The organism is Kitasatospora sp. NPDC101235, from assembly GCF_044767505.1.
Classification (GTDB): domain Bacteria; phylum Actinomycetota; class Actinomycetes; order Streptomycetales; family Streptomycetaceae; genus Kitasatospora.
Genome location: NZ_JBIWNZ010000002.1, coordinates 228,132 through 282,737 on the forward strand (window position 1 = coordinate 228,132; position 54,606 = coordinate 282,737).

Here is a 54,606-nt window from a genome sequence, read left to right on the forward strand (position 1 = left end):
GCCAACCTCGGCGTCGAGGTCACCTTCAAGCCGTTCGAGAAGTTCGGCAAGATCCTCGACGCGCTGGGCAAGAAGGAGTACTCGGGCGCCTTCCGCATGGCCTGGTCGATGGACTACCCGTCGATCGAGAACTACCTGCGCCCGATCTTCTCGAAGGTCGCCATCGAGAGCGGCTCGAACTACGGCGGTTACGTCAACGAGCAGTTCGAGACCCTGCTGTCGCAGGCCGACCAGGCCAAGACCCCCGAGGAAGGCCTGAAGCTCTACCAGCAGGCGGACGACATCCTGGTTCAGGACCTGCCGTACATCCCGGTGTACACCTACATGTCCTCCGCCGCCTACACCAAGAAGATCAAGAACTTTGACACCGACGCTCAGGGGCACATGAACCTGGCCGAGGTCGAGCTGGCCTGATCTGTAATCAGACGATAGGGGGCGGGTGGACCGGACCACAGTCCGAGTCCCCCCGCCTCCCTTCCTGTCCAGAAATTATGGAGGTCTGATGGGCCGCTATGTCATCCGCCGTCTGATACAGGCGATCCCTGTTCTGCTCGGCGCGACGCTGCTGATCTACGCCCTGGTCCACTACCTGCCGGGCGACCCGGTGCAGGCGTTGGCCGGTGAGAAGCGAGCCGACCCGATCGTGGCGGAAATGATCCGCCAGAAGTACCACCTGAACGACCCGTTCCTGGTGCAGTACTGGAACTACATCTCCGGCGTCTTCCAGGGTGACCTGGGTGAGAGCCTGACCGGTCGTTCGGTGAGCGAGATGATCGGTGACGCGTTCCCCTACACCGTGAACCTCGCCCTGGTCGCCTTCGTCATGGAGGCGGTCATCGGTGTCCTGGCCGGTGTCATGGCGGCCCTGCGCAAGGGCAAGTTCCTGGACCAGCTGATCCTGCTCAGCACGCTGTTCGTCATCTCGATCCCGGTCTTCGTGACCGGCTTCGTGCTGCAGCTCGTCCTGGGTGTGAAGCTGAAGAACGACTACGGCATCGAGTTCTTCACCGTCTCCTTCAACGAGGACGACGGACTCCGCGCGTACCTGCTGCCGGCCTTCGTGCTGGCCTCGATGTCGCTCGCGTACGTCACCCGACTGACCCGCACCAGCCTGATGGAGACCATGCGCGCGGACTACGTCCGCACCGCCGTCGCCAAGGGCCTGAAGCGTCGTCGGGTGATCGGCCAGCACGCGCTGCGCAACGCCCTGATCCCGATCGTCACGTTCCTCGGTGCCGACCTCGGTGGCCTGATGGGTGGCGCGGTCATCACCGAGAGGATCTTCAACATCCACGGCATCGGCGGCCTGCTCGCCCAGTCCGTGTACCAGAAGCAGGGAACGATCATCGTCGGCGTGGTGACGCTGCTGGTGCTGATCTACCTCGTGACCACCCTGCTCGTGGACCTGCTCTACGCCGTGCTCGACCCGAGGATCCGCTATGAGTGACACCATCAACAAGGACAGCGCCGAGGCCCCGTCCGGCGCCAAGGGTGCGAAGGGCGTCACGGCGAAGGAGAAGCCGGAGCGCGTCGCGAGCCTCTGGTCCGACGCGATGCGGGACCTGCGCCGCAACCCGGTCTTCATCATCGGCGCCGTGCTGGTGTTCTGCCTGCTGGTCATCTCCGCGGTACCGCAGTGGTTCACGGACGGCAGCCCGTTCGCGGGCGGTGCCTGCAACCTGGCCGACTCGCTGAAGCGGCCGAGCGCCGAGCACTGGTTCGGCTTCGACGTCCAGGGCTGCGACGTCTACACCCGCACGCTGTGGGGCGCCCGCAACTCGATCATCGTCGGTGTCCTGACCACCGCCACCGTCACCGTGGTCGGCTCCCTCCTCGGCCTGCTGGCCGGCTGGAAGGGCGGCATCGTCGACAGCGTCCTGTCGCGCTTCACCGAGATCTTCTTCTCGATCCCGCTGCTGCTCGGCGGCATGCTGATCATGTCGATGATCGGCCAGGGCAACGCCTACACCGTCTCCCTGGTGATGGCCGTGCTCGGCTGGCCGCAGATCTTCCGCATCATGCGCGCCTCGGTGCTGGCCAACAAGAACAACGACTACGTGATGGCGGCCCGCGCGCTGGGCGCCGGCAGCGGCCGGATCACCTTCCGGCACATCCTGCCGAACGCCATCGCGCCGGTCATCGTCGTCGCGGCGATCAGCCTGGGTGTCTACATCGGCGCCGAGGCGGCCCTGTCCTACCTGGGCATCGGCGTGCAGTCCCCGGAGATCTCCTGGGGTCTGATGATCAGCGACGCCCAGGCCCGCTTCCTGAACGCGCCGCACGTGCTGCTCTTCCCGGCCGCCGTGCTGAGCGTCACGGTGCTGGCGTTCATCATGCTCGGCGATGCGGTGCGCGACGCCCTCGACCCGAAGCTTCGCTGAGAGAAGAGGTGACGACCCGATGACCACCGTGATCGAGAAGAACCAGAAGACCCGCCTCGAGGTGGGCACTCCGCTGCTGGAGGTCCGTGACCTCCACGTGGAGTTCCACACCCGGGACGGCGTCGCCAAGGCCGTGAACGGCGTCAACTACTCCGTCGCCGCCGGTGAGACCCTGGCGGTGCTCGGCGAGTCCGGCTCCGGCAAGTCGGTGACCGCCCAGACCATCATGGGCATCCTCGACATGCCCCCCGGCAAGATCAGCCAGGGCCAGATCCTGTTCCGCGGCGAGGACATGCTCGCCATGAAGGAGGAGCAGCGCCGGCAGATCCGCGGCCAGAAGATCGCCATGATCTTCCAGGACGCGCTCTCCTCGCTGAACCCGGTGATGACCGTCGGCGCCCAGCTCGGCGAGATGTTCCGGGTGCACCGCGGTGCCTCCCGCAAGGAGGCCCGGGAGAAGGCGATCGAGCTGATGGAGCGGGTGCGCATCCCGGCCGCGAAGCAGCGTGTGGGCGACTACCCGCACCAGTTCTCCGGCGGTATGCGCCAGCGCATCATGATCGCCATGGCGCTCTCCATGGAGCCGGACCTGATCATCGCCGACGAGCCCACCACCGCCCTGGACGTCACCGTCCAGGCGCAGGTGATGGACCTGCTCGCCGAGCTCCAGGCCGAGTACAACATGGGCCTGATCCTGATCACCCACGACCTGGGCGTGGTCGCCGACGTCGCGGACAAGATCGCCGTGATGTACGCGGGCCGGATCGTCGAGACCGCCCCGGTGCACGAGCTGTACGCGAACCCCGCGCACCCGTACACCAAGGGCCTGCTCCGCTCCATCCCGCGCCTGGACCAGAAGGGCCAGGAGCTGTACGCGATCAAGGGCCTGCCCCCGAACCTGCTGAAGGTTCCGGCCGGCTGCGCGTTCAACCCCCGCTGCGATGTCGCCACCGACCTGTGCCGCACCGAGATCCCGACGCTGCACCACGTGACGGACAAGGACGGCAAGGAGCTCACCGGCCGCCGCAGCGCGTGCCACCTCTGGAAGGAGACCCTCCATGGCTGAGAACATCCTGGAGGTCAAGGACCTGGTCAAGCACTACCCGCTGACCCAGGGCATCCTCTTCAAGAAGCAGGTCGGCGCGGTCAAGGCGGTCGACGGCATCTCCTTCGACCTGAAGAAGGGGGAGACGCTCGGCATCGTCGGCGAGTCCGGCTGTGGCAAGTCCACGCTGGCCAAGGTGCTGATGAACCTGGAGCGGGCCACCTCCGGTCAGGTGCTGTTCAAGGGCGAGGACATCTCCAGGCTGCAGGGTGCGGCCCTCAAGGCCGTCCGCCGGAACATCCAGATGGTGTTCCAGGACCCCTACACCTCGCTCAACCCGCGCATGACGGTCGGCGACATCATCGGTGAGCCGTTCGAGATCCACCCCGAGGTGGCGCCCAAGGGCGACCGCCGCAAGGCAGTCCAGGACCTGCTGGACGTCGTGGGTCTGAACCCGGAGTACATCAACCGGTACCCGCACCAGTTCTCCGGCGGTCAGCGCCAGCGCATCGGCATCGCCCGCGGTCTCGCGCTCAAGCCGGAAGTCATCATCTGCGACGAGCCGGTCTCCGCACTGGACGTCTCGGTGCAGGCGCAGGTGATCAACCTGCTGGAGCAGCTGCAGGGCGAGTTCGGCCTCTCCTACATGTTCATCGCGCACGACCTCTCCATCGTCCGGCACATCTCCGACCGCGTCGGCGTGATGTACCTCGGCAAGATGATCGAGATCGGCTCGGACGAGGAGATCTACGAGAACGCGACGCATCCGTACACCCAGGCGCTGCTCTCCGCGGTGCCGGTGCCGGACCCGACGGCGCGCGAGTCCCGCGAGCGGATCATCCTCAACGGGGACATCCCCTCGCCGGCCAACCCGCCGTCCGGCTGCCGCTTCCGCACCCGCTGCTGGAAGGCGGAGGAGCGGTGCGCCGAGGAGGTCCCGCTGCTCGCGGTCCCCTCGCTGCTGGAGGGCCCGGCCGCGCACGAGTCGGCCTGCCACTTCCCCGAGGTCCGGGAGCAGGCCGCGGCCTGACCCCTGCTGGTCCCAGGAAGGGCCCGTGGCGTTCGCGCCGCGGGCCCTTCCGGCATTCGGTCGATCCGGCACTGTGTCAACTCCGCAGGGGGTCACGGCACCCGTCCGGGTGCACCTGGCTCGCGCCGTCGTCGGGGCGCGCTTCTCATGGGGTGTGATGCGACACACACCATGAGGAGGGACCTCCATGCCCGTAGCCGCCCGTGCTCGTTGGGTCCTCGCCGTTGCGACGTCCGTGGCCCTGGTGGCCACCGGGTGCAGCAACAGTGGCGGAGGAGGCAGCAGCTCGTCGGACGCCAGCAAGACCTTCAGCTACCAGAGCAACGAGCCGCAGAACCCGCTGCAGCCCGCCAACGCGAACGAGGTCGGTGGCGGTCGCATCATCCAGAACCTCTTCAAGGGCCTGGTCGACTACGACCCGAGCAACGCCAAGATCCGGATGCAGGTCGCCGACAAGATCGACACCAGCGACTCCCAGACCTACACCGTCACGCTGAAGGACGGCTGGAAGTTCCACGACGGTACCCCGGTGCACGCCCAGAACTTCGTCGACGCCTGGAACTGGGGCGCCAATCCCGCCAACAACCAGATCAACAGTTCCTGGTTCTCCGACATCGAGGGCTACCAGGACGTCCACCCGGCCTCCGGCCAGCCCACCACGGACAAGCTGTCCGGGCTGACCGTCGCCGACGACCTGCACTTCACCGTCAAGCTGAACCACAAGGTCTCGTACTTCGAGTACAAGCTCGGCTACATCGCCTTCTCGCCGCTGCCCGAGGGCTTCTTCAAGGACCCGGCCGGGTACGGGCAGAAGCCGGTGGGCAACGGCCCGTACCAGTTCGTCAGTTGGTCGCACAACACCCAGGTGGTCACCAAGGCCTTCCCGGACTACCAGGGCGTGGACAAGCCGAAGAACGGCGGCATCGTCTTCAAGATGTACACCACGTCCGAGGCCGCCTACGCCGACCTCCAGTCCAACAACCTGGACGTGATGGACCAGGTGCCGCCGTCCGCGCTGTCGACGTACAAGAGCGACCTCGGCGACCGGGCGGTGGACGCCCCGCAGGGCGCCATCCAGAACATCGGCTTCACGCTCTACCAGGCCGACTGGGCGGCGCCGGAGAAGGCCCAGGTGCGCCAGGGCCTGTCGATGGCGATCGACCGGCCGACCATCACCAAGACGGTGCTGCAGGGCTCCCGGGCGCCGGCCAGCGCCTGGGTGGCCGAGGGCGTCGAGGGCTACAAGGCGGGCACCTGCGGGGACTTCTGCACCTTCGACCCCGCCAAGGCCAAGCAGCTGATCCAGCAGGGCGGCGGCGTCCCGGGCAACAAGGTGCTGATCACCTACAACGCGGACGGCGGCCACAAGGAGTGGGTCGACGCGGTCTGCAACTCGATCCGGCAGACCACCGGCGTCGACTGCCTGGGCGACCCGAAGCCCGACTTCAAGACGGCCCGGCAGGCCATCACCGCGCACCAGCTCAACGGCGCCTTCCGGACCGGCTGGGTGCAGGACTACCCGCTGAACGCCAACTTCCTGGCCGACGTCTACCGCACCGGTGCCGCGTCCAACGACACCGGGTACAGCAGCCCGCAGTTCGACCAGGCGGCGACCCGGGCCGACGAGGCCGCCAGCGTCGCCGACACGGTGACCGGCTACCAGCAGGCCGAGGCGGTGCTGCCGAGCGGCATGCCGGCCATCCCGCTCTGGTACTACCGCACCAACTCGGGCTACTCGACCAAGGTGCAGAACGTGAAGTTCGACTCCTTCGGCAACCCGGCCTGGACGCAGGTCGAGGTCAAGGGCTGAATCCCCGGGCTCTGATCCCCTCGGCCGGCCCCGCCCTTCCCGCACGGAGAGCGGGGCGCGGTCTCCCGGCCTGCCGGCCCGGCCGGTCGGGCACCTAGGAAGGAGGCTCGGATGGGCAGTTACGTGCTGCGGCGGGTGCTGCAGATGATCCCGGTGTTCTTCGGCACCACGCTGCTGATCTTCGTGATGGTCTACACGCTGCCGGGCGACCCGGTGGTCGCGCTGTTCGGGGAGAAGGCCGCCGACCCGTCCGTGGTCGCGAGCATCAAGCACACGTACTACCTGGACCAGCCGCTCTGGAAGCAGTACCTGCACTACATGGGGAACCTCTTCCAGGGGGACTTCGGCACCAGCTTCACCGGTCGCCCGGTCTCCGACATCATGGCGGACGCCTTCCCGGTCACCATCCGGCTGGCGCTGCTGGCCTTCGTCTTCGAGATGGTCGTGGGCCTCGCCTTCGGCGTGCTCTCCGGGCTGAAGCGCGGCAGCATCGCGGACACCCTGGTGCTGATCCTGACCCTGGTGGTGATCTCGATCCCGGTCTTCGTGCTGGCCTACATCGCGCAGACCGTGTTCGCCACCAACCTGGGCTGGGTCACGCCGACGGTGCAGGACAGCTACGACCTCTCCCAGCTGATCCTGCCGGCGATCGTCCTGGGCTCGCTCTCGCTCGCGTACGTCGCCCGGCTCGCCCGGACCTCCATCGGCGAGAACCTGCGGGCCGACTACATCCGGACCGCCACCGCCAAGGGGCTTCCCCGACGGACCATCATCTCCCGCCACCTGTTGCGCAACTCGCTCATCCCGGTGATCACCTTCCTCGGCACCGACCTCGGCGCGCTGATGGGCGGGGCGATCGTCACCGAGGGCATCTTCAACGTGCAGGGCATCGGCAACGTCCTGTACCGGGCGATCAACCAGAAGGAAGGCCCGACCGTGGTCGGCATCGTGACCGTCCTGGTGATCATCTACTTGGTCGCCAGCCTGCTCGTCGACCTGCTCTACGCGGTCCTGGACCCGAGGATCCGCTATGCCTGACATCCACGACGAGGACTCGTACGAACCGCACCCCAAGCCGGGCGTCTCCCGTCTCGACTACGCGGGGGAGCAGGGCATGGCGGTGGAGCAGGAGACCCTGGTCGAACCCGACGTGGAGAAGCGGGAGGAGGCCCGCAGTCTCTGGGGCGACGCCTGGCGGGACCTGCGCCGACGGCCGATCTTCCTGCTCTCGGTCGTGCTGATCGTGCTGCTGGTGGTCATGGCGGTCTTCCCCTGGGCGTTCACCGACGCCAACCCGCGCAGGGCCGACCTGGTGCACGACTACCTCAAGCGGCCGGACTGGACGGACTTCTTCGGCGCCGGCTGGTTCGGCTACGACGCGCAGGGCCGGTCCATCTACGCCCGGGTGGTCTACGGTGCCCGGGCCTCGATCACCGTCGGCATCTTCGTGACCGCCGCGGTCACCCTGCTCGGCGGGCTGACCGGAATGGTCGCCGGGTACTACGGCGGGGCCGTCGACGCGGTGCTCTCCCGGATCGTCGACATCTTCTTCGGCATCCCGCTGCTGCTCGGCGCCCTGGTGCTGCTGAACGCCTTCACCGTCCGCACGGTGTGGACCGTGGTGGTCGCCCTGGCCGTCCTCGGCTGGACCCAGATCGCCCGCGTCATGCGCGGCGCGGTGCTGACCGTCAAACAGTCCGACTACGTGGTGGCGGGCCGGGCGCTCGGAGCCGGGACCGGACGGCTGATGTTCCGGCACATCCTGCCGAACGCGGTCGCGCCGGTGATCGTGGTGGCGACCATCGCGCTCGGCGGCTACATCGCGACCGAGGCGACGCTGAGCTTCCTCGGCATCGGCCTGCAGGAGCCGACCATCTCCTGGGGCATCGACATCTCCTCCGCCCAGAAGGTGATCCGGACCGCGCCGTACGTGATGTTCTTCCCGGCCGCGGCACTCTCCGTCACCGTGCTGGCCTTCATCATGATGGGCGACGCGGTGCGCGACGCCCTCGATCCGAAGCTTCGCTGAGCGAGGGGAGCACATCGTGAGTACAGCGGCGGACACCGCCGAGTACGAGCGGCGGACACCGTACGAAGGGCCGCTGCTCGACGTGCGGGACCTGCACGTCGAGTTCGTCACCCGGGACGGCGTCGCCAGGGCCGTGAACGGGGTGAGCTACTCCGTCGCGGCCGGGGAGACGCTGGCGGTGCTGGGGGAGTCCGGCTCCGGCAAGTCGGTGACCGCCCAGGCGGTCATGGGCATCCTGGACATGCCGCCGGCCCGGATCCCGCGCGGCGAGATCCGCTTCCGGGGCCGGGACATGCTCAAGATGAGCAAGGAGGAACGGCGGAGGATCCGCGGCGGGCGGATCGCGATGATCTTCCAGGACGCGCTGTCCGCGCTGAACCCGGTGCTGTCGGTGGGCTTCCAGCTCGGCGAGATGTTCCGTGCCCACCGGGGGGCCTCCCGCGCGGAGGCCAAGGCGAAGGCCGTCGAGCTGATGGAGCGGGTGCGCATCCCGGCGGCCAAGGACCGGGTGAACGACTACCCGCACCAGTTCTCCGGCGGCATGCGTCAGCGGATCATGATCGCGATGGCGCTGGCGCTGGAGCCGGACCTGATCATCGCGGACGAGCCCACCACGGCGCTGGACGTGACCGTGCAGGCCCAGGTGATGGACCTGCTGGCCGAGCTGCAGGCCGAGTTCCACATGGGGCTCATCCTGATCACCCACGACCTGGGCGTGGTGGCCGACGTCGCGGACAAGATCGCGGTGATGTACGCGGGCCGGATCGTCGAGACGGCCCCGGTGCACGAGCTGTACGCGCGCCCGGCCCACCCGTACACCCGGGGCCTGCTGGACTCCATTCCCCGGCTCGACCAGAAGGGCCAGGAGCTCTACGCGATCAAGGGCCTGCCGCCCAACCTGCTGCGGATTCCCAAGGGCTGCGCTTTCAACCCGCGCTGCCCTCGCGCGCAGGACATCTGCCGGGCCGAGGTGCCGGAGCTCTTCCCGGTCACCGAGGACGACGGGACGCCGCTGGAGGGGCGCGGCAGCGCCTGCTTCTTCTGGAAGGAGACCCTCCATGACCGTTGACGGGGCCGGCACGCTGGGCGCGGTGGTGCCGGAGGAGGTCGTCTTCGAGCGGGAGGTGCCGCGCGGCGAGCCGATCCTCGAAGTCCGGGACCTGGTCAAGCACTTCCCGTTGACCAAGGGCGTCCTGTTCAAGAAGCAGGTCGGCGCGGTCAAGGCCGTCGACGGGGTCAGCTTCGACCTGATGCAGGGCGAGACGCTCGGCATCGTCGGCGAGTCCGGCTGCGGGAAGTCCACGCTGGCCAAGGTGCTGATGAACCTGGAACCGGCCACCGGGGGCTCGGTCCGCTACAAGGGGGAGGAGATCTCCCGGCTCTCCGGCTCGGCGCTGAAGGCCGTCCGCCGGAACATCCAGATGGTGTTCCAGGACCCGTACACCTCGCTCAACCCGCGCATGACGGTCGGCGACATCATCGGTGAGCCGTTCGAGATCCACCCCGGGGCGGCGCCGAAGGGCGACCGCCGCAAGGCCGTCCAGGACCTGCTGGACGTCGTGGGGCTCAACCCGGAGTACATCAACCGCTATCCGCACCAGTTCTCCGGCGGTCAGCGCCAGCGCATCGGCATCGCCCGGGGGCTGGCGCTCAAGCCGGAGGTCATCATCTGCGACGAGCCGGTGTCGGCGCTGGACGTCTCGGTGCAGGCGCAGGTGATCAACCTGCTGGAGCGGCTGCAGGGCGAGTTCAACCTGTCGTACATGTTCATCGCGCACGACCTCTCGATCGTCCGGCACATCTCGGACCGGGTCGGGGTGATGTACCTGGGGAAGCTGGTCGAGATCGGCAGCGACGCGGAGATCTACGACCACGCGACCCACCCGTACACCCAGGCGCTGCTCTCCGCGGTGCCGGTGCCGGACCCGATGGCGCGGGAGACGCGGGACCGGATCGTGCTCACCGGCGACGTGCCCTCGCCGGCCAACCCGCCGTCCGGCTGCCGCTTCCGCACCCGCTGCTGGAAGGCGCAGCAGCGGTGTGCGGTCGAGGTGCCGCTGCTGGCGGCGCCGTCCTGGCTGGACGGGGCGGCGCGGCACGATTCGGCGTGTCACTTCGCGGCGGAGCGCGAGATCGGGCAGAGCGCGGCGGAGCGCGAGATTGAGCAGGGCGCGGCGGAGCGCGAGGTCGAGCAGGGCGCGGCGGAGCGCGAGGCCGAGCAGGGCGACGAACAGGGCGACGGCTGAGGGGCCAGGACCTGGGCGCGTCCCCGCAGGCGGGGGCGCACCCTTTCCCGTGACGGAAAAGAGATCTGCCGCAGACTCGCCAAGTGCCGCCCGTTCCTTGATAGTTGCTCTGCGCCCAGCAGTGGACGCCGTGGTGCCGAGGAGGGCTGCTCTGATGGACGCGGTGGAGGTGATCGGCGGTGGTCGGGGGAGCCTGGAGCCCGGGACGCCGCTGCTGGAGGTCGACGACCTGCATGTGGAGTTCCACACCCGGGACGGCGTCGCCAGGGCCGTCAACGGGGTGAGCTACTCCGTCGCGGCCGGGGAGACGCTGGCGGTGCTGGGGGAGTCCGGGTCGGGCAAGTCGGTGACGGCGCAGGCGGTGATGGGCATCCTGGACATGCCGCCGGGGCGGATCACCTCGGGCCGGATCCTGTTCCGCGGTGAGGACCTGCTGACCATGAGCGACAACGCCCGGCGGTCGATCCGGGGCGGGCACATCGCGATGATCTTCCAGGACGCGCTGTCCGCACTGAACCCGGTGCTCAGCGTGGGCTACCAGCTCGGCGAGATGTTCCGGGTGCACCGGGGGGTCTTCCGCGCGGAGGCCAAGGAGAAGGCCGTCGAGCTGATGGAGCGGGTGCGCATCCCGGCCGCCCGGCAGCGGGCCGGCGACTTCCCGCACCAGTTCTCGGGCGGCATGCGTCAGCGGATCATGATCGCGATGGCGCTGGCGCTGGAGCCGGACCTGATCATCGCGGACGAGCCCACCACCGCCCTGGACGTCACCGTCCAGGCGCAGGTGATGGACCTGCTCGCCGAGCTGCAGGCCGAGTACAACATGGGCCTGATCCTGATCACCCACGACCTGGGTGTGGTCGCCGACGTCGCGGACAAGATCGCGGTGATGTACGCGGGCCGGATCGTCGAGACGGCCCCGGTGCGGGAGCTGTACGCCCGGCCCGCGCACCCGTACACCAGGGGCCTGCTGGACTCGATCCCCCGGCTGGATCAGAAGGGCCGGAGCCTGCACACCATCAAGGGCCTGCCGCCGAGCCTGCTGCGGATCCCGGAGGGCTGCGCCTTCAACCCCCGCTGCGACCGCGCGCAGGACCGCTGCCGCACCGAACTCCCGCCGCTGACACCGGTGACCAGCGAACACGGGGCGGAGCTGGAGGGCCGCCGCAGCGCCTGCCACTACTGGCGCGAGACGCTGCACGGCTGAGGCCCGCCCGGCCGGCGGCTACTTCACGAAACCGACGTTCTCCCAGACGATGTCGGACAGGCCCTGCGCGCCGATGTTGGCGAGGTCGGCGCGGGCCCCGAACAGCTGCGGGCGCTGGTAGAGCGGCAGGACGCCGGCCACCTTCCAGAGCTCGCCGTCGGCCTGGTTGATCGCCTCGGAGGCGGTGGCCGCGTCGGTCGCGGCGGCGGCCCGGTCGAGCGCGGCGTCCACCGCCGGGCTGCCCGCGCCGACGTGGTTGGTGCCGCCGCTCTGGACGAAGTTGGCGCGGTTGCCGCTGGCCGGGAAGGGGGTGCCGAGCAGCGAGTAGGCGGCGATGTCGAAGTCGTTGCGGTTGACGTACTTGTCGAAGAACTCGTTGGCGGGGGCGGTCACCGTGGTGACCTTGATGCCCACGTCCTTGAGCATCCTGGTGGCGTTGGCGGCCTCGGCCTGGGCCGGGGTGACGCCGGCCGGGACGACCATCCGCAGGTTCAGCTCGCGGCCGTCCTTCTTCCGCACGTCGCCGTCCAGCTTCCAGCCGGCCGAGTCCAGCTTGCGGGCGGCCTCGGCGGGGTCGTAGCGGGCCAGGCCCAGGGAGTTGTCGCGGTACCCGTTCTGGTTGGTGACCAGCAGGTGGTTGTTGAGCGGGACGGCGGGCCAGTCCAGGCCGCCGAGGTCGCCGCGGATCACCACGTCCCGGTTGATCGCCTGGAAGACGGCCTGGCGCACGGTCGCGTCGCTGAGCGCGGGGGTGCGGGCGTTCAGGGTGAACTGGCGGAAGTCCGGCCCGCCGGCCCGGCGCACCACCGCACCCTTGGTGTTCTTGATGACCTGGTAACCGACCACGTCCGGACCGTTGTTGACGAGGTCGAGCTCGCCCCTGGCGAAGGCGGCGGGCATCGCGTCGGGCAGCATCGCGTGGAAGACGATTCGGTCCAGCACCGGCTTGTCGCCCCACCAGGAGGGGTCGGCGACCAGCGTGACGGCCTGGGTGGCGCGGTCCAGCTGCTCGACCTTGAACGGGCCGGCGGTGACCGGGATGGCGTCGAGGTAGGAGGTGTTGAACAGGTCCGGGGTGGAGATCCGGCCGGCGGGCATCAGCGGGGCGTTGCCGGCGCTGTTGAACATCGACTGCCACTCGGAGAACGGGCGGTCGAAGGTCATCACGGCCTGGAAGTCGTCCTTGCCGCGCTCGACCGCGGAGACCAGCTCGAAGCCGGTGTTGCTGGAGGACTTGTAGGCCGGGTCCTTCCCGTTCAGGGCACGCCAGTTGGCCTCGATGTCACGCCAGGTGATCGGGGTGCCGTCGGACCAGTGGGCCTTCGGGTTGAGGGTCCAGGTGACCACCTGCCGGCCGTCCTTGAGGTCGGCGTGAGCCTCCTGCAGGTAGGCCGGGTTGGGGGTCTGGGTGCCGGCCGCGTCCGAGCGGAAGAAGGTCGGCAGCAGCGGCTTGCTGACCGCGACGGTCGAGGACTCGCTGCCGTCGGTGTGGATCGGCGACCACTGGCGGGAGAACTGGGCGATCGCCAGGTTCAGGGTGCCGCCCTGGCGCAACTGGGCCCGGTCGTGCGGGTTGATGTCGATCGAGGTGAGCTTGGGCGACGCGGGGGCGGACGGCAGGGCACCGGCGCCGCCCTGTCCGGCGGTGCAGGAGCAGAGCGCCAGCGAGAGCGTGACGGCGGTGAGACCGGCGAGCAGGGCCGTCCCGTGGTGCTGGAGGCGGCGGCGCATCGGTGTGCTCCCCGGGGTGGATGTGGCGGATGGTGTGGCGTCACATCTTGCTGACCGGGAGGGGTCGTTGTCGAGGGGCGGGCCCGGACGGGCCCGCCCCTCGCGGGCGCCGGTCGGTCGGACGGCGAACGTGTCAGACCGTGAACTTGAAGGTGCGGTCCTTGTCGCCGGTCTTGTCCAGCACCGAGGTGATGCCGTCGGCGACGTCCTGCGGGGTGATCGTGGTGACCTGGCCGTTCTTCTTGACCTTCACCTTGTCGAACGCGGTGCCCAGTTGGGCGGCGAGCGCGTCGAGGTCCCACTTGGGCACGATCTTGCCGGAGGCGTCCGGGACGAGCGTGAGCGCCTTGGCGGCGGTCTTCGGGCCGAAGTCCCAGGACTTGGCGCCGGCCAGGACGTGGACCTTGCCGGCGGCCACCTGCTTGCCGAGGCTGTCGGCGGCCGCCTGGAGGGCCTGGGTGGAGATCTTCGGCTGGGCGGCCGTGACGGTGAGGGCGATCGGCTGGTCGGGCTTGCCGTCGGCGCGGTCGCGGTAGGCCTGCGCGATCACCTCCAGGGCGCTCGCCGAGTCCACCGCCTGGCCGGCCCGGCCGGGGACGACGATCGGCTCGCCGCCGGGGTCGCCGAACTTGACGTAGCCCTCCTGGAGGCCCTGGCCGGAGCCGGCCGCGAGGCCGTCGAGGGCGGCCCTGAGCTTGGCCTTGTCGACCTTGACCTCCGGGGCGACGGCCTTGGTGCCGCCCTTGAGCGACTTGATGACGTCGACCGGGTTGTAGCTGTGCTGGGCCAGGCCGTCCACGGTGGCGGTGGTGTCGAAGCTCAGCCCGGCGACCGTCGGGTCGAGGTCCACGGTCTGGTCGCCGATCTTCAGCTTGAGCGGCTGCTGGCCGGCCTTGCCGACCGACTCGTCCAGCTGGTGGATCGCCTGGTCACGGCTGCTGCCGCCGATCTCGGCGCCGAGCACCACGGTGCCCTTGGGGACGTCGGACTGGTTGAGCATCAGGCCGGTGCCGTACGCGGCGGCGCCGAGGAAGAACACCGCGCCGACGCCGTAGACGCCCAGCTTGACGAGCTTCTTGCCGGCGCCGCCGCGCTTGGCCTCGGCGGGGGCGGCGGGCTCGGCCTTCGCCTTGGCGGGGGCCGGCGCGGGGGCACCCTTGGCACCCTTGGCGGCCTCGGCGCCTTCGGGTCGGGGGCCGGGGGCCGGGGACGGCAGCGGAGTGACCGCGGTGGCCTCGGGGTCGCCGCCGGGCTGCGGGGCGGTGCCCGGCGCGCCCGGGAAGAGGGCGCCGGGGCCCGCCGGCGTGGCGGGGGCGTCCTGGCCGGGGGCGGTCGGGCGCTGGGTGGCGAACGGGTCGGTGCCGGTCGGGGCCGAGGCGAACAGGCCCGGCTGCGGATGGCCGTCGGCGCCGCGCGGGGCGCCGTTCAGGGGCGGGCCGGATATCGCGGCGGGCGGCGGGGTGTTGTCGCGGATCGGCGCGAAGCCGTCGACCGAGGTGTCCTCCGGGTTCGGCTCGGCGGCCGGCCCGGCCTGCGGGCCGCGCGGCCGGCCGTTGCGCTGCTGTCCGTTGCGCTGCTGACGGTTCTGCTGCGCGGCGTTCGGCTGCCCGGCCGGCTGCCCGCCGTCGCGCCGGGGGCGGCCGCCGTGCGCGCCGGCGTCCGGGACGGTGGTGCCGAACGGGTCGGTGACCGGTGCGAAGGGGTCGGCGGCCTCGTACACGCCGGGCTCCTCCACCGGGGCCTCGGCGCGGTACGGCGCGGCGGGCGAGGCCGGGTTCGGCTGCTTGCCCTGGGCCGCCACCGGACGGCCGTTCGGGGCGCCGTTGGCACGGGCGGCCCGGCCCGCGGCCGGACGGGCGCCGCCCTGCGGGCGCGGCTCGGCGGCGGTGCCGGGCGCGACCGGGGCCTCCGTCGCGCTCGCGGCGCCGGCCGGCACGGCGGCCGGGGCGGGCTCGGCGGCGGGCGCCTTCTTCTGGCGCGGCCGGAACCAGGCGCCGGTGGACTCCGACTCGGAGGTGGCCGGCGGGATCGGCGGGATCTGCCACTCCGGCGGCAGGGCCGGTGCGGCGGCCTGGCGGCCGCCGTCCTCCATCACGCCGAGGACGGGCGAGGCCGGCGCGGAGCGGTGCCGCGGGCCGCCGGGCTCGGCGGCGGCCGGGGCGTCATCGCCCGGGCCCTCCTCGTTCTTGACGGTGCTGCGGACGACGACCGGCGGGATCGGGCGCGAGCCGGGGATGTTGATCCGGACCCGGGTGGTCAGGGTGGTCTCGGTCTTCGGACCGTCGTCCTCGCCGCCCGACGCGGTGCCCGGTCCGGCGTCGGCCCGGTCGCCGCCGGGGAGCCCCGGCGTGCCGTAGGGCGGGGTGCCCGACGGGTAGGCGTCCGGACCCGTGCGCCGGGGCGTCGGGTGGGCGTTGTCAGATTCGCGGCTGCTCAATGCTGCTCTGCTCCGGGTTCGCGGGGGGCCGTGCGGCGTGACCGCGGTTCGTGGTCGCCGGGCCTTGACTGGGGCGGGCGGCGGTCGGGTACGGCGTTCTGCGGGACCACCATACTGGGAAGAACTGAGCGGCGAACGGCTTCGGACAGATCCTGATACGTCCGGTTCCTCCGGTATGAGAGTAAGGCCGTACGCTCCTGACTGCTCGTCGTACGCGGTACCGTACGCCGTGCACGACCAAGGTCAGCGCGGGGGGCCGGACACCCCGGGGAACCAGCTGGTGCGGGTGGGCAGAGTGGCGCAGATCACGCCCAGTACCGAGCCGGCGAACAGCCAGGCCAGCGAGGTGGTGTTGGACCACAGCACGTTGTCGCCCTCGGGCCGGGGCACGATCAGCAGCAGCATCGCCAGGAACCAGCCGGCCACGGGCATGCCCGCGCCGAGCCGGGTGCCGGTGACCCGCAGGCCGCCGTAGAAGGTGGCGGCGGTCGCGGCGAGTGCCAGCAGGACTCCCGCCGGCGGCCACAGGGCCTGCACAAAGGATCCGCAGATCGACACCGCGATGCCGAGCAGGAAGAACAGGGCATAGGCTGCGATCCGGGCGGCGCGCGGGGGCTGGGGCTCGGCCAGCCGCTCCTCGCGGGTGCCGAGGACGACGGCGGCCAGCGGACGGCGCGGCGGCCGGGCGGCGGGCTTGCTCATCGGGCGTCCTCCTCGGCGTGTGCGGCGTCGAGCGCGAGGCCGGCGAACAGGTCGTCCTCCGGCTCGCCGGGCCCGGTCTGGCCGTGCACCAACTGGTAGTACTCGGTGGCGAACAGTGGCTGGGCGAGGTCGTTGGAGAGCGCGAAGAAGGCGCCGTCCACAGTGATCTGAGTGGCGTGCGCGGCCATCGCGGCGGCCTTGCGCCCCGCGTGCGCGGAGCCGTCCAGCACGGTGGTGACCGCCTCGTCGTCGACCACGCCGGGGATGTCGGCGGGCTGTGCGACGCCCGGGAAGGACGCCTTGGCGGCGGCCTCGGCGAGTCCGGCCTCGATCACCGAACGGGGCATCCGGTTCCAGTACACCTTGGCGGTCCGCCAGGCCGGGCCCAGCTCCGGCCGGTGCGCCGGGTCGGCGGCCAGCTCGTACGCGCGCATCGCGACCCGGTGCGCCTGGATGTGGTCCGGGTGCCCGTAGCCGCCGTTCGCGTCGTACGTGACCAGCACCTGCGGGCGCACCTCGCGGATCACCGCGACCAGGTGGTCCGCCGCCTCCTCGACGTCCGCCTGCCAGAAGCAGCCGGGCACGTCGTTCTCGGGCACGCCCATCATCCCGGAGTCGCGGTAGCGCCCCGGGCCGCCGAGGAAGCGGAAGTCGGTCACGCCGAGGGCGCGCATCGCCTCGGTCAGCTCGCCGATCCGGTACGCGCCGAGGGTGTCTCCCCCAGCCTCCGGCCGGGGGTACCCCCGTCGACCGGCTGTCAGGTGGGCAGGGTCGCGGGGGATCACCTCGCCGCCTTCGCCGAGGGTGCAGGTCACCAGCGTGACCCGGGCGCCTTCGGCGGCGTACCGGGCCATGGTGGCGCCGTTGCCGATCGACTCGTCGTCTGGGTGCGCGTGCACCAGGAGGAGGCGGCGGCCGGTAGTCGCGGTCATGGGAAGAAGCCTAGGGCCTGCCGCCGAACTCCCGCAGACGGGTGTTCGGCGGCAGGCCCCGGGGCCACGGTGACGGGGTCAGAGCTTCAGGCCGTTGATCATTCCGGCGAGGTTGCTGGTGACCTGGCTGATCGACGGAGCGATCGAGCTGGAGGCCAGGTAGAAACCGAGCAGCGCGCAGATGATCGCGTGCGCCAGCTTCAGGCCGGACCGGCGGATCAGGATCACCACGATGACCAGCATCAGCACGGCGGCGGAGATGTTCATGGCCATGTCGGCTCTCACCCCTTCTCGGGCACGCCGCCCCCGGGGAGGGCGGCGAGGGACAGTGCGGGACTGGGGGCTGCGGGTGGCCGTGGTCCGGGACGGGGTCCGACGATCACTCGCCGGACAAGTCATACCCGATGGGTAAGGGGGGAATTACACTCGGTGAGGCCATGGGCGCCGGGGCGTTGTGGCATTCGAGGGGCGCATAGGCCGGTCGGAGGCGGTTTGGACCTCTTTGGGGCGTACTTGGGGAGGATGCTCCGAACGAGTGATCAACGCGCATCCGGGGGCGGCGGTCCGGCGTCATAAGGTCTGGTGCCATGACCTCCCACACCTCTGCCGACACCTTCCCGCGGCAGTACGCGCGGACCCTGCGCTACACCGTCGGCGCGCCCCGTTCCTTCTCCGTCGCGCCGGACGGCTCGCGGGTCGTCTTCCTCCGTTCGCGCTCGGGCAGCGACCGGGCCAACCTGCTCTGGACCCTCGACACCGCCACCGGCGAGGAGCGGGTCGTCGCCGACCCGGCCGCGCTGCTCGGCGGCGGCGAGGAGGACCTCTCGCCGGCCGAGAAGGCCCGCCGCGAACGCAGCCGCGAAGGCTCGGCCGGCATCGTCGGCTACGCCCTGGACACGGCCGGCACCCTGGCCGCCTTCGCCCTCTCCGGCCGCCTGTTCACCGCCGACCTGACCACCGGCGCCACCGCCGAACTGCCCGCCGAGGGCCCGCTGTTGGACCCGCGACCGTCCCCGGACGGCGCCCACGTCGCGTACGCCAACACCGCCGGCGAGCTGCGGCTGACCCGCACCGACGGCAGCGGCGACCGGGTGCTCGTCGCGCCGGACGGCCCGAACGTCACCTGGGGGCAGGCCGAGTTCATCGCCCAGGAGGAGATGGACCGCGACCGCGGCTTCTGGTGGTCCCCGGAGGGTGACCGACTGCTGGTCGAGCGGGCCGACGACAGCCCGGTGCGCCGCTGGTGGATCGCCGACCCGGCGAACCCGGACCGCGAGCCCGCCGAGGTCGCCTACCCGGCCGCCGGCACCGCCAACGCGGAGGTCGGGCTCTGGCTGTTCGACCTGCACGGCGGTCGCACCGAGGTGGTCTGGGACCGCGAGGCCTACCCGTACCTGGGCCGGGTCCACTGGTCGAAGGGCGGCGTGCCGCTGCTCCTGGTCCAGACCCGCGACCAGCACGGCCAGCGGATCCTCGGCCTGGACGTGGCCACCGGCGCCACCGAGGTGCTGCACGAGGAGAAGGACGGCGTCTGGCTGGAGCTGTTCCCGGGCGTGCCGGCCTGGACCCCGGACGGCAAGCTGGTCCGGATCTCGGACGAGGGAGGGATCCGGGCGCTGGTGATCGGCGACCGCGCCGTGACCGGAGCCGACCTGCACGTCCGGTCGGTCGTCGCGGTCACCGAGGAGGAGGTGCTCTTCAGCGCCGCCGGCGGCGCGGAGGAGACCGACCCCGAGCCCGGCTGGATCGGCGTCGGCCGGATCAGCCACGACGGCGAGCGGCTGGGCTGGGAGTCCGCCAACGGCCGGCCGTTCACCTCCGTCACCAGCGCGGTGCACGGCGGCGGGATCACCGTCCGGGCCACCGCCGAGCCCGACCTGCCCGGCACCCTGGTCCAGGTCGCCCGGGATCTGCCCGAGGGCCTGGCGGTCGACGACGTCGCCACCATCGCCTCGTACGCCGAGACCCCGGTCATCACCGCCCGTCCGGTCTTCCGCTTCGCGGGCGAGCGCCGCATCCCGGCCGCCGTCTTCCTGCCCACCGGCTACGACCGCGAGCGGGACGGCCTGCTGCCCGTCCTGATGGACCCGTACGGCGGCCCCGGCGGCCAGCGCGTCTACCAGGCGCACAACCCGCACCTGCAGTCGCAGTGGTTCGCCGACCAGGGCTTCGCCGTGATCGTCGCCGACGGGCGCGGCACCCCCGGACGCGGGCCGGCCTGGGAGAAGTCGATCGCCTTCGACTTCGCCGGGGCCACCCTGGACGACCAGGTGGAGGCGCTGCAGGCGCTCGCCGGGGAGTTCCCGCTGGACCTCGACCGGGTCGCCATCCGCGGCTGGTCGTACGGCGGCTACCTCTCCGCACTTGCGGTGCTGCGCCGCCCGGACGTCTTCCACGCGGCGGTGGCCGGGGCGCCGGTGACCGACTGGGAGCTCTACGACACCCACTACACCGAGCGCTACCTGGGCGACCCGGCCGAGCGGCCCGAGGTGTACACCGCCAACTCGCTGAACGGGTACGCGGCCGGGCTGGAGCGCCCGCTGATGATCATCCACGGGCTGGCGGACGACAACGTGGTGGCCGCGCACACCCTGCGGCTGTCCTCGGCGCTGCTCGCCGCCGGGCGCCCGCACACCGTACTGCCGCTGTCCGGCGTCACCCACATGACCCCGCAGGAGGAGGTCGCGGAGAACCTGCAGCTGCTCCAGGTCGACTTCGTGAAGCGCTCGCTGGGCGTGTGAGCCCCGTGCCGCCCCTTCCGTTCGTACCCTGACCAGCCCTTCCGCGGCCGGTACCCGGATCACCGGTGTGACCCGGGTACCGGCCTTCGGCATGACATCCGTCATGCCGAAGGCACGACGGCGGGCACTGCCGCCCCGACCCGCCCGCACGGGACTCTGAGGTGGTGCGAACAGCACCGACTGTGACACCACAGGCGTGACACCGTCAGGGGAGAGGAGCGGGGCGATGGTTACCGAGGTGGCCGCCTTCCGCGGCGTGGGCAAGAGCTACGGGCGGGTGCGCGCCGTGGACGGACTGGACCTCGTGCTGAGGCCGGGCGAGACCGTCGCCCTGCTCGGGCCGAACGGCGCCGGGAAGTCCACCAGCCTGGACCTGCTGCTCGGCCTGCGCGAGCCCGACCAGGGCAGCGTGACCCTGTTCGGCGGCGCCCCGCGGGCGGCGATCGAGGCCGGCCGGGTCGGCGCGATGCTGCAGAGCGGCGGGCTGATGTCCGACGTCAAGGTGCGTGAGCTGGTCCGGCTCGCCTGCGACGTGCACCCGCGCGGTCGGTCGGTCACGGGGGTGCTGACCGACGCCGGGATCACCGAGCTGGCGGAGCGACGGGTCGACAAGCTGTCCGGCGGCCAGGAGCAGCGGGTCCGCTTCGCCCTGGCCATCGCCGGCGACAGCGACCTGATCGTGCTGGACGAGCCCACCACCGGCATGGACGTCAGCGTGCGGCAGTCGTTCTGGGCGAGCATGCGGGCCCAGGCCGACGCCGGGCGCACGGTGCTGTTCGCCACCCACTACCTGGAGGAGGCCGACTCGATCGCCGACCGCGTCCTGGTGCTGCACCGGGGCCGGCTGATCGCGGACGGCAGCTCGGCGGAGATCAAGGCGCGGGCGGGGGCCCGCCGGATCGCCTTCGAACTCCACGACACGGACGGGCGGCCGGCCGACGAGGGGGTGCTGCGCACGCTGCCCGGCGTGCAGTCGCTGGACGTCACCGCGCGGGTCCCCGGGGTGCGGACGGTGCGGATCCGGACCGCCGACGCCGACGCGAGCGTGGCCGGCATCTACCGGGCGGGCCTGTACCCGCGCGGGCTGGAGGTCACCGGCCTGGGCCTGGAGCAGGCCTTCCTGACCATCACCGGGGAGCAGGACCGCGAGGACGACGCCGAAAAGGAGAGCGTGCGATGACCACCCTGATCAGGCTGGAGATCCTGCGGACCCTGCGCAACCGGCGCTACCTGCTCTTCACCATCGCCTACCCGGCGCTGATGTACTTCTTCTTCATCCACGCCTACAGCTCCGACAAGCTGGCCGGCGGCCTGCCGGTGAAGACCTACTTCATGGTCTCGATGGCCACCTTCGGCGCGGTCGGCGCGGTGCTCACCGGCAGCGCGCAGCGGATCTCGCTGGAGCGCAAGAGCGGCTGGGTGCGCCAGTTGCGGCTGACCGCGCTGCCGGGCCGGGCGTACACCTCCGGCAAGATCGGGGCGAGCGCGGTGACCACGCTGCCGGCGATCCTGGTGGTCTTCGCGGTCGGCGCGAGCCAGGGCGTCGAGCTCGGCGCGGCGCAGTGGATCGGGCTGGCGGCCGCGCTGTGGCTGGGCAGCTTCGTCTTCGCCGCGCTCGGGGTGGCGCTCGGTTACGCGGCGGCGCCGGACTCGGTGCAGACCATCGTGATGATCACGTACATGCTGATGTCGCTGTTCGGCGGCACCTGGTTCCCGGTGAGCGGCTCGCTGGAGACGTTCGCCCGGTTCAACCCGGTGTACCTGTACAACAAGCTGGCCACCTTCACCCAGCCCGGGCACTCCCTGGACCTGGTGGCGGTCGCCGGGCTGGCCGCCTTCCTCGCGGTGTTCGTGGCCGCTGCCGCGGCGCTGTACCGCCGTGACAGCCGCCAGGCATGATGATCGACATGAGTGACGCGCGCCAGGCCCACCGCACCGACGAGCAGCCGGAGGTGGGCGTGGCCCGGGCGTCCTTCATGAACGTGCCCGGCTCCCCGGTGGAGACCAGGCGGCAGCTGCTGGTCAAGGTCGCCTGGATGCTGCTGTGGATGACCTACCTGGCCTACCCGGCGAGCGACCTGGTCAACGGCGGCCACGGCCTGGCCGGCCAGGTGTTCGGCTGGGCCTGCCTGGCGGTCTTCGTGGTCTCGTACGTCCTGCTGGTGATCTTCCGCTCGCAGGCGGGGATGAGGCCGCGCGCCTGCCAGGTGACCGTCGCGGCGATGATCGCGCTCGCCGTGGCCTCCTCCTTCGTGCTCGGCGGCGCCTTCCTGACCATGTTCATCTACGCCTCGGTGTGCCTCGCGGTGATCACACCGCTGAACCACGCGCTGCGGGCGCTGGTCGGGATGGCCGTGCTCACCGTCGTGACCGGCCTGCTGATCCACGCCGGCGTCGACAACATCTCCACCTTCGCGCTCAGCGCCTTCCTCTCCGGCGTCGCGATGACCGGCCTGCAACGGCTGGTCGCCACCATGAAGGAGCTGCGCGAGGCCCGGGCCGCGGTCGCGCACCTGGCCGCCTCCGAGGAGCGGCTGAGGCTGGCCCGCGACCTGCACGACCTGCTCGGGCACTCGCTGTCGCTGATCACCCTGAAGAGCGAGCTGGCCGGACGGTTCATGGACGCCGGCAAGGACGAGGCGGCGCGGGCGCAGGTCGCCGACATCGAGCAGGTCGCCCGGCAGTCGCTGATCGACGTCCGGGAGGCGGTGACCGGCTTCCGCCGCCCGACCCTGCCGGTCGAACTGGCCGCCGCCCGTACCGCGCTGGCCGCCGCGCAGGTCCGGCTGGAGGCCGCGCCGGAGCTGGTGGACGCCTGGCCGTCGCTGGCCGACGAGGAGGCGGGCGCGCTGGCCTGGGCGCTGCGCGAGGCCGTCACCAACGTGGTCCGGCACGGCGAGGACGCCACCGTCTGCACGGTGACGGCGGACGAGAGCTGGGAGGCGAGCGGCGAGCACTACGCCGTCCTGGAGATCACCGACAACGGGCGCGGGCCGGGCAAGTCCCAGCCGGGCAACGGCCTGTCCGGGCTGGAGGAGCGGCTGGCGCTGGTCGGCGGGCGGCTGGAGGCGGGGCCGGGGAAGCGCGGCAAGGGCTTCCGGCTGCGGGCCTCCGTGCCGCTGCGGACGGTGGCCGCGCCCGTGTCGAAGTCCCTCTAGGCCGACGGCAGTTCCAGCACGAAGCGGGCGCCGCGCGGGGCGTGCGCGACCCGCAGGGTGCCGCCGTGCCGGGTGGCGATGTCCGCCGCGATGGCCAGGCCCAGGCCGCTGCCGCCGGCGTCCCGGCTGCGTGCCTCGTCGAGCCGGGTGAACGGCTCGAAGATCCGCTCGCGGTCCTCCGGCGGCACGCCCGGGCCGTCGTCCCGGACCTCCAGGACGCAGCCGTGCGCGGCCTGCCGCGCGGACAGCACCACCTCGGCGGCCGCGTGCCGCTGGGCGTTGTCCAGCAGGTTGCGCACCAGCCGGTGCAGCCGGATGCGGCTGCCGCGCACCAGCACCGCCTCGGGCGCGTCCACCCGCAGGGCGAGCCGGGCGCCGAGGACCGGGCGGTACTGGTCGGCGAGCTCGCGCAGCACGGCGGACAGGTCGACGGCGGTGAACTGGCCGCCCGCCCCCGGGTGCGAGCCTCGGGCCAGGAACAGCAGGTCCTCGGTGAGCTGCTGGAGCCGCTCGACGGAGGTGAGCGCCTCCCGGGTGGCGGCCGGCCAGTCGGTGCGCTCGGGGTGGGCCAGCGAGACCTCCAGGTTGGTGCGCAGCGCGGCGATCGGGCTGCGCAGCTCGTGCGAGGCGTCCGCGACGAAGCGCTGCTGCTGCACGGCCGAGCGCTCCAGCCGGTCCAGGGTGGCGTTGGTGGTCCGGGCCATCCGGGTGAGCTCGTCGCCGGCGGGCGGCACCGGAACGCGGCGGTCCAGCCGGTGCTCGCCGATCTCGGCCAGCTCGGCGCGGATCGCCTCCACCGGGCGCAGCGCCCGGCTGGTCGCCAGCCAGGCCGTCAGCGCGACCAGCAGCGCGGCGACCGGCACGCCCAGCCGCAGCACCGGGTCGATGGTGCGCAGCGAGGCCTCGGCGGCGAACGGGGTGGCCAGCACGTACACCGTGAACGGGCCGACCATGGGCTTGACCGGCTGGCCGCTCTCGTCGGTCTGCCGCAGCAGCGGGCTCCAGCTGCCCATCGCGGTGAAGCTGCGCCCCGAGTAGCGGTTGGCGGCTGCCGCCCCGGCCGGTCCGATGGTCACCCGCTGGACCGACTGCCAGTCGTCCGGCGCCAGGTTCGGTACGGCGGCGGGCGGATCCCCGGCCAGGTGCTGGGTGGTCAGCGGGCCGCCCATGGCCAGTATCCGGCCGTCGCGGTCCAGCACCAGGTACGGCAGCTGCCCGTTCTCCGCCAGCTGCTGGCCGTGCTTGTAGCCGTTGCTGATCACGCGGGCCTGGGCCTGGGCGTCCGCCTCGGCGGCGGCCAGCTGGGCGTCGTACATGTGGCCGCGCAGCCACCAGGCGCCGACGCCGAGCAGCAGCAGCGCCGCCAGGCCGGCCGCCAGCGAGGTGCGCAGGCGGGTGGAGAGCCTGCCGAGCACCGGTCAGGCCTCCAGCCGGTAGCCGGCGCCGCGCACGGTGGTGATCGAGCGGACGCCGAACGGGGAGTCCACCTTGCGGCGCAGCATGCTGACGTACACCTCGACGATGGACTCCTCGCCGTCGAAGGCGATGTCCCACACCTCGTCGACGATCCGGCGCTTGGACAGCACCTCGCCGGGATGCTCGGCCAGGCAGCGCAGGACGGCGAACTCCCGCTCGGTGAGGGTGATCTCGGCGCTGCCCCGGCCGCAGCGGCGGCCCGTCGGGTCCAGCCACAGGTCGCCGACCCGCAGCAGTGGGCCCGGGGTCTGGCTGCGGCGGATCAGGGCGCGCAGCCGGGCGAGGAAGACCAGGTAGGAGAACGGCTTGGTGAGGTAGTCGTCGGCGCCGGTGTCCAGGCCCTCGGCCTCGTCGTACTCGCCGTCCTTGGCGGTCAGCATCAGGATCGGGGTGGTGACGCCGTCGGCGCGCAGCGCCTCGCACACCTTGTAGCCGTTCAGGCCGGGCAGCATGATGTCGAGCACGATCGCCCGGTAGGCGTGCCGCTGGGCCAGCCGTAGGCCGGTGAGGCCGTCCGGGGCGAGGTCGACGGTGTACCCCTCGGCCTCCAGGCCGCGCCGTACGGCCGCCGCGACCTGCGCGTCGTCCTCCACCACCAGAATCTCCATGCGGATCAGGATGCCACCGGCGCCGGATCCGTTCCTTAAGCGGTCTTCAGCTTTCTCAGCCTCGCTTCAGGGACACGGGTGCATGCTCTCGCCGGTTCCACCGGCCCGCTCGGGCCGGTGCCCGGATCGAGAGGAGGTTGGGGATGGCCGTCCTCCTGGAGAGGGCCGTCGGGGCCCGGGAGCCGGCCGGCGGCGCGAGAACCGCCGCCGGCACGGCCGCCCGGCACCGCAAGCCGCGCCGCGCGCTGCCGCCCAGCCTGGTGATGGCGGCCGGGACGGTGGTGTCCCGGGCCACCGGCTTCGTCCGCTCGGCGCTGCTGGTGGCGGTCCTCGGCTCGGGGCTGCTCGCGGACGGGTACAACGTGGCCAACACGGTGCCCAACATCCTGTTCGTGCTGCTGATCGGCGGCGCGCTGAACACCGCGCTGGTGCCCCATCTGGTGCGCGCCGCGAAGGAGTCGGAGGACGGCGGGGCAGCGCACGTCGACCGGCTGGTGACGGTGCTGGTGGTCGCCCTGCTGGTGCTGACGGCGGTGGTGGTGCCGGGCGCGCCGTACGTCGTGCGGGCGTACACCTCGTACGGCGGTGGGCAGTTGGACCAGACTGTGCTGCTGGCGTACCTGTGCCTGCCGCAGGTGTTCTTCTACGGGCTGTTCACCGTGCTCGGCCAACTCCTCAACGCCCGACAGCGGTTCGCGCCGATGGCGTGGGCGCCGGTGCTCAACAACCTGGTGGTGATCGGGGTGTTCGGCGCCTATCTCGGCCGGCGTTCCTTCGACACCGCCGACCTGACCGTCCTCGGCGCCGGGACGACGGCCGGGGTGGTGGCGCAGAGCCTGGTGCTGCTGCCCTGTCTGCGGGCGGCCGGAGTGCGGCTGCGGCCGCGCTGGGACTGGCGGCAGGCGGGGCTCGGCGAGCCGCTGCGGGCCGCCGGGTGGACGCTGCTGCTGGTGCTCAGCGACCAGGTGGGCTACTGGGTGGTGACCCGGCTGTCGACCTCGGCCGGCGCGCAGGCCGCCGAGGCCGGGCTGCCGGGTGTCGGGTACACCGCGTACAGCAGCGCGTACCTGCTGTGGATCGTGCCGCACGGGGTGGTCACGGTGTCGGTGGTGACGGCGGCCGTTCCCGCGCTCAGCGCGGCCGCCGACTCCCCGCGGGCCGTCCGTGCGCTGCTCGCCCGTGCCGTGCGCACCATCGGGGTGGTCACCGTCCCGGCGGCCTGCGCGTTCGCGGTCCTCGCGCCGCAGCTGTGCGCGCTCGCCTTCGGCCACGGCCGCACCGATCCCGCCGACGTGCGGGCCATCGCCGGAATGCTGACCGCCTTCGCGCCCGGCCTGGTGCTGTACTCCGCCGGCTACGCGCTGACCCGTGCCTTCTACGCGCTCGGAGACAGCCGTACGCCCTTCCTGCTCAACCTGCTGCCGGTCGCCGCAACCGCTCTGGGGGCGGTGCTCTGCCACCGGCTGCTGCCGCTGCGCTGGGCCGTCACCGGGATGGCGGGCTGCTACGGAGGATCGTTTCTGCTTACCTGCGTGGCCGCCTCCCTGCTGCTGCGCCGGCGGCTCGGGCCGCTGCGGGTCCTGGGAGCCCACGCGAAGCTGCTGTCGGCCGCCCTTCCGGCCGCTGCCGCCGCCTGGTGGACGACCCGGTACGGCCTCGTGCCGGCCGTCGCCGTCCTCGCGGTCGGCTACCTCCTCCTCGCCCACCTCCTCCGCATCGAAGAACTGTCCGCCCTCACCACACGATTGCGCAGACGCTCATGACTCTCCTTCCCACCGATGTCGCCCGTGTCCTCGACTTCCTCCTCCCCGAGGGCCACCCGCTACGCGCCCAGGTCCCGCACCTGCGCGTCGAGTCCCGCTGCCGGTGCGGCTGCAGCACGGCCCTCTTCGCCGGTGTCCAGGACGGTGCCCGCTCGGAGGTGGTGGCCGAGGCGGCGATCGGCTCCGACGGCGAGGTCATCCTCTTCGCCGAGGACGGCCGGCTCTCCTGGCTGGAGGTCTGCTCCTGGACCGACCCCAAACTCACCCTCGTCGACGCGGCCCGCTTCCTCCGGGGGGAACCCGGGCAGGCAGAGTGAGCGTCGTTCCGGACATGACCGCCGTTCTCGTCCTCGGCTTCGACCCGCACGCCGTCCCCGGCATGGACGGCGACGCCATGATGGCCGTCCTCGACGCCGAACTCGCCCGCTTCGCCGACCACGGCATCGACGCCGCCGCGACCCTGGTCGCGCCCGACGACACCGCCGAACCCGCCATCGTGGCGGCCCTCGGCGGCCGCGACTGGGACGTCGTCGTCATCGGCGGCGGCATCCGCAAGCCCGAACCGGCGCTGCCCTTCTTCGAGCTCGTCGTCAACCTCGTACGCCGCCACGCCCCCCGGGCCGCCCTCGCCTTCAACACCAGCATCGCCGACAGCGTCGAAGCCGCCCGGCGCTGGCTCTGAGCCGTACGTCCGCCGGCTCCCCGCTCCACCGTGCGGTGCCCCCGGGGCACGGATGGGACGGGCGTTCAGTCGAGGGTGGCGAGGTTGCGGCGGTAGGCGAGGGCGGGGCGGTCGTCGAGGAGGAACTCGTGGCTGAACCGGAAGCCGTTGTGGGCGAGGACGGCCTGGGAGGCGGGGTTGTCGAAGGTGGTGGCGGCAGTGACGGTGGTCAGGCCGTAGGCGGTGGCGGCGAGGCGGCAGACCTCGGCCACGGCGGCGGTGGCGAGGCCGCGGCCGGTGGCGGACTCGGCGATGCGGTAGCCGAGTTCGGCGGTGCCGTCGACGAGGTCGACGAGGTTGACGCGGCCGACCAGGTCACCGGCCGCGTCGCGGATGACGTGGAACCGGCAGGTGCCCTCGGCCTGTTCGGCGAGGAGGGCGGCGTGCCGGTCCGCGAACTCGGCGAAGTAGGCGTCGCCGCGGTCCGGGATGCTGCGGGCGAAGTACGCGCGGTTGGCGCGTTCGAAGGCCAGCAGGGCCTCGGCGTGGTCGGGGCGCAGTGGTTCCAGGGTCAGCATTCCGACAGTCTGGCCCGCAGGGCCTCGGTGAACCACTGGAACACCTCGGCCAGGCTCTCCGGGACGGGCCAGCCGTTGATGACCGCCAGCAGCTGCCAGTAGCGCTCGGCGCGCGGGTCGTCGGCGGTCTCCAGCCGGGTGAGGAGCCAACGCCGCAGGGCCTCGTCGTCGGGGCGGCCGAAGGTCTCGGCGTAGGCGGCGGTGAGGGCGTCGAGAACGGGGTCGGCGTCGGGGGAGCCGGGGGCGACGCCGTCCGTCAGGGCCGTGCCGACCAGCGACCGTACGGTCTCGGTGAGCGCGTGGTGCAGGCCGGTGCGGTCCCCGTCCGCCCGCTCGGCGGCCTGGTGTTCGGCCATCCTCCGCACCGCCGCTCGGAAGTCCAGGTCCTGGACGAGTTCGCCCAGTTCCACCCAGGCCTCGACCTGCTCGGCCCGCGGCTCGTCGGGCAGTTCGGGCACGGCGGAGCGCATCATGGCGACGAACTCCGGGTTGGCGTCCAGGCCGCCGAAGGCCTCGTCGACGAAGTCGTGGACCAGGCGCCGGCGTTCGGCGTCGGAGAGCTTGGCGAGCTTGTGCATGAGTTTCATCTCCTCGGGTGTGGAACCGCGTTGGGCGACGGCGAGCAGCACAGCCCGGCGCAGCCGGAGCGTGCGGATCTGCACCTCCAGCGCCTCGGCGTGCGCGGCGGCGACCTCGTGCAGCGGGGTCTCCCGCTCCAGCACCCGGCGGATCGCGGGCAGGTCGAGCCCGAGCTCGCGCAGGGTGCGGACGAGGTCCAGCCGGGCGAGCGCGTGGACGTCGTAGCGCCGGTAGCCGGCGGCGGTGCGGTCGGTGGGCGGTACGAGGCCGGTGTCGGCGTAGAACCGGATGGCCTTGACGGTGAGTCCGGTGCGGCGGGCCAAGTCGCCGATCGAGTAGAGCGTGTCGCTGCCGTCCATGGGCCTCACTCTGGACTCTCCCCTTACCGGAGACGCAAGCCCGTTGCCCTCGGACACGCCCTAAGGTCGTGGCCATGAACGACACTGACAACGGGGCCTCGATCCGCGTGCTGCTCGCCGAGGACCAGGGGATGGTCCGGGAGGCGCTGGCCGCGCTGCTCGGGCTGGAGGGGGACATCGACGTCGTCGCGCAGGTCGGCCGCGGGGACGAGGTGGTGGCGGCGGTACTCGCGAACGACGTGCAGGTCGCCGTGCTGGACATCGAGATGCCGGGGATGACGGGCATCGAGGCGGCGGCCGAGCTGCGCGGCCGGGCGCCCCGGACGAAGGTGGTCATCGCGACGACCTTCGGCCGGCCCGGCTACCTGCGCCGGGCGATGGAGTCGGGTGCGCACGCCTTCCTGGTGAAGGACGCGCCGGCCGCCGAACTGGCGGAGGCGATCCGTCGGGTGCTGCGCGGCGAGCGGGTGATCGACCCGGCGCTGGCCGCGGCCGCGCTGGCCGAGGGCGCGAACCCGCTGACCGCGCGCGAGCGGGACGTGCTGGGCGCGGCCGCCGACGGCGCGGTGAACGCGGACATCGCCAGGCGGCTGCACCTGTCCGAGGGGACGGTGCGCAACTACCTGTCCATGGCGATCCAGAAGACCGACGCCCGCAACCGCACCGAGGCGGTCCGGATCGCCCGTGAGAAGGGCTGGCTGTAGGGAACGGGATCAGTTGAGTCGGTGCCGGGCCGCCCGGGCCTCCTGCCGGACCTTGGCGGCGGTGTCCGGGTCGAAGGCGTCCAGGATCTGCGCGTAGGCGTCCATCTCCGCCGAGCCGCCGAGGAAGTCCCCGGTGCGGATGAGGAGTTCGGCCCGTTCCAGGCGCAGCTGGGCGGGGTGGCGGGGCAGCAGCAGGGCGAGTTCGGTGGCCCAGAGCTGGGTGCGGGCGTGCTCGGGGCGGTCGGCGGCCCAGGCCCGGATGTTGCCGAGCACCCGCAGCACGATCTCCAGCGGCTGGGCGGGGGTGAGCAGGGCGGGGGTGAACTCCTGCCCGGCGGCGGCGACCAGCCGCTCGGCGTCCTCCGGGTCGAGCAGCCGCCCGCCGTGGAACGGGTCGGCCAGGACGTAGTCCTCGCCGCCCGCCGGGCCGCCGACCGCGACGATGAAGTGGCCGGGCAGCGCGATGCCGTGGACGGTCAGTCCGGCCCGCCGTCCGACCGCCATCCACACCAGGGAGAGCATGATCGGCAGCCCGCGCCGGCGCCGCAGCACCTCGGGCAGCAGCGAGGACTCCAGCCGCCGGTAGTCCGACTGCCGCCCGTGGAAGCGTTCCCGCCCGCCGAGCACCGCGGCGAGCAGTGCGGCGGTCTCCTCCGGCCCGGTGGGCGCCCGCTCGGCGACCGCCACCCGGACCGCCGCCGCGTGCCGCTCCAGCGCGGCCTCGCAGGCGGCGAGCAGCGCGTCCACGCCCGGCGGCTCACCGGGGTCGCCGGGGTCGGGCACCATGCCGTGCTCGGCGGCGGCGAGCAGGCACAGCAGCACCGGGTCGGGCTGCTCGGCGCGGGCGGCGGTCCGGAAGCGGTCTCTGCTCTGCTCGGTCACGGTGACGGCGACGGCTTTCGTACGGCGGACGGACAAGGCGGTGGACGGGCAAGCGGGCGATCGGACGGACGGTACGGCCTGGCGGTTACCCCTGGGGAAGAAGGGCGTAGTGGTAAGTGTGACTGGTCGTGAAGCCGAGTCCGTCATAGAGCGCGATCGCCGCCGCGTTCTCCGCCTCGACCTGGAGGTACCCGCCGCGCGCGCCCTCCTCGGCCGCGCGCGAGGCGAGCACCGCCATGACCGTCGTCGCCAGCCCGGCCCGCCGGGCGTACGGCTGGACCTCGATCGCGCCGAAGCAGGCCCAGGCCCCGTCGATGACACAGCGCCCGATCGCGAGCGGCGGCTGCCCGGGGGCGCCCGGCACGGTGGCGAACCAGACCGAGGGCCCGCCGTGCAGCACCTGCCGGGCGGCCTCCTCCACCGCCGGGTCATCGCTCACCCGCCGGTACACCGACAGCCACCGGGCGTCCGCGGTCCGCGCCAGCCGGACCCTCTCGTGCCCGGCACCGGTCCGGGCGAGCCCGGCCAGTGGGGCGGTGCGGACCAGGGTGGGCGCGTACCCGGCCCCGAGCCGGTCGAGTTCGGCGACCAGCGTCTGGGGCGAGCCGGGGGAGATCACCTCGACGTACGCGGGCAGCCCGCGCGCCGCGTACCAGTCGCGGACGGCTTCCAGCGCCCGGGGCAGCGGCAGTCCCGGGTCCCCGAGGGCCTGGACGGAGTTGGCCCGCCGGGTGAACCCGGCCGCGGCGCGCAGCGTCCACTCGCCGAGCGGCTCCTGCTCGACGGCCGGCCAGCCGCGTCCGGCGATCCGCTGCAGCTCGACCGGCGCGGTGACCGGCACGGGGGCGCGCCGGGCCGGAAACGGCGGCACGACCTTGCCCGCGACCAGCAGTTTCTCCGGCAGGAACACCGGCTCACCGGAGCGCGGGACGATCGTCAATCCATGATCGTCCCACGAAGTGAGCACGCCGATCGAATCCCGGAACACCGGCCGGTCGTCCACGAACTCCGCGAGGCGGCGGACGGACACGCGTCGTCCCACGTCAGAGCGGTCTATCCGGACCTCCGGACGGCCGTCGACCGGGTTGTCCGTCGCCATCTGGCCACCTCCTGTGCAATTGCGGTCTCCGACCCGCGATACTAGGGGCGGGCATCGACGACGCCGCGCTCACCGCGCACGGCAGCAGAACAGAACGGGCCGCCAGGCCCTTCCGAGGAGGAACGACAGCGTGACCTACGTCATCGCGCAGCCTTGTGTCGACGTGAAGGACAAGGCGTGCATCGAAGAGTGCCCGGTTGACTGCATCTACGAGGGCGAGCGATCGCTCTACATCCACCCGGATGAGTGTGTCGACTGTGGCGCGTGCGAGCCGGTCTGCCCGGTCGAGGCGATCTTCTACGAGGACGACACTCCGGAGGAGTGGAAGGACTACTACAAGGCGAACGTCGAGTTCTTCGACGACCTGGGTTCGCCCGGTGGCGCCTCCAAGCTCGGCCTGATCGAGCGTGACCACCCGTTCATCGCCGCTCTGCCGCCGCAGAACGCCGACCACTGACGATTTGGTGGCAAATCAGCTGTGAGCACCAACAGCACGCGCGCGCCGTTCCCGGGCCACCCGGGGGCGGCGCGCCGCGTTTCGGACAAGCTCCCGGTCTTCCCCTGGGACAAGCTGGAGCCGTACAAGACGACCGCCCTGGCCCACCCCGGCGGGCTCTGCGACTTCTCCGTCGGCACCCCGGTGGACCCGGTCCCCGAGGTGATCCAGAAGTCGCTGGCCGCGCACACCGACACGCCGGGCTACCCGACCGTCTGGGGCCCGCTGGAGCTGCGCCAGGCGATCGCCGGCTGGCTGCACCGCCGGCTCGGCGCGCAGATCGGCCCGCAGGCCGTGCTGCCGACCGTCGGCTCCAAGGAGCTGGTGGCCTGGCTGCCGACCCAGCTCGGCCTCGGCCCCGGCGACCAGGTCGCCTACCCGCGCCTGGCCTACCCGACCTACGAGGTGGGCGCCCGGCTGTGCGGCGCCGAGCCGGTCGAGTACGACTCGGTGGACGAGCTGGACGGCTCCCGGGTGCGCCTGCTCTGGGTGAACTCGCCGTCCAACCCGACCGGCCGGGTGCTGGGCGCGGACGAGCTGCGCCGCGCCGTCGAGTGGGCCCGGGAGCACCGGGCCCTGCTGGTCAGCGACGAGTGCTACCTGGAGCTGGGCTGGGAGGCCGACCCGGTCTCCGTCCTGCACCCGGACGTCTGCGGCGACGGCCACGAGGGCCTGCTGGCCGTCCACTCGCTCTCCAAGCGCTCCAACCTGGCCGGCTACCGCGCCTCCTTCGTGGCGGGTGACCCGGTGGTGGTCAAGGAGCTGCTGGAGGTGCGCAAGCACGGCGGCATGATCGTGCCGGCGCCGGTGCAGGCGGCGACGGTCGCCGCGCTCGCGGACGACGCGCACGTCGCCGAGCAGCGCGAGCGGTACGCGGCCCGGCGCTCGGCGCTGCGGGCGGCGCTGGAGGCGTACGGCTTCCGGATCGAGCACTCCGAGGCGAGCCTCTACCTGTGGGCGACCCAGGACCGCCCGTGCTGGGAGACCGTGGCCGAACTGGCCGAACTGGGCATCCTGGTGGCACCCGGCGACTTCTACGGGCCGGCCGGCGACCGCTTCGTGCGGGTCGCGTTCACGGCGACCGACGAGCGGGTCGCCGCGGCCGTGGAGCGGCTGGGCGCGGCGCGCTGACCGCACGCGGGAGACCGTACGGCGAAGGGGGCCGGTGTCACGGACACCGGCCCCCTTCGGCATGCTCCCCGGAAACGGGGGTTACAGCGGCAGGCCGCTGATGCTGCCGCCGTTGGCACCGCCCAGCACGCCGCCGACCGGGCCGAGCAAGCCGGTGAGGCCGGACAGCGGGTTGTTCGAGCCGAGGTCGGCACCGCCGAGGCGGTTGGCCGACCCGTGCTCGGCCAGGCCGAGCACGTCGGTGGCGGGCAGGTCGGACGGCAGGGCGTGCTCGACCGAGCCGAGCGGCAGCGCCCGCTGCACCGCGCCGACCGGCAGCGCGTCGGCGACGGCGGTGCCGCCGGGGACGGCGCCGGTGAGCGTTTCGGCGCCCGGCAGGGCCTGGGTGACCGAGCCGGCCTCGGTGAGCCCGCCGAGCGGGCTGGTGCCGGCGGTGGCGCTGCGGGTGCCCGCGGCCTTGCCGGTGACGGCCTCGCCGAGCTTGCCGGCCAGTGTCGAGGCGACCTTCGGGGTGACCGAGGAGAGCTGGCCGGCGGTCGCGGCGGTCTGGTCGACCGGGGCGGTCAGCGTGCCGGCCTTCTCGTTCGCCTCGGGCAGCTGCTGGGCGACGACGTTGCCGGCGGCGTCGGCCGAGGCCGGTACGCCCGCGGCGACGGTGGCCGCGCCGGTGGTGCCGGCGGCCTGGCCGAGCTGGTGGGTGGTGTGCTGGAGGGTGGAACCGGCGTCGGAGTTGGTCAGCTGGCCCAGCGGCGCCGCGAGGTCGCTCTTGGGCAGCAGGGCGTCCCCGCCCAGGGCGGACGCGGAGCCGGCCGCGACCAGCGGGGTCGCTCCGGCGGCCACGACGAGCGCGGCCTGGGCGATCCGGCGCGTGAGGGGGTGAGACATGGGGCTCCTCGAAGGGGTCTGGGTCCGTCCCGTCCGCCCAAGGGACCGGGCGTGGCCGACCGGGCGGACGACGTTGTTACCGCTTGAGAAGCCAGAAGGTTTCGGCCGACGCAAGGAAACTTCCTGACCGACCATCGGATCGTACGACCGCAGCGGGGCAGCCCTCCGGCCCCGGTCGGACACGGCTGAACCGGCCCCGGCCAAGGGGAGTGACGGTTCTCCACCCCGGTTCGCCGGAACGGGCGGTCGGTCCACCGGGGTTGACCAGAATCACCCGTCCGGCGGCAACCCGAACACCTGTGCGTCAGCTCTTGTCGGCCGGGGCCAGCGTGACCTGGACGAGCTTGGTCGAGGTGCCCGAGGTCTGGGTCTGCCAGCCGTCCTCGGACTTGGACTTGCGCCAGATCTTCCCGTCGTAGGCGACCGTCGCGATGCCCAACTGCTGGGCCTGGGCGACCGCCCAGTGGGCGACCTCCCAGCCGCCGGCCCGCTCGGCGCCCACCCCGCCGTCCGCCCCCGCGTCCGAGGAGGAGGTCAGCGCGGCGGTGGCCGGGTCCGGGGTCAGCGAGACGGCGTTCTCGGCGCCCTTGATGGTCGAGGTGTAGCCGGTCGCCGGGGTCACCGTGCGGCCGAACTCCCGGCGCACCCGGTCGGACAGCACCTGGGCCCGGTCCGGCGCGGCGGCCGGGGTCGCGGTGGCGCCCGGGGTGGCGGAGGCGGAGTCCGCCGGGTCCGGCTTGGCGTAGTCGTGCACCACGCAGGAGAACGAGGCGGGCTCCCGGCCGGCCAGCGCCGAGGTGAGCAGGGTCGCCCTGGTCTCGTGCTTGGCGTAGGCCTGCGGGTAGCCGCTCTTCTGCACCGTCTGCGCGGCGTCGGTCAGCGGCATCCGGGTGTAGCCGGGGACCTTGACCAGGCCGTCCAGGAACTTGTTGGTCGCGTACACCGGGTCCGAGATCTGCGCCGGGGTGCCCCAGCCCATCGACGGCCGCTGCTGGAAGAGGCCGATCGAATCCCGGTCGCCGCCCGCGAGGTTGCGCAGCTTGGACTCCTGCATGGCGGTCGCCAGCGAGATCGTGGTGGCCCGGTCCGGCAGCGCGCGCGAGCGCGCCACCGCGGCGATCGTCGCGGCGTTGGCGGCCTGCGGCAGCTCCAGCGTGCCGTTGCCGGCCGCGGTCTTCACCGTGCACTCCTCGGACACGCCCGGCTTGAAGCCGAACCACCAGATCCCGACCACGGCCAGACCGGCGACCAGCGCCAGGCCGAGCAGCCCGACGATCACCATCAGCAGGGCGCGCAGCGGCCCGCGGCGGCGAGTGGGCTCCTCTTCGTCGCCCAGCTCCTCGCTGCTCCTTCTCCTGGCCACCGTCGCCCCTCTCGCGCCTGCTTCTTGATCCGACACCGTACCCACTCGGACGGATGTGCGGCGCCCCCCGGTTGCCGTTGCTCGCCCACTCGCCTCCGGGCGTTCGGACCCGGCGCCGACGGTCGGCGCTCCGATGCCCTCGTTCCTCAGGCCTCCTCGCTTCTCCCTCTCGGCGTCGGCGCGCCCTTCGGCTCGGGGCGGCGAGTCCGATCCGTGTCACGGGGCGGCCGCACCGGGCGGACTAGGCTGGCGCCCATGAGCAGCCCGAATCCGACGCCCCTGGACCTCACTCTCGACGGCGGCGCGCTGACCGCACGGCTCGTCGACTTCCCCTCGGTGAGCGGCGACGAGCAGGCGCTCGCCGACGCCGTGGAGGCCGCGCTGCGCGGCTACCCGCACCTCACCGTGGACCGCCACGGCAACAACGTGGTCGCCCGGACGAACCTGGGCCGGGCCGAGCGCGTCGTCCTGGCCGGCCACCTGGACACCGTGCCGATCGCCGACAATCTCCCCTCGTACGTCGAAGGCGACCTGCTCTACGGCTGCGGCACCTCGGACATGAAGTCCGGCGTGGCCGTCCAGCTGCGCCTCGCCGCCACGCTGACCGAGCCCAACCGCGACCTCACCTTCGTCTTCTACGACTGCGAGGAGGTGGAGGCCCACCGCAACGGCCTGGGCCACCTCGCCAAGGACCACCCGCAATGGCTGGCCGGCGACTTCGCGGTGCTGATGGAGCCCAGCGGCGGCATGGTCGAGGGCGGCTGCCAGGGCACCCTGCGGGCGCAGGTGCGGCTCACCGGCGTGCGCGCCCACGCGGCCCGCAGCTGGCTCGGCGACAACGCCATCCACCACGCCGCCGAGGTGCTCACCCGGCTCGCGAACTACGAGCCGCGCCGGGTGGAGATCGACGGTCTGCAGTACCGCGAGGGCCTGAACGCGGTCCGGATCGACGGCGGCGTGGCCGGCAACGTGATCCCGGACGAGTGCGTCGTGACGGTCAACTTCCGCTACGCGCCGGACCGCAGCGAGGCGGACGCGGAGAAGCACGTGCGTGAGGTCTTCGACGGCTTCGAGCTGACCGTCACCGACTTCGCGGCGGGTGCCCTGCCCGGACTCTCCCAGCCGGCCGCCCAGGCCTTCGTGGCGGCCACCGGCGGCCAGGCCCGGGCCAAGTTCGGCTGGACCGACGTCGCCCGGTTCAGCGCGCTCGGCGTTCCGGCGGTCAACTACGGCCCCGGTGACCCGAACCTGGCGCACAAGCGGGAGGAGCACTGCTCGCTGAGCGCCGTCGCCGAGGCCGAGGAGCGGTTGCGCGGCTGGCTGACCAGCTGAACCGCGCGCGGCACCGCTCGTCCGGCCGGCAGCCGAACGACATCTTCCGGATGCTCAACCGACCTTCCCCCGTTGCCTGAAAACGGGGGAAGGCGGGCGTAGGGTTTCGTCATGACAGGCACAGGAGACGAGAAGCGCTACGGTCACGGCCCCGAGCAGGTCGGGGTGCCGCGGAAGAAGAAGGCCTGGCCCGAGAAGCAGAAGGGCCCAGTGCTGGTGCGCCGGGACCAGGTCGGCACGAGCACCACGGACCAGCGCCTGCTGGACACCACCGGCCCCACCGACTGGCTGCACACCGACCCGTGGCGGGTGCTGCGGATCACCTCCGAGTTCGTCGAGGGCTTCGGCGCCCTCGCCGAACTCCCGCCCGCGATCAGCGTCTTCGGCTCCGCCCGGACCGCGGTCGACTCGCCCGAGTACGAGGCGGGCGTCGCCATCGGCCGGGCCCTCGCCGAGGCCGGCTACGCGGTGATCACAGGCGGCGGCCCGGGCGCGATGGAGGCCGCCAACCGCGGCGCCTCCGAGGCCGGCGGCCTCAGCGTCGGGCTCGGCATCGAGCTGCCCTTCGAGCAGGGCCTCAACGAGTTCGTCGACCTCGGGCTGAACTTCCGCTACTTCTTCGTCCGCAAGACGATGTTCGTGAAGTACGCGCAGGGCTTCGTGGTCCTGCCCGGCGGCCTCGGCACGCTGGACGAGCTGTTCGAGGCGCTCACCCTGGTGCAGACGAAGAAGGTCACCCGCTTCCCGGTGATCCTCTACGGCAGCGCCTACTGGGGCGGCCTGTACGAGTGGCTGAAGAACACCCTGGTCGAGCAGGGCAAGGCGGCCCCGCACGACCTGGAGCTGTTCCACATCACCGACGAGATCGACGAGGTCATGAAGATCCTCGCCGACGCCCGCCGGCCCGGCGACGAGATCTAGCGCCCGGGCCTAGGCCAGCCCCCGGCGGGCGACCGCCGGGGGGCGGGTGCCCCGGATCGAGGCGACCATGTCCAGCACCTGGCGGGTCTCCGCGACCTGGTGCACCCGGTAGACCTGCGCGCCCAGCCAGGCCGAGACCGCGGTGGTGGCCAGGGTGCCGAGCAGCCGCTCGTCCACCGGCTTGTCCAGGGTCTCGCCGACGAAGTCCTTGTTGGAGAGCGAGACCAGCACCGGGAAGCCGGTCGCGGTCATCTCCGGCAGCCGCCGGGTGGCCTCCAGCGAGTGCCGGGTGTTCTTGCCGAAGTCGTGCCCCGGGTCGATGATCACCGCATCCCGCCGCACGCCCAGCTCCACCGCGCGCTCGGCCAGCCCCACGGTCACGCGCAGGATGTCCGCCATCACGTCCTCGTACCCGATCCGGTGCGGCCGGGTACGGGGCTCGGCGCCGCCCGCGTGGGTGCAGACCAGCCCGGCGTCGTACCGGGCGGCCGCCTCGGCGAGCTTCGGGTCCACCCCGCCCCAGGCGTCGTTCAGCAGGTCCGCGCCCGCCTCGCAGACCGCCTCGCCGACCTCGTGCCGCCAGGTGTCCACGCTGATCACCGCCTCGGGGTGGCGCTTGCGCAGCTCGGCCACGAAGGGCACGGTGCGCCGCAGTTCCTCCTCGACCGTGACCTCGTCGCCCGGCCCGGCCTTCACCCCGCCGATGTCCAGGATCGCCGCGCCCTCGGCCATCGCCCGGTCCGCGGCGGCGAAGGCGGCCTCGTCGGCGAAGGTCGCACCCTTGTCGAAGAACGAGTCCGGCGTCCGGTTGACGATCGCCATGATCACCAGCTCGTCGTCACCGAATTCCCGCGGTCCCAGGCGCAGTGCCACCGATGTCTCCTCCACAGCTCCTGCGGGTGCGATGATGGCCCCCGGCCTCACTAAGGGACCATGCTGTCATGATCAGTGTGGTTACCTGCCACCACATAGCGGACCGGCCGGGAGTTCGGGAGGACAGCTCGTGTTCTGGGTGATCGTGGTCGCCATGGCCGTGGTGGTCGGCGGCGCCGCCCTGGTGGCGCTCGGCGGGGGCGGCTCGATGCCGGAGGCGGCACCGGACCGCATCTCCGCGCGACTGCCGCAGGACCGCCCGCTGGGCAAGGCGGACGTGGACGAGCTGCGCCTGCCGATGGCGCTGCGCGGCTACCGGATGGACGAGGTGGACGACGTCCTGGACCGCCTCGGCGCCGAACTCGTCTACCGCGACGCGCGGATCGCCGAGCTGGAGGCCGCCGCCCACCTGCGCGGCGCGGTCGAGGCGACCACCGCACCGGACCCGGCGGCCGAACCGCTGCCCGGCCTGGAGCAGTTCGCCCGGGTGGTCGAGCCGGCCGTGGTGCTCGCCAAGCAGCCGGCCGCGGAGCAGGCCCCCGAGGACGCGAAGCCGGGGACGGAGAAGTGACGGAGGCGGCCGAGGGCGCGGTGCTCGGCGCGGACGGCCTGCGCCGCTGCGGCTGGGGCGACTCCACCGACGACTACCGGGTCTACCACGACACCGAGTGGGGCCGCCCGGTGCACGGCGACGACGCGCTGTTCGAGCGGGTCTGCCTGGAGGCCTTCCAGTCCGGCCTGTCCTGGCTGACCATCCTGCGCCGCCGCGAGGGCTTCCGGGCCGCGTTCGCGGGCTTCGAGATCGCCGAGGTCGCCGAGTTCGGCGAGGCGGACAAGGAGCGCCTGCTCGCCGACACCGGCATCATCCGCAACCGGGCCAAGATCGAGGCGGCGATCGCCAACGCGCGGGTCGCCCGCGACCTGGAGGGCGGCCTGGACGCGCTGATCTGGCAGTTCGCCGTCGATCCGGGCCGACCGGCCCCCCGCGCGATGAGCGAGGTGCCGGCCGTCACGCCGGAGTCGACGGCGCTGGCGAAGGCGCTGAAGAAGGCGGGCTTCCGCTTCGTCGGCCCGACCACCGCCTACGCCCTGATGCAGGCCTGCGGGCTGGTCGACGACCACCTGGCGGACTGCCACGTCCGCACCGGCGCCAAGGGCTGAACACCGGGCCCGGGCCAGCCGGCCCGAGCCCGCCAACTGTCCTAGCGGCCCAGGTACTTCGGCTTCTCCTTGGCGATGAAGGCGCGCACCGCGATCCGGTGGTCCTCGCTCTCGCCGGCCAGCGTCTGCAACTCGTCCTCCTTGTCGAGGAGTTCGTCCAGCGAGTGGGAGGCGCCGTACGCCAGTGACTCCTTGATGGCGCCGTAGGCGACGGTCGGGCCCTCGGCCAGCTCGCGGGCGAAGGCCCGTGCGGTGGCGGCGAGTTCCTCGGCCTGCACCACCTTGGTGGCCAGGCCCAGCTCCATCGCCTCGGCGGCCTTGACGGTCCGGGGCAGCATCAGCAGCTCGGTGGCCCTGGCGTGCCCGACCAGCCGGGGCAGCGTCCAGGAGGCGCCCGAGTCGGCGGTCAGCCCGATCCCGGCGAAGGCGGTGTTGAAGCCGGCCCGGTCGGACAGGATGCGGAAGTCGCAGGCGAAGGCGAGCGAGGCGCCGGCGCCGGCCGCCACCCCGCCGACGGCGGCGACGGTCGGCTTGCGCATCCCGGCCAGCGCCCGCACCAGCGGGTTGTAGTGCTCGGCGACGGTCCGCAGCGCGCCCTCGCCGGTCTCCTCGGCCCGCTTCAGCAGGGCCAGGTGCTCGTTCAGGTCCTGCCCGACGCAGAACGCCCGCTCGCCCGCCCCGGTCAGCAGTACGGCCCGCACCGCCGGGTCCGCGGCCGCGGCGGCCATGGTGTCGCGCAGTGCGATCTTGGTGGCGACGTCGAGCGCGTTCATCGCCTCCGGGCGGTTGATGGTGATGACGGCGAGGCCGCCGTCCAGCTCGTACAGCACGGAATCGGACATGGGTGAGGGCTCCCGGGGTCGTGGCGGTGTCAGTCGTGTGTGTCAGGATGCCGGAGCACGCGGGGGCCTGGGGAGTGTGAGGTATCGCACCTTCCGGTGGTGTCCACGCCGCCGCCACGCCGGGGCTTATGACGTGAATTGCGGTGGTTGGGGACGGTCCGGCCGTGGTTGCACCGAGAGTGATGTTGGTCATCAGCCCGTGGCATGCGGGATAATGGCTTCCGATCAATGCGTTCGATACCGGCGGTGGACGGACTGCCGGTGCGTAGCTGAGCGGTTGCAGGAAGGGGAACGAGCATGGCGGCCATGAAGCCGCGGACGGGTGACGGCCCGCTCGAAGTCACCAAAGAGGGGCGGGGCATCATCATGCGCGTTCCGCTCGAAGGCGGCGGACGCCTTGTGGTGGAGCTCACGCCTGACGAGGCCGACGCCCTCGGCGAGGCCCTGAAGAAGGCCTGCGGCTGACCGCAGCAGGTGCTCGCCATCTCCTGGAGATGTGCTGCCGGGCCCGGGTACGACGTCATGTCGGCCCGGGTCCGCACGTTTTCCGGGCCCGGCGCCCCGGGGGTGCCGGGCTCAGCGCTTGACGGCGCAGAGCAGCCCGTCCGACACCGGCAGCAGCGCCGGCAGCAGGGCCTCGCTCTCCCGCACGTCCCGGACCAGGTCCCGGACCGCGCCGGTCTGCGGGTCCTGGAGCTCCGGCTCGGCCAGCCGGCCCTCCTGGAAGACCCCCTCGAAGCAGACCATCCCGCCCGGCCGCAGCAGCCGCAGCGCCTCCAGCAGGTACTCGCAGGACTCGGCCGGGTCGCCGTCGCAGAACACCAGGTCGTACTGGCCGTCGGCGAGACGGGGCAGCACGTCCAGTGCCCGGCCCGGTATGAACCGGGAGCGGTTGGCCGCGAACCCGGCCGCCTGGTACGCCTCGCGGGCCAGCTGCTGACGGACCGGCTCCGAGTCCACCGTGGTGAGCACGCCGTCCGGCCGCATCCCGCGCAGCAGGTAGACCCCGGACACCCCGGTGCCGGTGCCGATCTCGGCCACCGCCTTGGCGTCCAGCGCGGCCGCCAGCAGCCGCAGGCAGGCCCCGCCGCTCGGCCCGATCGCCCGTATCCCGGTCCGCGCGGACTGTGCCCGGGCGTAGGTCAGCACCGCGTCCTCGCCCACGTAGGTGTCGGCGAGGGCCGCACGCGCGGGCCCGAACTCGCTGATGGCTGCCTCTTTCGGAGCCCCGGGCGGCGGCCCGGTGCCGAGGGATGTCGATATTTCCTGGCACAGATTACTGGCCGACCGGGAACCGCGTACGGCGGCGGGCCGTTGTCATGTCGGACCGGGCACGGGAGACCTCCCGGGCACTTTTATCCGGGCTTGACGGGTGAGGTGGATATGGTGGTGGCCCTGCTGGGCAGAAGAGCCGACCGAGGAGGTGTGGCCGAGGGCGACGTCCCTGTGCGGCGGCACTCCCGCGGCACCGCGTCGGCCCGTACGCCGAAGCCCGTGATGAACCAGCCTGCGCACTCCGACCTGGACCAGCCCGTCGCCGCGCCGTCGGCCGTCGGTGCCACCGAGGCCCCCGCCCTCGCGACCTTCACCGAGGGCCACGACGCGCAGACCTGGACTCCGCCCACCTGGGAGGAGATCGTCGAGGCGCACAGCGCCCGCGTCTACCGGCTCGCCTACCGCCTGACGGGCAACCAGCACGACGCCGAGGACCTCACCCAGGAGGTCTTCGTCCGGGTGTTCCGTTCGCTGTCCACCTACACCCCCGGCACGTTCGAGGGCTGGCTGCACCGGATCACCACCAACCTGTTCCTGGACATGGTCCGCCGCCGTCAGCGCATCCGCTTCGACGCGCTCGGCGAGGACGCGGCCGAGCGGCTCGCCTCCCGCGAGCCCAGCCCGGCCCAGCACTTCAGCGACACCCACTTCGACGCCGACGTCCAGCACGCCCTGGACACCCTCGCGCCGGAGTTCCGCGCCGCCGTGGTGCTCTGCGACATCGAGGGCCTGTCCTACGAGGAGATCGCCGCCACGCTGGGCGTCAAGCTCGGCACCGTCCGCAGCCGCATCCACCGCGGCCGCTCGCACCTGCGCGCCGCGCTCAAGCACCGCGCCCCCGGTTCGGTCCCCGGCCGTGAGCGCCGGGGCGGCTCGGAGGAGCCGGTGCCGGTCGGTGTCGGCGCGGTCGAGGCCGTGGTCGCGCCCGGTGGGCGCGGACGGAGGCGACCGTGAGCGGAACCAGCCGGTCCGGTTCGGACCGGTCGGATGCATCCGACCGGTCCCTGACCCGACGGGGCTGGGCCCTGCCGGGCCGTCGCGGAGGCGACGAACCCGGTGAGCCCGCGCTGCCCCCGGTGGCGCTGCCCGCGGACACGTCGCTGCACGCGCTTCCCGTCCGCCCCGCCGCACCAGCCGCCGAGGAGCACCACCTCGGCGAGCGCCTCTCCGCCTTCCTGGACGGCGAACTCGGCCACAACTCGCGCGACCGCGTCCAGGCCCACCTGGCGACCTGCCCGCAGTGCCTCGCCGAGGCCGACGAGGGCCGCGCCGTCAAGCACATGCTGACCCGCACCGGCACGCCCGGCCCGTCCTCCGCGCTGATGGCCCGCCTGATGGCCGTCGGCAACCTCCCCGAGGACGCTCCGGCGGACCGCGACTGGCCGGCCGGGCGCAGGCACCGCGATGACGACGACGACCTGCCCGGTGGCGGGGTCGCGGCCACCGGCACGCTCGGCGGCAGCCGGCTCGACGGCGGCTCCTTCGGCCGCGGTGCCGGCGCCTCCTTCGGCGCGGGCGCGCTCGGTGCCGACGCCCCGGTGCCCGGGGTCGACCCGCGCGCCTTCGGGCGCGGTGCGGTGCTGCGGCCGCTGATGGGCCGGCGCTCCGCCCGGCCCGAGCCCACCGCCGTCCCCGCCCGTCCGCAGCCGTCCGCGGCCGCCGTCCGCTCCTCCGCGCGGGGCCGCCGGCTGGTGTTCGCCGCCGCGGGCGCCTTCTCCGTCGCCGCGGTGACGCTCGGCGGCGTCGGCGGGCTCAGCGCGCAGGGCGAGGAGCGCCATGGCACCAGCGTCAGCCCGCCCGGTGGGGGCGCCGGCACCGGCCGCGACGGCCTCATCCCGATGACCGCACAGGCCCCGGTGGACTACGCGGGCCGCCCGGCCACCGCGACCCGCGACGCCACTGCGCCGGGCTACCCCGAGCGTTACTCCGATCGCTACCCCGATCGCTACCCCGGGGGATTCGCCGCACTGCGCCAGCAGGTTCGCTAGAACGGCCCTCGACGGACCCGGGACGCACGCTCGACCCTCCGTCCGGACGCCCTCGGCCACCGGCAGGTCTTTACCACGGCTTCATCCCAGCGTGGACCATGGACCCGCCGGTGGCCATTACCCTGTAGGAACCGTCGTCCGACGAGCTAGGGAGCAAAGGTGTTCAGCGACGTAAGTGGGCTGGAGGTCCTGACCCTGGTCGTGATGGCGATCATCATCTTCGGTCCGGACAAGCTGCCGAAGCTGATCCAGGACACCATGAACGTCGTCCGGAAGATCCGTTCCTTCGCCGACAACGCGAAGGAGGACATCCGCAGCGAGCTGGGTCCCGAGTTCAAGGACTTCGAGTTCGAGGACCTGAACCCCAAGACCTTCGTCCGCAAGCAGCTCCTGGGCGACCAGGAGGACCCGCTGGGCCTCAAGGACATGAAGGACTCGCTGGACCTCCGCTCGGTCCTGGACGACAAGCCCGCCGCGCCGGTGAACGGCCGCAGCGGCAGCGTCAGCTTCGAGAAGTCCGACCCGGCGCCCGCCTCCACCGGGGCCCCGCTGGCGCCCGGCGAGCGGCCCCCGTTCGACCCCGACGCCACCTGAGCGGTACTGCCCACGGAGCCCCGGCTCCGCGCCACCGCCCCGCTCGGCCACCCGGCTGGGCGGGGCGGTGGCGTGTGCGCCGCTATTGTGCTGATTGTTCCCACTGAGCCGTCCGTCACACCGCGCCCCGTCGCGGACCAGGAACGGCCCCGGGGAGCGCCGCGGTACGCCACCATGGGAGCGCGCCACGGCAGGCAAACGTGTGTTTGAGGAGGCCCGGGGATGGACGCGACGAGTCAGGCGGGAGGGACGACGGCCACGGCCGGCGGCCCGGTGGTCGGCGGACAGGCCGGCCCGGCGGACCCGCTGGTGCCCTACCTGTCCGCCGACTTCCCCTGGTACGGGCTGGACGAGGGCTGGAGCGGCCGTCGCTTCCTGATGCAGGCCGGCGCCGGCCCCCGTACCGTGGGCGACGTCGACTACGGCTCGCTCGGCCACGGGGAGGAGCCGGCCAGGCAGTACGAGCCGCGCGACGTGCGGAAGTTCGCCGTCGTGGTCACCGTGGCCCGCCGGGACAGCCGCCGCAGCGCCGACAACACCGGCACCCTGGAGGCGACCTCCGCCTCGTCCGCGGCCTGGCTGGCCGGCTCCGGCCTGCTCGCCGCGACCTGGCCCGGGCAGCTGGACCGGGCGCTGCGCCAGGACTGGCTGGACCAGCAGAGCAGCCTCGCCTGGGACCTCGCCGACGACCTGGCCGGCCCCGGCTGGTCCCCCCTCAGCCTCCCGGTCGACGGCTCGCCGCAGCCCTTCCGCTACCGCGAGTCCGAGTACGGCTGGGTGCTGGCGGGCGAGGCCCCCGGTGTCCTGCTCGGCGCCTACGGCCGGGGCGTCAGCGCCTACGGCATCGGCTTCTCCACCGTCCCGGACCTGGCCGACTACACCCGGCCGTAGGGGCCGCGACGACGCGGGGCCCGCGACCGCGGCGTGGGACCGGTGGTCATGACGAAGGGCCGGGTGGTCGGCCACCCGGCCCTTCGTCAGTCACGGCCTCAGAACTTGTTCTTGGGCGTCAGGCCCAGCGACATCCCGGACAGCCCGCGCTGGCGGCCGCCGAGCTTGCCGGCCACCGCGCGCAGGGCGGCGCCGGCCGGGGAGTCGGGCGCGGCGAGCACGACCGGGCGGCCGTCGTCGCCGCCCTCGCGCAGCCGCACGTCGATCGGGATCGAGCCGAGCACCGGGACGGTCGCGCCGACCGTGCGGGTGAGCGCGTCCGCGACGGTCTGGCCGCCGCCGGTGCCGAAGACGTCGATCATCTCGTCGCAGTGCGGGCACGGCATGCCGGACATGTTCTCGATCACGCCGACGATCTTCTGGTGGGTCTGCACCGCGATGGTGCCAGCCCGCTCGGCCACCTCGGCGGCGGCCATCTGCGGGGTGGTGACGATCAGGATCTCCGCGTTGGGGACCAGCTGGGCCACCGAGATCGCGATGTCGCCGGTGCCGGGCGGCAGGTCCAGCAGCAGCACGTCCAGGTCGCCCCACCAGACGTCGGCGAGGAACTGCTGGAGCGCGCGGTGCAGCATCGGGCCGCGCCAGACCACCGGGGCGTTGCCCGGGGTGAACATACCGATCGAGATGACCTTCACGCCGTTCGCCTGCGGCGGCATGATCATGTCCTGGACCTGGGTCGGCCGGCCCTCGACGCCCAGCATGCGCGGCACGCTGTGGCCGTAGATGTCGGCGTCCACCACGGCGACCTTCAGGCCGTCGGCGGCCATCGCGGCCGCCAGGTTGACGGTCACCGAGGACTTGCCGACGCCGCCCTTGCCGGAGGCGACGGCGTAGACCCGGGTCAGCGTGCCCGGCTTGGCGAACGGGATCTCCCGCTCGGGGGCGCCGCCGCGCAGCAGCTGGGACAGCTCCTTGCGCTGCTCGTCGCTCATCACGTCGAGCTCGACCTCGACGGCGGTCACGCCGGGGACCTTCCCGACCGCCTCGCGCACCCGGGTGACGATGGTGTCGCGCATCGGACAGCCGGAGACCGTCAGGTAGACCGCGACGTGCACCGCGCCGCCCTCGGTGATCCCGACCGATTTCACCATGCCGATCTCGGTGATCGGGCGGTTGATCTCCGGGTCGTTGACGGTCGCCAGCGCCTGGCGTACGGACTCCTCCGTGACGCCGGCCGCGACCTCTGTCTCGTTGGCCATGCCTTGATGGTACGGCGCCCGGCGAGGTCCTTAACCGGTCGGTAGCGTGCCGCCGGTCACAGCGGCTCGGGGGCCTCCCGGCGCTCGTCGATCTCCTTGAGCAGGGACTGGAGTTCGGAGCGGATGAAGTCGCGGGTGGCCACCTCGCCGAGCCCGTGCCGCAGGGCCGCGACCTCGCGGGTCAGGTACTCGGTGTCGGCGATGTTGCGGTCGCTGCGGGCCCGGTCCTGCTCCATGTTGACCCGGTCCCGGTTGTCCTGGCGGTTCTGCGCCAGCAGGATCAGCGGGGCCGCGTACGAGGCCTGCAGGGACAGCGCCAGGGTCAGGAAGATGAACGGGTACTCGTCGAAGCGCACGTGCACCGGCAGCAGGGTGTTCCACGCTATCCAGACGACGACCACCACCGTCATCCAGACGATGAACCGACCGGTGCCCAGGAAGCGGGCGATCCGCTCGGACAGGACGCCGAAGGCCTCCGGATCGTAGGAGGGCAGCGTGATCAGGCCGGGCCGTGCGGTGCGCGGCTGGTCGAGCCGGGGGCGGCCGGCGCCGGTGATCGGCGCGGTCTCGGCGCGCCGGTCCCGGCCGCCCTCGCGGGTGCGCAGTTCGCGCAGCTGACGCAGCTGGCGCAGTTCGCCCTGGAGGCGCCGGCGCGCGGAGTCGTCCGGCCGTCCGTTGCGGTCACCGTCCACCGGTCACCCCTTCCCTCTCGTCGTCGCGGTTCTCGTCGTGGGCGTGGGGCGCGGCGTCGCGCCAGTCGTCCGGCAGCAGGTGGTCGAGCACGTCGTCGACGGTCACCGCGCCGAGCAGGTGGTCCGCCTCGTCGACGACCGGCGCGGCGACCAGGTTGTAGGTCGCCAGGTAGCTGGTGATCAGCGACAGCGGGGTGTCCGGCGGCAGCGGGTCCAGGTCGTCGTCCACCAGTGAGCCGACCAGGACGTACGGGGGCTCGCGCAGCAGCCGCTGGAAGTGCACGGTGCCCAGGTAGCGGCCGGTCGGGGTCTCGTTCGGCGGGCGGCAGACGAAGACCTGCGCGGCCAGCGCGGGCTTGTGGTCGCTGACCCGGACCCGGGCCAGCGCCTCGGCGACCGTCGCGTCCGGCTCCAGCACGATCGGCTCGGTGGTCATCAGACCGCCGGCGGTGTCCTCCTCGTACGTCAGCAGGCGGCGCACCGGCGCGGCCTCGTCCGGCTCCATCAGCTGGAGCAGCCGCTCGGCCTCGTCGCCGGGCAGCTCGGAGAGCAGGTCGGCGGCGTCGTCCGGGTCCATCGCCTCCAGGACGTCGGCGGCGCGCTCCTCCTGGAGCTTGCCGATGATCTCGACCTGGTCGTCCTCCGGCAGCTCCTCCAGGACGTCGGCCAGCCGCTCGTCGTCGAGGGCGGCGGCGACCTCGGCGCGGCGCTTGGCGGACAGGTGGTGCAGCACGCTGGCGAGGTCGGCGGGGCGCAGCTGCTCGAAGGTGGCGAGCAGGTTGGCCGCGCCCTGGTCCTGCTCGGGCAGCGAGAAGCCGGTGACGTCCTGCCAGTCCAGGGTGAGCCGCTCGCCCTTGCCCTTGCGCAGCCTCCCGGTCCGGCCGACCTGGACGAAGACCTTGCTGATCTCCCACTCGCGCAGCCGGGTCTGCACCATGCCGATGTCCAGCACGGTGACCTCCTCACCGGTCTTGGACCAGGTGACGGTGCGGTCCAGCAGCTCGGCGAGCACCAGGGTCTCGGACGGGCGCTGCTCGAAGCGGCGCAGGTTGATCACGCCGGTGGTGAGCACCTGGCCGGACTCCAGGCTGGTCACCCGGGTCATCGGCAGGAAGATCCGGCGCCGGCCGACCACCTCGACCACCAGACCGAGCACGCGCGGCGGGCGGCCGCCGAGCCGCAGCGACACGACCACGTCCCGGACACGCCCGACCTGGTCGCCGTTCGGGTCGAAGACCGCGATGGCGGACAGATGGGAGATGAAGACCCGGGTGCCTGGCCCTGCCATAAACCCTCGACTCGTTCGACGCCGTACCGGATGCGCCGGGGGCGCACCCGCGGCCAAGGCTACCCGCGTGTCCGGGGCCCGGCCGGGAGGCACGGTAGCGGTCGGACGAGTCCTGGGCGGCATCCTTTGCTTAACACTCGGGGGGCTTTAACGGCGCTTGAACAGCAGTTTGGGCAGGCCGTCCGGGATCGGACGGCGGGTGGTGGCGGGGGTGGGCACCGGCTGCGCGGCGTGGGAGCCGTCCGGCATCGCCCCGGGGCGCTCGGTGAGCGGCCCGACCGGCTCCAGCCGCAGCACCCGGCACTCGCGGGCCCAGCGGGCGGTGATGGCGTCGGTGTCGGGCGCGTTCAGCCGCTTGCCCTTGAGCTCCTCGACGGCGCCCAGCCAGGCCTCGCTGTCCGGGGCCGGCTCGACCACGCGGGCGCTCCAGCCGATCAGCCGGCCGCCCTTGTCCTTGCTGCGGACGGTGACCACGGCCCCGGCGCCGGGCTCCAGGCCGTGCAGCGGCTGCTCGCCGCCCCCGCCGACCACCACGACCGCGCCGTCGTGCCAGGCGTGCCACAGCGGCCGGGCGTGCTCCTGCCCGTCCGCACGCACCCAGAGCAGACCGGACTTCTTCGCGGCCTCCTCCAGCAGGGCCTGGTCGAGGAAGTCGTCGGCGGTCGCGGCGGCGGGCTTACGGTCCATGGCGGACAGCGTACGACTTTCGGCGTCCACCGGGTGTCTCAGTCTCCGGGTGACAGTTCCATTGTGGCGCCACGGGCCTTACCGTATGACCGCCCACCCCCGTGAACAGCAAGGAGCGCCGTGCCCGCCGCCCGGCCCGCGACCGCCCCCTCCGCCGCCCCGGTGACCGCCGCCCCGGGGCCGGTGCACCCGCTCCCCACCCTCGACCTGCTGCTGCTCGCCGTCTCGATCGGCGGCATCTCGCTGTCCGGCCCGCTGATCAGCGCCACCGCCGCGCCCGCGCTGGCGATCGCCTTCTGGCGCAACGTCATGTCGGTCGGCGTCCTCGGCCCGTACGCGCTGCTGCGCCACCGCGCCGAGCTGCGCGGGATCGGCCGGCGGGCGCTGCTGCTCGCGATGGCCGCCGGGACACTGCTCGCCGTGCACTTCGCGCTCTGGATGCCCAGCCTGCGGATGACCTCCGTGGCCTCGGCCACCGCCCTGGTCACCACCACCCCGCTGTGGACCATCCTGCTGATGCGGCTGATGGGCGTCCGGGCACCGAGGCTGGTCTGGCTCGGCACGATCGTCGCCTTCGCCGGCGTCCTGGTGCTGACCGGCGTGGACCTCTCGCTCTCTGCTCGCGCGCTGCTCGGCGACGGGCTCGCACTTGCCGCGGGCCTGGCCGCGGCCGGGTACATGCTGCTGGGCGCCGAGGTCCGCAAGACCGTCAGCACCACCGCGTACACCCTGGTCTGCTACGCCACCACGGCGGTCGTGCTGCTGGGGATCTGCCTGGTCGCCGGGACGCCGCTGGCCGGGTGGCCGGCCGGGGTGTGGTGGCAGATCGTGCTGCTGATGGTCGTCGCCCAGCTGCTCGGCCACTCGCTGAGCAACCGGGTGGTGCGCAACCTCGGACCGTCGATCACCTCCACCGCGATCCTGCTGGAGACCCCGGGCGCGGCGCTGATCGCCGCCCTCTGGCTGGGCCAGTGGCCCCCGGCGGCCGCCTACCCGGCGGTGGTGCTGATCCTGCTCGGCCTGGTCCTGGTCGCCCGCGCCGGGCGCAGGTAGCGGACGGCACCGAGGGCCGGACCTACAGCCAGCCGTTGCGGCGGAAGCCCCGGTACATCCCGACGCAGATCAGCACGATCGCGCCGAGCACCGTCGGGTAGCCGTACTTGTGGTGCAGCTCGGGCATGTACTCGAAGTTCATGCCGTAGACGCCGGTGATCATGGTGGGCACCGCGAAGATCGCCGCCCAGGCGGTGATCTTGCGCATGTCCTCGTTCTGCGCCACCGAGACCTGCGCCAGGTTCGCCTGCAGGAGCGAGTTCAGCAGCTCGTCGAAGCCGTGCACCTGCTCGGCGACCCGGGCCAGGTGGTCGGCGACGTCCCGGAAGTACTTCTGGATGTCCGGGTCGACCAGGCGCTGGAGCGGCTCGGACAGCTGCTGCATCGGGCGCAGCAGCGGCACCACGGCGCGCTTGAACTCCAGGACCTCGCGCTTGAGTTGGTAGACCCGGCCGACGTCCGCGCTGCGCCCGCCCTTGGCCGAGAAGACGCCGTACTCGATCTCGTCCACGTCGTTCTGGAGCCGCTCGGCGACCAGCAGGTAGTTGTCCACGACGTGGTCGGCGATCGCGTGCAGCACCGCCGACGGGCCCTTGGCGAGCAGCCCGGCCTCGTCCGCGTCGGCCTCCAGCCGGTGGCGCAGCTCCTGCAGCGAACCGTGGCCGCCGTGCCGGACGGTGATCACGAAGTCCCGGCCGGCGAAGACCATCAGCTCGCCGGTCTCCACCACCTCGCTGGTGGGCGTGAGCTGGTCGTGCTCGACGTAACGGATGGTCTTGAAGACGGCGAACAGCACGTCGTCGTAGCGCTCGACCTTGGGCCGTTGGTGCGCGTGCACCGCGTCCTCGACCGCGAGCGGGTGCAGGCCGAAGCGCTGGGCGATGCCCTCGAACTCGGCCCCGGTCGGCTCGTGCAGCCCGATCCAGCTGAACGAGCCTTCGCCCTCGGGGAGTTGGTGGGCGGCCTTGACCCGGCGGGCGGCCTCGCGCGGGCTGCACGTCTCGCCCCTGCGCTTGCCGTGCTGGTAGACCGCGCAGTCCACGACCGCCGAGCCGGCGTCCTCGGGCAGGACGCCGTAGACCCCGGCCGCGCCACGGCGGCGGTTGGTGCGGACAGCGGCACGCAGGCTGTTGATCATCGACATGGCAGGCTCCCAGAGGCAGGAACCGTCGCGCGGCGGCGCGGAAGAAAAAACGTTCGGCCGCGGTACGACGGCGGAGAACACCGGTGAAACGGGGGATGAATGTGCTCTCCCGGCCGGTCCGTCCGCCGTGGGGCCTGCGCCCGGGGCTACCGCGGCTGAGTCAGCCGATTGGGCCTGCGGGGTGCGGGGTACGGGGGAGTCGGGGCCGGGCAGAGCTGCCGGTACTGCATGGTCGGCCGGTATCCACCGCAACCACCTCCTTCGCGCCGCCGCCCCGGGACGAACGATCCCGGTGGCCAGTCGCTCACCCTAACATCTGACCGCGTGTCGACGCCGAGGGGTTTCCCGGAGGTTTCCGAAGCCTTTACGGGATCCGGTACCGCCCCGCCCGCGACCGCCTCCGGACCCGCCCGCACGCGGCCCGCGAACCCCCGGGGGTTACGCTCACCGGCATGGCGCACGACTTCCCGCTCTTCGGCGACCCCCACGGCGGCAGCTCCCCGGAGCTCTCCCGGGAGGCGGTGCTGGCCGCCGTCGAGGCCCGGCTGATCTCCACCTTCGGCGAGCCGGGCGGCCGCGCCGCGGTCACCTTCCTGGGTGCCGACCGGATCGAGGTGCTGCGCTTCGGCCCGGACGCCGAGGGCCTGGTGCGGTACGCGACGCTCGGCATGTCCGCCGCGCCGATGGCCGACCCGACCTCACCGGTCGCCGACCAGGTGCGCGGCCCGCGCGCCGAACTGGTGCTGACCGTCCGGGGCGGGCGCGACAGCGTGCTGCGCACCCTGGCCACCTTCGCCGCCACCCCGCAGGTCGAGGGCCTGGTGGTGGCCCCGGGCGGCTCGCTGGACCTCGGCTCCCCGCTCTGGGACGGTGCGCCCTTCACCTCGGTGCTCGCGGCCGAACCGGGCGGCCTGGTCGAGGACCTGGAGCTGGCCGATCCGGCCGATCCGGTCCGCTTCCTGCCGCTGCTGCCGATGACGCCCAACGAGGCGGGCTGGAAGCGGGTGCACGGCGCGGCCGCGCTCCAGGAGCGCTGGCTCGACCAGGGCACCGACCTGCGCGACCCGGACCGGCGCGGCGTGCGGCTGGACTGACGCCCGCTCAGGCGGGGCGCGCGGCCCGGTCCGCGGGTCCGCCCCGCGCTCCGGTGCGCCGGGGCGCGGCAGACGTACCGAACCCCGGACCGGGGCGCTCGTCGTCCCTCGGTCCGGGGTCCGACGGCCGGGGGCCGCGTCGGCTCAGTGCCCGATCGGCTTCGCACCGGTGGCCTGCGCCAGCAGTGCCTCGTACACCTCCGGGTCGGTGGTGTGCTCGCCGAGCCGGACGGTCTTGCGGGTGCCGTGGTAGTCGCTGGAGCCGGTGACCAGCAGGCCGAGCTCGCCGGCCAGGCCGCGCAGCCGCACCCTGGTCTCCTCGTCGTGGTCGGTGTGGTCGACCTCCAGCGCGGCCAGCCCGGCCGCGGCGAGGTCGGCGATCACCTGGTCGGAGACCGTCCGGCCGCGCTTGACCGCGCCCGGGTGGGCGAACACCGGCACCCCGCCGGCCGCCCGGACCAGCCGGACAGCCGTGACCGGGTCGGTCTCGTGCTTGCGGACGTCCGCCCGCCCGCCGTTGGCCAGCCAGTCGGCGGTGAAGGCGTCCGACACGGTGGGCACCACGCCCGCCTCGACCAGCGCGCTGGCGATGTGCGGCCGCCCGACCGAGCCGGCTCCGGCGATCCGTTGCACCTGCTCCCAGCTGATCTCCGCGCCCAGCTCCCGGCAGCGCTCGACGATCGCCCGTCCGCGCCGGAACCGGTCGGTGCGCACCAGGTCCCGCTCGCGCGCGAACTCCGGCTCCTCGGGATCGAACAGGTACGCCAGCAGGTGCATGCTGATGCCGTCCACCACGCAGGACAGTTCGGCGCCCGGGACGACGGTCAGCCGGGTGCCCTCGGGCAGCGCGCGCACCGCCTCGGCGGCCTCGGCGTGGCCGGCCACGGTGTCGTGGTCAGTCAGCGCCACCACGTCGAGGTCCGCGGCGACGGCGGCCGCGACCAGCTCGGCCGGGCTGTCGGTGCCGTCGGAGGCGTTGCTGTGGGCGTGCAGGTCGATGCGCACGGATCGGGCTCCTGGAGGCTCGTGGGTGCCGCCCAGGATAGGTCAGCGGTCAGCCGAACAGCCGGGGGGAGAGCGCCCCGCAGGGCAGCAGGCCCAGTTCGGCGCCGGCCTCGCGCAGGTCGGTCAGCACCAGCTCGTCGTACATCACCAGCGCGGACTGCTCGGGCCAGGCGACCGCCCAGAGCCAGAGCCCGCGGGCCTCGCCGACGAACACCGCGCGGTCGGCCGGGGCGTCCGGGACGTGGAACATCGGGGTGGGCCGCCCGGCGGCCATCAGCTTGGCGTCGGCGGGCTTGTAGAGGCCGACGGAGTCACCCGGATCCGGCCCGGGCAGGCCCGAGTAGCGGGCGCCGAGGCCGACCCCCAGCTCCTCGGCGATCAGCACCAGCTCGCCGAAGCCGCCGAGCGGAGCCGGCCCGGAGCAGGCGACGGCGGTGGCCCGGGCGCCCGAGATGTCGTCGCCGACGTGGGCGATGC

General features: G+C 72.7%; 55 protein-coding genes (2 of these 55 running past the window's edge). 32 read left to right on the forward strand and 23 right to left on the reverse strand.

Annotated elements, in window-relative coordinates:
• From ACIRRH_RS04465 to ACIRRH_RS04515, 11 genes are all read left to right on the forward strand, one after another.
• A protein-coding gene (locus tag ACIRRH_RS04465; protein ID WP_403061619.1) for an ABC transporter substrate-binding protein crosses the window boundary here: on the forward strand, positions 1–414 show its final stretch. It extends 1,221 nt beyond the left edge of the window; only the last 414 of its 1,635 coding nucleotides appear in the window; its start codon lies off the left edge, out of view; the stop codon is at positions 412–414.
• A gap of 88 nt (positions 415–502) precedes the next feature.
• Positions 503–1,447 (forward strand): ABC transporter permease, encoded by a 945-nt coding sequence (locus ACIRRH_RS04470; RefSeq protein ID WP_403061622.1) that lies wholly within the window; start codon positions 503–505, stop codon positions 1,445–1,447.
• On the forward strand, positions 1,440–2,381 hold the full coding sequence (locus ACIRRH_RS04475) for an ABC transporter permease (RefSeq protein WP_403061625.1): 942 nt from the start codon (positions 1,440–1,442) through the stop codon (positions 2,379–2,381). Before ACIRRH_RS04470 ends, ACIRRH_RS04475 begins: the two co-directional genes overlap by 8 nt.
• A 19-nt stretch (positions 2,382–2,400) precedes the next feature.
• Positions 2,401–3,447, forward strand: coding sequence for an ABC transporter ATP-binding protein (locus tag ACIRRH_RS04480; protein ID WP_403061628.1), 1,047 nt, complete (start codon positions 2,401–2,403; stop codon positions 3,445–3,447).
• Entirely contained in the window at positions 3,440–4,456 is a 1,017-nt protein-coding gene (locus ACIRRH_RS04485) for an ABC transporter ATP-binding protein (protein ID WP_403061631.1), read from the forward strand. Before ACIRRH_RS04480 ends, ACIRRH_RS04485 begins: the two co-directional genes overlap by 8 nt.
• Positions 4,457–4,643: 187 nt before the next feature.
• Positions 4,644–6,266: an ABC transporter substrate-binding protein gene (locus tag ACIRRH_RS04490; RefSeq protein WP_403061634.1), complete on the forward strand. Its 1,623-nt coding sequence runs from the start codon at positions 4,644–4,646 to the stop codon at positions 6,264–6,266.
• 111 nt (positions 6,267–6,377) lie between these two features.
• On the forward strand, positions 6,378–7,304 hold the full coding sequence (locus ACIRRH_RS04495; RefSeq protein ID WP_403061637.1) for an ABC transporter permease: 927 nt from the start codon (positions 6,378–6,380) through the stop codon (positions 7,302–7,304).
• 76 nt (positions 7,305–7,380) lie between these two features.
• Positions 7,381–8,295 (forward strand): ABC transporter permease, encoded by a 915-nt coding sequence (locus ACIRRH_RS04500; RefSeq protein WP_403062405.1) that lies wholly within the window; start codon positions 7,381–7,383, stop codon positions 8,293–8,295.
• Positions 8,296–8,311: 16 nt separating this feature from the next.
• Positions 8,312–9,364 carry an ABC transporter ATP-binding protein gene (locus ACIRRH_RS04505; RefSeq protein WP_403061640.1) on the forward strand — a complete coding sequence of 351 codons (1,053 nt, stop codon included), beginning with the start codon at positions 8,312–8,314 and terminating at the stop codon, positions 9,362–9,364.
• Entirely contained in the window at positions 9,354–10,541 is a 1,188-nt protein-coding gene (locus tag ACIRRH_RS04510; protein ID WP_403061643.1) for an ABC transporter ATP-binding protein, read from the forward strand. The genes ACIRRH_RS04505 and ACIRRH_RS04510 overlap by 11 nt, the downstream gene beginning before the upstream one ends.
• Positions 10,542–10,695: 154 nt before the next feature.
• The gene (locus ACIRRH_RS04515) at positions 10,696–11,745 is read left to right on the forward strand and encodes an ABC transporter ATP-binding protein (protein WP_403061646.1); all 1,050 of its coding nucleotides are present in this window, start codon (positions 10,696–10,698) and stop codon (positions 11,743–11,745) included.
• Between the two features lie 18 nt (positions 11,746–11,763).
• Here ACIRRH_RS04515 and ACIRRH_RS04520 read toward each other — a convergent pair whose 3' ends face one another.
• From ACIRRH_RS04520 to ACIRRH_RS04540, 5 genes are all read right to left on the reverse strand, one after another.
• Positions 11,764–13,476: an ABC transporter family substrate-binding protein gene (locus ACIRRH_RS04520; protein WP_403061649.1), complete on the reverse strand. Its 1,713-nt coding sequence runs from the start codon at positions 13,474–13,476 to the stop codon at positions 11,764–11,766.
• 133 nt (positions 13,477–13,609) lie between these two features.
• A complete protein-coding gene (locus ACIRRH_RS04525; protein ID WP_403061652.1) occupies positions 13,610–15,913 on the reverse strand; it encodes a hypothetical protein in 2,304 nt (767 codons plus the stop codon).
• Between the two features lie 243 nt (positions 15,914–16,156).
• A complete protein-coding gene (locus ACIRRH_RS04530) occupies positions 16,157–16,615 on the reverse strand; it encodes a DUF6113 family protein (protein WP_403061655.1) in 459 nt (152 codons plus the stop codon).
• Positions 16,612–17,547, reverse strand: a complete 936-nt coding sequence (gene mshB, locus ACIRRH_RS04535; RefSeq protein WP_403061657.1) for an N-acetyl-1-D-myo-inositol-2-amino-2-deoxy-alpha-D-glucopyranoside deacetylase — start codon at positions 17,545–17,547, stop codon at positions 16,612–16,614. Before mshB ends, ACIRRH_RS04530 begins: the two co-directional genes overlap by 4 nt.
• A 78-nt stretch (positions 17,548–17,625) precedes the next feature.
• Complete coding sequence (locus ACIRRH_RS04540) at positions 17,626–17,820, reverse strand: DUF2304 domain-containing protein (protein ID WP_224280869.1); 195 nt, start codon at positions 17,818–17,820, stop codon at positions 17,626–17,628.
• 314 nt (positions 17,821–18,134) lie between these two features.
• Here ACIRRH_RS04540 and ACIRRH_RS04545 point away from each other — a divergent pair, with 314 nt between their 5' ends.
• From ACIRRH_RS04545 to ACIRRH_RS04560, 4 genes are all read left to right on the forward strand, one after another.
• Positions 18,135–20,288, forward strand: coding sequence for an alpha/beta fold hydrolase (locus ACIRRH_RS04545; protein ID WP_403061660.1), 2,154 nt, complete (start codon positions 18,135–18,137; stop codon positions 20,286–20,288).
• Positions 20,289–20,514: 226 nt separating this feature from the next.
• A complete protein-coding gene (locus ACIRRH_RS04550) occupies positions 20,515–21,468 on the forward strand; it encodes an ABC transporter ATP-binding protein (protein ID WP_403061663.1) in 954 nt (317 codons plus the stop codon).
• Positions 21,465–22,187, forward strand: coding sequence for an ABC transporter permease (locus ACIRRH_RS04555; protein ID WP_403061666.1), 723 nt, complete (start codon positions 21,465–21,467; stop codon positions 22,185–22,187). Before ACIRRH_RS04550 ends, ACIRRH_RS04555 begins: the two co-directional genes overlap by 4 nt.
• 8 nt (positions 22,188–22,195) lie before the next feature.
• Entirely contained in the window at positions 22,196–23,446 is a 1,251-nt protein-coding gene (locus ACIRRH_RS04560) for a sensor histidine kinase (RefSeq protein WP_403061669.1), read from the forward strand.
• Here ACIRRH_RS04560 and ACIRRH_RS04565 read toward each other — a convergent pair.
• Positions 23,443–24,861, reverse strand: coding sequence for a sensor histidine kinase (locus ACIRRH_RS04565; RefSeq protein WP_403061672.1), 1,419 nt, complete (start codon positions 24,859–24,861; stop codon positions 23,443–23,445). The two genes, ACIRRH_RS04560 and ACIRRH_RS04565, sit on opposite strands and share 4 nt — an antisense overlap.
• A gap of 3 nt (positions 24,862–24,864) precedes the next feature.
• Positions 24,865–25,530, reverse strand: a complete 666-nt coding sequence (locus tag ACIRRH_RS04570) for a response regulator transcription factor (RefSeq protein WP_403061675.1) — start codon at positions 25,528–25,530, stop codon at positions 24,865–24,867.
• Positions 25,531–25,673: 143 nt separating this feature from the next.
• Here ACIRRH_RS04570 and murJ point away from each other — a divergent pair, with 143 nt between their 5' ends.
• From murJ to ACIRRH_RS04585, 3 genes are read left to right on the forward strand one after another with little or no spacing between them, the layout of a single operon-like run.
• Positions 25,674–27,293 (forward strand): murein biosynthesis integral membrane protein MurJ, encoded by a 1,620-nt coding sequence (gene murJ, locus ACIRRH_RS04575; RefSeq protein ID WP_403061677.1) that lies wholly within the window; start codon positions 25,674–25,676, stop codon positions 27,291–27,293.
• Positions 27,290–27,610 carry a hypothetical protein gene (locus ACIRRH_RS04580; RefSeq protein WP_403061680.1) on the forward strand — a complete coding sequence of 107 codons (321 nt, stop codon included), beginning with the start codon at positions 27,290–27,292 and terminating at the stop codon, positions 27,608–27,610. Before murJ ends, ACIRRH_RS04580 begins: the two co-directional genes overlap by 4 nt.
• 14 nt (positions 27,611–27,624) lie before the next feature.
• Positions 27,625–27,975, forward strand: a complete 351-nt coding sequence (locus ACIRRH_RS04585; RefSeq protein ID WP_403061683.1) for a hypothetical protein — start codon at positions 27,625–27,627, stop codon at positions 27,973–27,975.
• 65 nt (positions 27,976–28,040) lie between these two features.
• Here the strand turns inward: ACIRRH_RS04585 and ACIRRH_RS04590 are convergent, their stop codons facing one another.
• Both ACIRRH_RS04590 and ACIRRH_RS04595 read right to left on the reverse strand, forming a co-directional pair.
• Entirely contained in the window at positions 28,041–28,532 is a 492-nt protein-coding gene (locus tag ACIRRH_RS04590; protein WP_403061686.1) for a GNAT family N-acetyltransferase, read from the reverse strand.
• Complete coding sequence (locus ACIRRH_RS04595; RefSeq protein WP_403061689.1) at positions 28,526–29,470, reverse strand: MerR family transcriptional regulator; 945 nt, start codon at positions 29,468–29,470, stop codon at positions 28,526–28,528. The genes ACIRRH_RS04590 and ACIRRH_RS04595 overlap by 7 nt, the downstream gene beginning before the upstream one ends.
• A gap of 74 nt (positions 29,471–29,544) precedes the next feature.
• Between ACIRRH_RS04595 and ACIRRH_RS04600 the strand changes: the two genes are divergently transcribed.
• Positions 29,545–30,174, forward strand: a complete 630-nt coding sequence (locus ACIRRH_RS04600) for a response regulator transcription factor (RefSeq protein ID WP_224280881.1) — start codon at positions 29,545–29,547, stop codon at positions 30,172–30,174.
• 9 nt (positions 30,175–30,183) lie between these two features.
• On the opposite strand, the gene ACIRRH_RS04605 is transcribed toward ACIRRH_RS04600, so the two are convergent.
• Together ACIRRH_RS04605 and ACIRRH_RS04610 are read right to left on the reverse strand one after the other, a co-directional pair.
• Complete coding sequence (locus ACIRRH_RS04605) at positions 30,184–31,056, reverse strand: transglutaminase family protein (protein ID WP_403061692.1); 873 nt, start codon at positions 31,054–31,056, stop codon at positions 30,184–30,186.
• Positions 31,057–31,141: 85 nt separating this feature from the next.
• A complete protein-coding gene (locus ACIRRH_RS04610; RefSeq protein ID WP_403061695.1) occupies positions 31,142–32,155 on the reverse strand; it encodes a GNAT family N-acetyltransferase in 1,014 nt (337 codons plus the stop codon).
• Positions 32,156–32,285: 130 nt separating this feature from the next.
• On the opposite strand from ACIRRH_RS04610, the gene fdxA reads away from it, so the two are divergent.
• Positions 32,286–32,612 (forward strand): ferredoxin, encoded by a 327-nt coding sequence (gene fdxA, locus ACIRRH_RS04615; protein WP_030061559.1) that lies wholly within the window; start codon positions 32,286–32,288, stop codon positions 32,610–32,612.
• Between the two features lie 21 nt (positions 32,613–32,633).
• The gene (gene dapC / locus ACIRRH_RS04620; protein ID WP_403061698.1) at positions 32,634–33,782 is read left to right on the forward strand and encodes a succinyldiaminopimelate transaminase; all 1,149 of its coding nucleotides are present in this window, start codon (positions 32,634–32,636) and stop codon (positions 33,780–33,782) included.
• 81 nt (positions 33,783–33,863) lie between these two features.
• Here the strand turns inward: dapC and ACIRRH_RS04625 are convergent, their stop codons facing one another.
• Positions 33,864–34,667 (reverse strand): hypothetical protein, encoded by an 804-nt coding sequence (locus ACIRRH_RS04625; protein ID WP_403061701.1) that lies wholly within the window; start codon positions 34,665–34,667, stop codon positions 33,864–33,866.
• Between the two features lie 304 nt (positions 34,668–34,971).
• Entirely contained in the window at positions 34,972–36,030 is a 1,059-nt protein-coding gene (locus ACIRRH_RS04630; RefSeq protein WP_403061704.1) for a hypothetical protein, read from the reverse strand.
• 255 nt (positions 36,031–36,285) lie between these two features.
• Between ACIRRH_RS04630 and dapE the strand changes: the two genes are divergently transcribed.
• Together dapE and ACIRRH_RS04640 are read left to right on the forward strand one after the other, a co-directional pair.
• Positions 36,286–37,362: a succinyl-diaminopimelate desuccinylase gene (gene dapE, locus ACIRRH_RS04635; protein WP_403061707.1), complete on the forward strand. Its 1,077-nt coding sequence runs from the start codon at positions 36,286–36,288 to the stop codon at positions 37,360–37,362.
• 111 nt (positions 37,363–37,473) lie between these two features.
• On the forward strand, positions 37,474–38,283 hold the full coding sequence (locus tag ACIRRH_RS04640) for a TIGR00730 family Rossman fold protein (protein ID WP_403061710.1): 810 nt from the start codon (positions 37,474–37,476) through the stop codon (positions 38,281–38,283).
• A 9-nt stretch (positions 38,284–38,292) separates the two neighbouring features.
• Here the strand turns inward: ACIRRH_RS04640 and folP are convergent, their stop codons facing one another.
• Positions 38,293–39,105 (reverse strand): dihydropteroate synthase, encoded by an 813-nt coding sequence (gene folP / locus ACIRRH_RS04645; RefSeq protein WP_403062408.1) that lies wholly within the window; start codon positions 39,103–39,105, stop codon positions 38,293–38,295.
• 181 nt (positions 39,106–39,286) lie between these two features.
• Between folP and ACIRRH_RS04650 the strand changes: the two genes are divergently transcribed.
• Both ACIRRH_RS04650 and ACIRRH_RS04655 read left to right on the forward strand, forming a co-directional pair.
• Complete coding sequence (locus ACIRRH_RS04650; protein ID WP_403061713.1) at positions 39,287–39,727, forward strand: DivIVA domain-containing protein; 441 nt, start codon at positions 39,287–39,289, stop codon at positions 39,725–39,727.
• Complete coding sequence (locus tag ACIRRH_RS04655; RefSeq protein ID WP_403061716.1) at positions 39,724–40,317, forward strand: DNA-3-methyladenine glycosylase I; 594 nt, start codon at positions 39,724–39,726, stop codon at positions 40,315–40,317. The genes ACIRRH_RS04650 and ACIRRH_RS04655 overlap by 4 nt, the downstream gene beginning before the upstream one ends.
• 41 nt (positions 40,318–40,358) lie before the next feature.
• Here ACIRRH_RS04655 and ACIRRH_RS04660 read toward each other — a convergent pair whose 3' ends face one another.
• A complete protein-coding gene (locus tag ACIRRH_RS04660) occupies positions 40,359–41,159 on the reverse strand; it encodes an enoyl-CoA hydratase-related protein (RefSeq protein ID WP_403061719.1) in 801 nt (266 codons plus the stop codon).
• A gap of 297 nt (positions 41,160–41,456) precedes the next feature.
• On the opposite strand from ACIRRH_RS04660, the gene ACIRRH_RS04665 reads away from it, so the two are divergent.
• Positions 41,457–41,624, forward strand: coding sequence for a DUF3117 domain-containing protein (locus ACIRRH_RS04665; protein ID WP_014137929.1), 168 nt, complete (start codon positions 41,457–41,459; stop codon positions 41,622–41,624).
• A 111-nt stretch (positions 41,625–41,735) separates the two neighbouring features.
• Here the strand turns inward: ACIRRH_RS04665 and ACIRRH_RS04670 are convergent, their stop codons facing one another.
• Positions 41,736–42,368: an O-methyltransferase gene (locus tag ACIRRH_RS04670; protein WP_403062411.1), complete on the reverse strand. Its 633-nt coding sequence runs from the start codon at positions 42,366–42,368 to the stop codon at positions 41,736–41,738.
• A gap of 288 nt (positions 42,369–42,656) precedes the next feature.
• On the opposite strand from ACIRRH_RS04670, the gene sigE reads away from it, so the two are divergent.
• The 4 genes from sigE (at position 42,657) to ACIRRH_RS04690 (ending at position 45,907) form a co-directional block, all read left to right on the forward strand.
• Positions 42,657–43,388 (forward strand): RNA polymerase sigma factor SigE, encoded by a 732-nt coding sequence (gene sigE / locus ACIRRH_RS04675; protein ID WP_403062414.1) that lies wholly within the window; start codon positions 42,657–42,659, stop codon positions 43,386–43,388.
• A 122-nt stretch (positions 43,389–43,510) separates the two neighbouring features.
• A complete protein-coding gene (locus ACIRRH_RS04680; RefSeq protein ID WP_403061722.1) occupies positions 43,511–44,422 on the forward strand; it encodes a zf-HC2 domain-containing protein in 912 nt (303 codons plus the stop codon).
• 159 nt (positions 44,423–44,581) lie between these two features.
• Positions 44,582–45,016 carry a sec-independent translocase gene (locus ACIRRH_RS04685; protein WP_403061725.1) on the forward strand — a complete coding sequence of 145 codons (435 nt, stop codon included), beginning with the start codon at positions 44,582–44,584 and terminating at the stop codon, positions 45,014–45,016.
• A gap of 222 nt (positions 45,017–45,238) precedes the next feature.
• Entirely contained in the window at positions 45,239–45,907 is a 669-nt protein-coding gene (locus ACIRRH_RS04690) for a hypothetical protein (RefSeq protein ID WP_403061728.1), read from the forward strand.
• 98 nt (positions 45,908–46,005) lie between these two features.
• Here ACIRRH_RS04690 and ACIRRH_RS04695 read toward each other — a convergent pair whose 3' ends face one another.
• The 4 genes from ACIRRH_RS04695 to ACIRRH_RS04710 all read right to left on the reverse strand — a co-directional run bounded on the left by ACIRRH_RS04695 (position 46,006) and on the right by ACIRRH_RS04710 (position 49,833).
• Positions 46,006–47,166, reverse strand: coding sequence for an Mrp/NBP35 family ATP-binding protein (locus ACIRRH_RS04695; RefSeq protein WP_403061731.1), 1,161 nt, complete (start codon positions 47,164–47,166; stop codon positions 46,006–46,008).
• 56 nt (positions 47,167–47,222) lie between these two features.
• Positions 47,223–47,789 (reverse strand): DUF1003 domain-containing protein, encoded by a 567-nt coding sequence (locus ACIRRH_RS04700; protein ID WP_403062417.1) that lies wholly within the window; start codon positions 47,787–47,789, stop codon positions 47,223–47,225.
• Between the two features lie 58 nt (positions 47,790–47,847).
• On the reverse strand, positions 47,848–49,146 hold the full coding sequence (locus ACIRRH_RS04705; RefSeq protein ID WP_403061734.1) for a magnesium transporter MgtE N-terminal domain-containing protein: 1,299 nt from the start codon (positions 49,144–49,146) through the stop codon (positions 47,848–47,850).
• Positions 49,147–49,293: 147 nt separating this feature from the next.
• On the reverse strand, positions 49,294–49,833 hold the full coding sequence (locus ACIRRH_RS04710; protein ID WP_403061737.1) for a hypothetical protein: 540 nt from the start codon (positions 49,831–49,833) through the stop codon (positions 49,294–49,296).
• A 120-nt stretch (positions 49,834–49,953) separates the two neighbouring features.
• Here ACIRRH_RS04710 and ACIRRH_RS04715 point away from each other — a divergent pair, with 120 nt between their 5' ends.
• Positions 49,954–50,886 carry a DMT family transporter gene (locus ACIRRH_RS04715; RefSeq protein ID WP_403061740.1) on the forward strand — a complete coding sequence of 311 codons (933 nt, stop codon included), beginning with the start codon at positions 49,954–49,956 and terminating at the stop codon, positions 50,884–50,886.
• Between the two features lie 22 nt (positions 50,887–50,908).
• Here the strand turns inward: ACIRRH_RS04715 and corA are convergent, their stop codons facing one another.
• Entirely contained in the window at positions 50,909–52,030 is a 1,122-nt protein-coding gene (corA, locus tag ACIRRH_RS04720) for a magnesium/cobalt transporter CorA (protein WP_403061743.1), read from the reverse strand.
• A gap of 452 nt (positions 52,031–52,482) precedes the next feature.
• Between corA and ACIRRH_RS04725 the strand changes: the two genes are divergently transcribed.
• Positions 52,483–53,124 (forward strand): suppressor of fused domain protein, encoded by a 642-nt coding sequence (locus ACIRRH_RS04725; RefSeq protein WP_403061745.1) that lies wholly within the window; start codon positions 52,483–52,485, stop codon positions 53,122–53,124.
• Positions 53,125–53,268: 144 nt separating this feature from the next.
• Here ACIRRH_RS04725 and ACIRRH_RS04730 read toward each other — a convergent pair whose 3' ends face one another.
• Positions 53,269–54,129 carry a PHP domain-containing protein gene (locus ACIRRH_RS04730; protein WP_403061748.1) on the reverse strand — a complete coding sequence of 287 codons (861 nt, stop codon included), beginning with the start codon at positions 54,127–54,129 and terminating at the stop codon, positions 53,269–53,271.
• A 49-nt stretch (positions 54,130–54,178) separates the two neighbouring features.
• Positions 54,179–54,606 carry the 3' portion of a DUF6758 family protein gene (locus ACIRRH_RS04735; RefSeq protein WP_403061751.1) on the reverse strand. Its footprint extends 211 nt past the window's final position, so 428 of the gene's 639 nt are visible here — the last part of the coding sequence; its start codon lies off the right edge, out of view — the gene reads right to left on this strand; the stop codon is at positions 54,179–54,181.

Bases quoted from the DNA above. Each gene is read 5' to 3' on its own strand.
- ACIRRH_RS04570 (WP_403061675.1), bottom strand. From the start codon at position 25,530: ATGGAGATTCTGGTGGTGGAGGACGACGCGCAGGTCGCGGCGGCCGTA.
- corA (WP_403061743.1), bottom strand. From the start codon at position 52,030: ATGTCGATGATCAACAGCCTGCGTGCCGCTGTCCGCACCAACCGCCGC.
- ACIRRH_RS04705 (WP_403061734.1), bottom strand. From the start codon at position 49,146: ATGGCAGGGCCAGGCACCCGGGTCTTCATCTCCCATCTGTCCGCCATC.
- ACIRRH_RS04495 (WP_403061637.1), top strand. From the start codon at position 6,378: ATGGGCAGTTACGTGCTGCGGCGGGTGCTGCAGATGATCCCGGTGTTC.
- ACIRRH_RS04665 (WP_014137929.1), top strand. From the start codon at position 41,457: ATGGCGGCCATGAAGCCGCGGACGGGTGACGGCCCGCTCGAAGTCACC.
- ACIRRH_RS04595 (WP_403061689.1), bottom strand. From the start codon at position 29,470: ATGGACGGCAGCGACACGCTCTACTCGATCGGCGACTTGGCCCGCCGC.
- ACIRRH_RS04550 (WP_403061663.1), top strand. From the start codon at position 20,515: ATGGTTACCGAGGTGGCCGCCTTCCGCGGCGTGGGCAAGAGCTACGGG.
- ACIRRH_RS04560 (WP_403061669.1), top strand. From the start codon at position 22,196: ATGAGTGACGCGCGCCAGGCCCACCGCACCGACGAGCAGCCGGAGGTG.
- ACIRRH_RS04480 (WP_403061628.1), top strand. From the start codon at position 2,401: ATGACCACCGTGATCGAGAAGAACCAGAAGACCCGCCTCGAGGTGGGC.
- ACIRRH_RS04590 (WP_403061686.1), bottom strand. From the start codon at position 28,532: ATGCTGACCCTGGAACCACTGCGCCCCGACCACGCCGAGGCCCTGCTG.
- ACIRRH_RS04695 (WP_403061731.1), bottom strand. From the start codon at position 47,166: ATGGCCAACGAGACAGAGGTCGCGGCCGGCGTCACGGAGGAGTCCGTA.
- ACIRRH_RS04585 (WP_403061683.1), top strand. From the start codon at position 27,625: ATGACCGCCGTTCTCGTCCTCGGCTTCGACCCGCACGCCGTCCCCGGC.
- ACIRRH_RS04485 (WP_403061631.1), top strand. From the start codon at position 3,440: ATGGCTGAGAACATCCTGGAGGTCAAGGACCTGGTCAAGCACTACCCG.
- ACIRRH_RS04580 (WP_403061680.1), top strand. From the start codon at position 27,290: ATGACTCTCCTTCCCACCGATGTCGCCCGTGTCCTCGACTTCCTCCTC.
- ACIRRH_RS04515 (WP_403061646.1), top strand. From the start codon at position 10,696: ATGGACGCGGTGGAGGTGATCGGCGGTGGTCGGGGGAGCCTGGAGCCC.
- ACIRRH_RS04470 (WP_403061622.1), top strand. From the start codon at position 503: ATGGGCCGCTATGTCATCCGCCGTCTGATACAGGCGATCCCTGTTCTG.
- ACIRRH_RS04520 (WP_403061649.1), bottom strand. From the start codon at position 13,476: ATGCGCCGCCGCCTCCAGCACCACGGGACGGCCCTGCTCGCCGGTCTC.
- ACIRRH_RS04510 (WP_403061643.1), top strand. From the start codon at position 9,354: ATGACCGTTGACGGGGCCGGCACGCTGGGCGCGGTGGTGCCGGAGGAG.
- ACIRRH_RS04640 (WP_403061710.1), top strand. From the start codon at position 37,474: ATGACAGGCACAGGAGACGAGAAGCGCTACGGTCACGGCCCCGAGCAG.
- ACIRRH_RS04545 (WP_403061660.1), top strand. From the start codon at position 18,135: ATGACCTCCCACACCTCTGCCGACACCTTCCCGCGGCAGTACGCGCGG.
- ACIRRH_RS04610 (WP_403061695.1), bottom strand. From the start codon at position 32,155: ATGGCGACGGACAACCCGGTCGACGGCCGTCCGGAGGTCCGGATAGAC.
- murJ (WP_403061677.1), top strand. From the start codon at position 25,674: ATGGCCGTCCTCCTGGAGAGGGCCGTCGGGGCCCGGGAGCCGGCCGGC.
- ACIRRH_RS04725 (WP_403061745.1), top strand. From the start codon at position 52,483: ATGGCGCACGACTTCCCGCTCTTCGGCGACCCCCACGGCGGCAGCTCC.
- ACIRRH_RS04490 (WP_403061634.1), top strand. From the start codon at position 4,644: ATGCCCGTAGCCGCCCGTGCTCGTTGGGTCCTCGCCGTTGCGACGTCC.
- mshB (WP_403061657.1), bottom strand. From the start codon at position 17,547: ATGACCGCGACTACCGGCCGCCGCCTCCTCCTGGTGCACGCGCACCCA.
- ACIRRH_RS04660 (WP_403061719.1), bottom strand. From the start codon at position 41,159: ATGTCCGATTCCGTGCTGTACGAGCTGGACGGCGGCCTCGCCGTCATC.
- ACIRRH_RS04600 (WP_224280881.1), top strand. From the start codon at position 29,545: ATGAACGACACTGACAACGGGGCCTCGATCCGCGTGCTGCTCGCCGAG.
- ACIRRH_RS04500 (WP_403062405.1), top strand. From the start codon at position 7,381: ATGGCGGTGGAGCAGGAGACCCTGGTCGAACCCGACGTGGAGAAGCGG.
- ACIRRH_RS04555 (WP_403061666.1), top strand. From the start codon at position 21,465: ATGACCACCCTGATCAGGCTGGAGATCCTGCGGACCCTGCGCAACCGG.
- ACIRRH_RS04690 (WP_403061728.1), top strand. From the start codon at position 45,239: ATGGACGCGACGAGTCAGGCGGGAGGGACGACGGCCACGGCCGGCGGC.
- dapE (WP_403061707.1), top strand. From the start codon at position 36,286: ATGAGCAGCCCGAATCCGACGCCCCTGGACCTCACTCTCGACGGCGGC.
- ACIRRH_RS04710 (WP_403061737.1), bottom strand. From the start codon at position 49,833: ATGGACCGTAAGCCCGCCGCCGCGACCGCCGACGACTTCCTCGACCAG.
- folP (WP_403062408.1), bottom strand. From the start codon at position 39,105: ATGGCGATCGTCAACCGGACGCCGGACTCGTTCTTCGACAAGGGTGCG.
- sigE (WP_403062414.1), top strand. From the start codon at position 42,657: ATGAACCAGCCTGCGCACTCCGACCTGGACCAGCCCGTCGCCGCGCCG.
- ACIRRH_RS04530 (WP_403061655.1), bottom strand. From the start codon at position 16,615: ATGAGCAAGCCCGCCGCCCGGCCGCCGCGCCGTCCGCTGGCCGCCGTC.
- ACIRRH_RS04625 (WP_403061701.1), bottom strand. From the start codon at position 34,667: ATGTCTCACCCCCTCACGCGCCGGATCGCCCAGGCCGCGCTCGTCGTG.
- ACIRRH_RS04475 (WP_403061625.1), top strand. From the start codon at position 1,440: ATGAGTGACACCATCAACAAGGACAGCGCCGAGGCCCCGTCCGGCGCC.
- ACIRRH_RS04540 (WP_224280869.1), bottom strand. From the start codon at position 17,820: ATGGCCATGAACATCTCCGCCGCCGTGCTGATGCTGGTCATCGTGGTG.